This window comes from Achromobacter sp. RW408 (assembly GCF_003184165.1).
In the GTDB taxonomy this organism is placed as follows: domain Bacteria; phylum Pseudomonadota; class Gammaproteobacteria; order Burkholderiales; family Burkholderiaceae_B; genus Achromobacter; species Achromobacter xylosoxidans.
On the sequence record NZ_QHHO01000049.1, the window covers coordinates 1,516,230 to 1,572,578 of the forward strand.

The 56,349-nt window shown below is 68.2% G+C and carries 52 protein-coding genes (1 of these 52 cut by a window edge); 22 read left to right on the top strand and 30 right to left on the bottom strand.

Annotation, left to right across the window (positions count from 1 at the left end; all coding sequences use genetic code 11):
- The 5 genes from DK459_RS26445 to DK459_RS26465 all read right to left on the bottom strand — a co-directional run.
- The coding region (locus DK459_RS26445) for a multidrug efflux RND transporter permease subunit (RefSeq protein ID WP_110135282.1) at window positions 1–2,966 on the bottom strand (2,966 nt) is incomplete at its 3' end.
- A 63-nt stretch (window positions 2,967–3,029) separates the two neighbouring features.
- Complete coding sequence (locus DK459_RS26450) at window positions 3,030–4,274, bottom strand: efflux RND transporter periplasmic adaptor subunit (protein WP_038504227.1); 1,245 nt, start codon at window positions 4,272–4,274, stop codon at window positions 3,030–3,032.
- Between the two features lie 273 nt (window positions 4,275–4,547).
- Window positions 4,548–4,991 carry a winged helix-turn-helix domain-containing protein gene (locus tag DK459_RS26455; RefSeq protein WP_006384825.1) on the bottom strand — a complete coding sequence of 148 codons (444 nt, stop codon included), beginning with the start codon at window positions 4,989–4,991 and terminating at the stop codon, window positions 4,548–4,550.
- A 155-nt stretch (window positions 4,992–5,146) separates the two neighbouring features.
- On the bottom strand, window positions 5,147–6,343 hold the full coding sequence (locus tag DK459_RS26460) for a patatin-like phospholipase family protein (protein ID WP_020929030.1): 1,197 nt from the start codon (window positions 6,341–6,343) through the stop codon (window positions 5,147–5,149).
- Between the two features lie 23 nt (window positions 6,344–6,366).
- Complete coding sequence (locus tag DK459_RS26465; protein WP_006384827.1) at window positions 6,367–6,966, bottom strand: DUF4136 domain-containing protein; 600 nt, start codon at window positions 6,964–6,966, stop codon at window positions 6,367–6,369.
- Between the two features lie 198 nt (window positions 6,967–7,164).
- Here DK459_RS26465 and DK459_RS26470 point away from each other — a divergent pair, with 198 nt between their 5' ends.
- On the top strand, window positions 7,165–7,959 hold the full coding sequence (locus DK459_RS26470; protein WP_006384828.1) for a TOBE domain-containing protein: 795 nt from the start codon (window positions 7,165–7,167) through the stop codon (window positions 7,957–7,959).
- 59 nt (window positions 7,960–8,018) lie between these two features.
- Here the strand turns inward: DK459_RS26470 and DK459_RS26475 are convergent, their stop codons facing one another.
- From DK459_RS26475 to DK459_RS26505, 8 genes are all read right to left on the bottom strand, one after another.
- On the bottom strand, window positions 8,019–8,705 hold the full coding sequence (locus DK459_RS26475; protein WP_020929033.1) for an ATP-binding cassette domain-containing protein: 687 nt from the start codon (window positions 8,703–8,705) through the stop codon (window positions 8,019–8,021).
- Window positions 8,702–9,385, bottom strand: a complete 684-nt coding sequence (gene modB, locus DK459_RS26480; RefSeq protein WP_006384830.1) for a molybdate ABC transporter permease subunit — start codon at window positions 9,383–9,385, stop codon at window positions 8,702–8,704. The genes DK459_RS26475 and modB overlap by 4 nt, the downstream gene beginning before the upstream one ends.
- A gap of 30 nt (window positions 9,386–9,415) precedes the next feature.
- On the bottom strand, window positions 9,416–10,174 hold the full coding sequence (modA, locus tag DK459_RS26485) for a molybdate ABC transporter substrate-binding protein (protein WP_024069978.1): 759 nt from the start codon (window positions 10,172–10,174) through the stop codon (window positions 9,416–9,418).
- A gap of 125 nt (window positions 10,175–10,299) precedes the next feature.
- A complete protein-coding gene (gene speD, locus DK459_RS26490) occupies window positions 10,300–10,650 on the bottom strand; it encodes an adenosylmethionine decarboxylase (protein ID WP_006384832.1) in 351 nt (116 codons plus the stop codon).
- Window positions 10,647–10,805, bottom strand: coding sequence for a hypothetical protein (locus DK459_RS30865; RefSeq protein WP_024069979.1), 159 nt, complete (start codon window positions 10,803–10,805; stop codon window positions 10,647–10,649). The genes speD and DK459_RS30865 overlap by 4 nt, the downstream gene beginning before the upstream one ends.
- Window positions 10,806–10,808: 3 nt before the next feature.
- Complete coding sequence (locus DK459_RS26495; RefSeq protein ID WP_006384834.1) at window positions 10,809–12,278, bottom strand: DUF4178 domain-containing protein; 1,470 nt, start codon at window positions 12,276–12,278, stop codon at window positions 10,809–10,811.
- 13 nt (window positions 12,279–12,291) lie between these two features.
- Complete coding sequence (locus tag DK459_RS26500; protein ID WP_024069980.1) at window positions 12,292–13,329, bottom strand: SPFH domain-containing protein; 1,038 nt, start codon at window positions 13,327–13,329, stop codon at window positions 12,292–12,294.
- Window positions 13,330–13,373: 44 nt separating this feature from the next.
- Complete coding sequence (locus DK459_RS26505; protein ID WP_026384192.1) at window positions 13,374–13,760, bottom strand: DUF350 domain-containing protein; 387 nt, start codon at window positions 13,758–13,760, stop codon at window positions 13,374–13,376.
- 95 nt (window positions 13,761–13,855) lie between these two features.
- On the opposite strand from DK459_RS26505, the gene DK459_RS26510 reads away from it, so the two are divergent.
- The 3 genes from DK459_RS26510 to DK459_RS26520 all read left to right on the top strand — a co-directional run bounded on the left by DK459_RS26510 (window position 13,856) and on the right by DK459_RS26520 (window position 18,414).
- Window positions 13,856–15,367, top strand: coding sequence for a polyamine aminopropyltransferase (locus DK459_RS26510; protein ID WP_006384837.1), 1,512 nt, complete (start codon window positions 13,856–13,858; stop codon window positions 15,365–15,367).
- Window positions 15,367–17,004 (top strand): NAD(P)/FAD-dependent oxidoreductase, encoded by a 1,638-nt coding sequence (locus DK459_RS26515; RefSeq protein ID WP_024069981.1) that lies wholly within the window; start codon window positions 15,367–15,369, stop codon window positions 17,002–17,004. The genes DK459_RS26510 and DK459_RS26515 overlap by 1 nt, the downstream gene beginning before the upstream one ends.
- A 159-nt stretch (window positions 17,005–17,163) precedes the next feature.
- On the top strand, window positions 17,164–18,414 hold the full coding sequence (locus DK459_RS26520; RefSeq protein WP_024069982.1) for an FAD-binding oxidoreductase: 1,251 nt from the start codon (window positions 17,164–17,166) through the stop codon (window positions 18,412–18,414).
- Between the two features lie 111 nt (window positions 18,415–18,525).
- Here DK459_RS26520 and DK459_RS26525 read toward each other — a convergent pair whose 3' ends face one another.
- From DK459_RS26525 to DK459_RS26535, 3 genes are all read right to left on the bottom strand, one after another.
- Entirely contained in the window at window positions 18,526–19,320 is a 795-nt protein-coding gene (locus DK459_RS26525; RefSeq protein WP_024069983.1) for an ABC transporter ATP-binding protein, read from the bottom strand.
- A 1-nt stretch (window position 19,321) separates the two neighbouring features.
- On the bottom strand, window positions 19,322–20,212 hold the full coding sequence (locus tag DK459_RS26530; RefSeq protein ID WP_024069984.1) for an ABC transporter permease: 891 nt from the start codon (window positions 20,210–20,212) through the stop codon (window positions 19,322–19,324).
- A gap of 391 nt (window positions 20,213–20,603) precedes the next feature.
- On the bottom strand, window positions 20,604–21,575 hold the full coding sequence (locus DK459_RS26535) for an ABC transporter substrate-binding protein (RefSeq protein ID WP_006384488.1): 972 nt from the start codon (window positions 21,573–21,575) through the stop codon (window positions 20,604–20,606).
- A 241-nt stretch (window positions 21,576–21,816) separates the two neighbouring features.
- On the opposite strand from DK459_RS26535, the gene DK459_RS26540 reads away from it, so the two are divergent.
- Window positions 21,817–22,773 (top strand): aldo/keto reductase, encoded by a 957-nt coding sequence (locus tag DK459_RS26540; protein WP_110135171.1) that lies wholly within the window; start codon window positions 21,817–21,819, stop codon window positions 22,771–22,773.
- Window positions 22,774–22,800: 27 nt separating this feature from the next.
- Here DK459_RS26540 and DK459_RS26545 read toward each other — a convergent pair whose 3' ends face one another.
- The 7 genes from DK459_RS26545 to bktB all read right to left on the bottom strand — a co-directional run bounded on the left by DK459_RS26545 (window position 22,801) and on the right by bktB (window position 30,563).
- Window positions 22,801–23,775 (bottom strand): tripartite tricarboxylate transporter substrate binding protein, encoded by a 975-nt coding sequence (locus tag DK459_RS26545; protein ID WP_006384486.1) that lies wholly within the window; start codon window positions 23,773–23,775, stop codon window positions 22,801–22,803.
- Window positions 23,776–23,936: 161 nt separating this feature from the next.
- Complete coding sequence (locus DK459_RS26550; RefSeq protein ID WP_024069986.1) at window positions 23,937–25,478, bottom strand: malonyl-CoA synthase; 1,542 nt, start codon at window positions 25,476–25,478, stop codon at window positions 23,937–23,939.
- Between the two features lie 5 nt (window positions 25,479–25,483).
- Entirely contained in the window at window positions 25,484–26,275 is a 792-nt protein-coding gene (locus DK459_RS26555) for an enoyl-CoA hydratase/isomerase family protein (protein WP_024069987.1), read from the bottom strand.
- A 49-nt stretch (window positions 26,276–26,324) separates the two neighbouring features.
- Window positions 26,325–27,638: a malonyl-CoA decarboxylase domain-containing protein gene (locus DK459_RS26560; RefSeq protein WP_024069988.1), complete on the bottom strand. Its 1,314-nt coding sequence runs from the start codon at window positions 27,636–27,638 to the stop codon at window positions 26,325–26,327.
- Window positions 27,589–28,338: a GntR family transcriptional regulator gene (locus tag DK459_RS26565; RefSeq protein WP_024069989.1), complete on the bottom strand. Its 750-nt coding sequence runs from the start codon at window positions 28,336–28,338 to the stop codon at window positions 27,589–27,591. The genes DK459_RS26560 and DK459_RS26565 overlap by 50 nt, the downstream gene beginning before the upstream one ends.
- Window positions 28,339–28,449: 111 nt before the next feature.
- Window positions 28,450–29,220 (bottom strand): spermidine synthase-like protein, encoded by a 771-nt coding sequence (locus DK459_RS26570; protein ID WP_024069990.1) that lies wholly within the window; start codon window positions 29,218–29,220, stop codon window positions 28,450–28,452.
- Between the two features lie 161 nt (window positions 29,221–29,381).
- Window positions 29,382–30,563: a beta-ketothiolase BktB gene (gene bktB, locus DK459_RS26575; protein ID WP_070541118.1), complete on the bottom strand. Its 1,182-nt coding sequence runs from the start codon at window positions 30,561–30,563 to the stop codon at window positions 29,382–29,384.
- A gap of 172 nt (window positions 30,564–30,735) precedes the next feature.
- Here bktB and DK459_RS26580 point away from each other — a divergent pair, with 172 nt between their 5' ends.
- Together DK459_RS26580 and DK459_RS26585 are read left to right on the top strand one after the other, a co-directional pair.
- On the top strand, window positions 30,736–31,887 hold the full coding sequence (locus tag DK459_RS26580) for an acyl-CoA dehydrogenase family protein (protein ID WP_026384201.1): 1,152 nt from the start codon (window positions 30,736–30,738) through the stop codon (window positions 31,885–31,887).
- 9 nt (window positions 31,888–31,896) lie between these two features.
- Window positions 31,897–32,910 (top strand): acyl-CoA dehydrogenase family protein, encoded by a 1,014-nt coding sequence (locus DK459_RS26585; protein ID WP_024069993.1) that lies wholly within the window; start codon window positions 31,897–31,899, stop codon window positions 32,908–32,910.
- Between the two features lie 11 nt (window positions 32,911–32,921).
- Here the strand turns inward: DK459_RS26585 and DK459_RS26590 are convergent, their stop codons facing one another.
- Complete coding sequence (locus DK459_RS26590) at window positions 32,922–33,818, bottom strand: LysR family transcriptional regulator (protein ID WP_223203224.1); 897 nt, start codon at window positions 33,816–33,818, stop codon at window positions 32,922–32,924.
- A gap of 71 nt (window positions 33,819–33,889) precedes the next feature.
- On the opposite strand from DK459_RS26590, the gene DK459_RS26595 reads away from it, so the two are divergent.
- The 9 genes from DK459_RS26595 to DK459_RS26635 all read left to right on the top strand — a co-directional run bounded on the left by DK459_RS26595 (window position 33,890) and on the right by DK459_RS26635 (window position 44,097).
- Window positions 33,890–35,134: a CaiB/BaiF CoA-transferase family protein gene (locus DK459_RS26595; protein WP_054483387.1), complete on the top strand. Its 1,245-nt coding sequence runs from the start codon at window positions 33,890–33,892 to the stop codon at window positions 35,132–35,134.
- Window positions 35,131–35,604 carry a MaoC family dehydratase gene (locus tag DK459_RS26600; RefSeq protein ID WP_024069995.1) on the top strand — a complete coding sequence of 158 codons (474 nt, stop codon included), beginning with the start codon at window positions 35,131–35,133 and terminating at the stop codon, window positions 35,602–35,604. The genes DK459_RS26595 and DK459_RS26600 overlap by 4 nt, the downstream gene beginning before the upstream one ends.
- Window positions 35,605–35,690: 86 nt before the next feature.
- Window positions 35,691–36,665, top strand: coding sequence for a tripartite tricarboxylate transporter substrate binding protein (locus tag DK459_RS26605; RefSeq protein ID WP_070541119.1), 975 nt, complete (start codon window positions 35,691–35,693; stop codon window positions 36,663–36,665).
- A gap of 251 nt (window positions 36,666–36,916) precedes the next feature.
- Window positions 36,917–38,296 (top strand): carbohydrate porin, encoded by a 1,380-nt coding sequence (locus DK459_RS26610; protein ID WP_070541120.1) that lies wholly within the window; start codon window positions 36,917–36,919, stop codon window positions 38,294–38,296.
- A gap of 26 nt (window positions 38,297–38,322) precedes the next feature.
- Entirely contained in the window at window positions 38,323–39,339 is a 1,017-nt protein-coding gene (gene xylF, locus DK459_RS26615; RefSeq protein WP_020929056.1) for a D-xylose ABC transporter substrate-binding protein, read from the top strand.
- A 14-nt stretch (window positions 39,340–39,353) separates the two neighbouring features.
- Entirely contained in the window at window positions 39,354–40,901 is a 1,548-nt protein-coding gene (locus DK459_RS26620; RefSeq protein WP_070541121.1) for a xylose ABC transporter ATP-binding protein, read from the top strand.
- Window positions 40,902–40,906: 5 nt separating this feature from the next.
- Window positions 40,907–42,094, top strand: a complete 1,188-nt coding sequence (locus tag DK459_RS26625; protein WP_053514783.1) for a sugar ABC transporter permease — start codon at window positions 40,907–40,909, stop codon at window positions 42,092–42,094.
- Window positions 42,087–43,169, top strand: a complete 1,083-nt coding sequence (locus tag DK459_RS26630) for a lactonase family protein (RefSeq protein ID WP_110135172.1) — start codon at window positions 42,087–42,089, stop codon at window positions 43,167–43,169. Before DK459_RS26625 ends, DK459_RS26630 begins: the two co-directional genes overlap by 8 nt.
- A 16-nt stretch (window positions 43,170–43,185) precedes the next feature.
- A complete protein-coding gene (locus DK459_RS26635; protein WP_006385631.1) occupies window positions 43,186–44,097 on the top strand; it encodes an NAD(P)-dependent oxidoreductase in 912 nt (303 codons plus the stop codon).
- A 12-nt stretch (window positions 44,098–44,109) separates the two neighbouring features.
- On the opposite strand, the gene DK459_RS26640 is transcribed toward DK459_RS26635, so the two are convergent.
- The 6 genes from DK459_RS26640 to DK459_RS26665 all read right to left on the bottom strand — a co-directional run bounded on the left by DK459_RS26640 (window position 44,110) and on the right by DK459_RS26665 (window position 50,777).
- A complete protein-coding gene (locus DK459_RS26640) occupies window positions 44,110–45,129 on the bottom strand; it encodes a LacI family DNA-binding transcriptional regulator (protein ID WP_006385632.1) in 1,020 nt (339 codons plus the stop codon).
- A 9-nt stretch (window positions 45,130–45,138) separates the two neighbouring features.
- The gene (locus DK459_RS26645; protein ID WP_006385633.1) at window positions 45,139–45,513 is read right to left on the bottom strand and encodes a tautomerase family protein; all 375 of its coding nucleotides are present in this window, start codon (window positions 45,511–45,513) and stop codon (window positions 45,139–45,141) included.
- 135 nt (window positions 45,514–45,648) lie between these two features.
- On the bottom strand, window positions 45,649–46,947 hold the full coding sequence (locus DK459_RS26650; protein WP_020929063.1) for a glycine betaine/L-proline ABC transporter ATP-binding protein: 1,299 nt from the start codon (window positions 46,945–46,947) through the stop codon (window positions 45,649–45,651).
- Window positions 46,944–47,801, bottom strand: a complete 858-nt coding sequence (locus tag DK459_RS26655; protein ID WP_006385635.1) for a proline/glycine betaine ABC transporter permease — start codon at window positions 47,799–47,801, stop codon at window positions 46,944–46,946. The genes DK459_RS26650 and DK459_RS26655 overlap by 4 nt, the downstream gene beginning before the upstream one ends.
- 283 nt (window positions 47,802–48,084) lie before the next feature.
- Window positions 48,085–49,086, bottom strand: coding sequence for an ABC transporter substrate-binding protein (locus DK459_RS26660; protein WP_006385636.1), 1,002 nt, complete (start codon window positions 49,084–49,086; stop codon window positions 48,085–48,087).
- A gap of 416 nt (window positions 49,087–49,502) precedes the next feature.
- Window positions 49,503–50,777 carry a class I SAM-dependent methyltransferase gene (locus DK459_RS26665; protein ID WP_026384210.1) on the bottom strand — a complete coding sequence of 425 codons (1,275 nt, stop codon included), beginning with the start codon at window positions 50,775–50,777 and terminating at the stop codon, window positions 49,503–49,505.
- Between the two features lie 189 nt (window positions 50,778–50,966).
- On the opposite strand from DK459_RS26665, the gene DK459_RS26670 reads away from it, so the two are divergent.
- The 6 genes from DK459_RS26670 to DK459_RS26695 form a co-directional block, all read left to right on the top strand.
- On the top strand, window positions 50,967–52,136 hold the full coding sequence (locus tag DK459_RS26670; protein ID WP_076468554.1) for a Bcr/CflA family multidrug efflux MFS transporter: 1,170 nt from the start codon (window positions 50,967–50,969) through the stop codon (window positions 52,134–52,136).
- A gap of 451 nt (window positions 52,137–52,587) precedes the next feature.
- On the top strand, window positions 52,588–52,824 hold the full coding sequence (gene rpmB / locus DK459_RS26675; RefSeq protein WP_006385639.1) for a 50S ribosomal protein L28: 237 nt from the start codon (window positions 52,588–52,590) through the stop codon (window positions 52,822–52,824).
- A 37-nt stretch (window positions 52,825–52,861) separates the two neighbouring features.
- Entirely contained in the window at window positions 52,862–53,029 is a 168-nt protein-coding gene (gene rpmG, locus DK459_RS26680; protein WP_003810296.1) for a 50S ribosomal protein L33, read from the top strand.
- Between the two features lie 198 nt (window positions 53,030–53,227).
- The gene (locus DK459_RS26685) at window positions 53,228–54,448 is read left to right on the top strand and encodes an ABC transporter substrate-binding protein (RefSeq protein ID WP_083301375.1); all 1,221 of its coding nucleotides are present in this window, start codon (window positions 53,228–53,230) and stop codon (window positions 54,446–54,448) included.
- A complete protein-coding gene (locus DK459_RS26690) occupies window positions 54,448–56,325 on the top strand; it encodes an ABC transporter permease (protein ID WP_054444431.1) in 1,878 nt (625 codons plus the stop codon). The genes DK459_RS26685 and DK459_RS26690 overlap by 1 nt, the downstream gene beginning before the upstream one ends.
- Window positions 56,322–56,349: the beginning of an ABC transporter ATP-binding protein gene (locus DK459_RS26695; RefSeq protein ID WP_006385642.1), read on the top strand. It continues 737 nt past the right edge of the window; the window shows 28 of its 765 coding nt (coding positions 1–28); it begins with the start codon at window positions 56,322–56,324; the stop codon falls past the right edge of the window. Before DK459_RS26690 ends, DK459_RS26695 begins: the two co-directional genes overlap by 4 nt.

The window sequence follows — 56,349 nt, forward strand, 5'->3', positions numbered from 1 at the left end:
GTGGCCATGGCCAGCGGCACCACGCCCAGGATGAACGCCAGCGAGGTCATCAGGATCGGCCGGAACCGCAGGCGCGCGGCTTCCACCGCCGCCTCGTACAGGCCCATGCCGCGCGCGTACTGGTCCTTGGCGAATTCCACGATCAGGATGGCGTTCTTGGCCGCCAGCCCGATCACGGTCACCATGCCCACCTGGAAGTACACATCGTTGGACATGCCCAGCGCGCTGACCAGCGCCACCGCGCCCAGCATCCCCAGCGGCACCACCAGCATCACGGAGATCGGGATGGCCCAGCTTTCATACAGCGCGGCCAGCACCAGGAACACCACCAGCAGCGACAGGCCCATCAGGATCGGGGCCTGATTGCCGGCCTGGCGCTCCTGATAGGACAGCCCGGTCCATTCGTAGCCGAAGCCCTGCGGCAGCTGGCCCACCAGCTTCTGCATTTCCTCCATGGCCTGGCCGGTCGTGTAGCCGGCCGCGGCGCTGCCGCCGATGCGCATGGATTCGTAGCTGTTGTAGCGCACCACCTGCACCGGGCCCTGCGACCACTTGGCCGTCACGAACGACGACAACGGCACCATGCCGCCCTGGGCGTTGCGAGCGTTCAGCTGCAGCACGTCCGACAGCTGCATGCGGTACGGCGCATCCGCCTGCACCCAGATGTTCTGCATCCGGCCCAGGTTGGGGAACTTGCTCAGGTAGGCCGAACCGACGGCGGTGGAGATCAGCGAGGCGGCCTCGTCGAAGTTCACTCCCAGCGCCGCTGCCTTGTCGCGGTCGATGTCCAGCGTCAGCTGCGTGCCGGCCGACAGGCCGGTGATACGCACCTGCGACAGCACCGGGCTCTTCATGGCCATGCCCATCAGCTGGCCGGTGGCCGCGGCCAGCGCCTCGGTGCCGGCCGCGCCGCGATCCTGCAGGCGCAGGTCGAAGCCGGTGGCATTGCCCAGCGACGAGATCGCGGGCGGCACCAGCGTGAACACCTGGGCGTCGTGGATGCCCATGAGCTGCTTCTGGAAGGCGTTGAACGCGATCGCGCCGGCCGAATCCCCCTTGCCCTTGCGATCCTTGAAGTCCTTGAGCGTGGTGAAGGCGATGGCCGCGTTCAGGCCGTTGCCGTTGAAGCTGTAGCCCTGCACCGTGATGATGTTCTCGACTGCCGGAATCTCGCGGAAATAGGCCTCGACCTCTTCGATCACCTGCACCGTGCGATTGGCGCTGGCGCCCGTGGGCAGCTCGATGTTGCTGATGACGTAGCCCTGGTCTTCTTCCGGCAGGAACGACGACGGCAGGCGCAGGTACAGCCAGCCCAGCAGGATCACCAGCACCAGGAAGGCCAGCATCATGCGGCCGCCCTTGTGCAGGATGCGCGAGACCCAGTTCTGGTAGCCGTGCGTGGTGGCGTCGAACTTGCGGTTGAACCAGCCGAAGAAACCCTTCTTGTCGTTGTGGTGCCCCTTGGGCACCGGCTTCAGGATGGTCGCGCACAGCGCCGGCGTGAAGGTCAGCGCCAGCAGCGCCGAGAAGAAGATCGACACGGCCATGGCCACCGAGAACTGGCGGTAGATCACGCCCACCGACCCGCTCATGAAGGCCAGCGGCAGGAATACCGTCACCAGCACCAGCGTGATGCCGATGATGGCGCCGCTGATCTGCGGCATGGCTTTCTTGGTGGCTTCCTTGGGCGGCAACCCTTCGGTCGCCATGATCCGCTCGACGTTCTCGACCACCACGATGGCGTCGTCCACCAGGATGCCGATGGCCAGCACCATGGCGAACATGGTCAGCACGTTGATCGAGAATCCAAACCCCAGCATGACGGCGAACGACCCCAGCATGGCCACCGGCACCACCAGCGCCGGGATCAGGGTGTAGCGCACGTTCTGCAGGAACAGGTACATCACCAGGAACACCAGCACCATGGCTTCGGCCAGGGTGTGCAGCACCTGCTCGATCGAGACCTTGACGTAGGGCGCGGTGTCGTAGGGGATGGCGTAGGTGATGTTGCCGGGGAAGTACTTGGACAGCTCGTCCATCTGCTGGCGCACGCCCTGCGCGGTGGCCAGCGCGTTGGCGTCGGGCGACAGCACGATGGCGAAGGCGGCCGTGGGCTTGCCGTTCAGGCGGGCGCCGAACTGGTAGTTGTCGGCGCCGACCTCGATGCGGGCGACGTCGCGCAGCAACACCTTGGAACCATCGCTGTTGGCGCGCAGCACGATCTTGCCGAAACCATCGACGGTGCTGAGCTGGCCGTTGGCCACCACGGTGGCCGTGATGCGCTGCGAATCAGGGTTGGGCGGCGCGCCGATGCTGCCGCCCGACACCAGCACGTTCTGCGCGGCGATGGCCTGGTTGACCTCGGACATGCTCAGGCTGAAGCCGACCAGCTTGGCCGGGTCGACCCAGATGCGCATGGCGCGCGGCGCCGCGAACAGCTGGAACTGGCCCACGCCGGACACCCGCGACACCGGGTTCTGGATGTTGCGGGTGATGTAGTCGGCCAGCGCGGTCTGGTCGAGCGAGCCGTCGGTGGACGACAGCGTCACGATCATCAGGAAGCCGGTACTGGTCTGCTCGTACTTCAGGCCCTGTTGCTGCACCGCGGACGGCAGCTGGGCGATCACGTTGGACACGCGGTTCTGCACGTCCACCTGCGCCAGGTCAGGGTCGCGGCCGGGCGCGAAGGTGGCGGTGATGGTCGAGGTGCCGTAGGAATCGCTGACCGACTCGTAGTAGATCAGGCCCTTGGCGCCGTTGAGCTTGTCCTCGATGATACTGGTGACCGATTCGGCCACTTCCTTGGCCGAGGCGCCCGGATAGGTCGCGGTGATGGTGATGGCCGGCGGCGCCACGTCGGGGTACTGCGACACCGGCATGTTCGGGATGGCCAGTATCCCCGCCAGCAGGATGAACAGGGCGACTACCCAGGCGAAGATTGGTCGATCAATAAAAAATTGCGGCATGTGGGCTGACTCTGAAAGCGATGCTCACCAAAGAGGAACGCAGCGCATTGCGCTGCGAGCCGCTTACGATTTCTGCGGGGCCTGTTGCGCCGGCTCGGCCGGCTTAGCGCCGGGGTCCGCGGGCTTGGCGCCGGGCTGCCCCGGCTGCCCGCCCGCGGCGGGCGCGCCGCCCGCCTTGTTCCAGGGGCTGGCCTGCACCGGCGCCCCGGGACGGATCTTCTGGAAGCCCTCGACCACGACCACGTCGCCGGCCTTCAGGCCGCTGGTGATGATCCAGTCGGTCTTGACGGCGCCGCCGGTGGTGACGGGCAACTGTTCGATCTTGTTGTCCTTGACCAGCATCAGGCTCTGCGAACCGTCGGCCGTGCGCTGCAGCGCCTGCTGCGGCACCAGCAGGGCCTGGTCGTTCACGCCCTGCTCCAGCCGCACGCGCACGTACATGCCGGGCAGCAGGATGCCGTCGGGGTTGGGGATCTCGGCGCGCAGGTTGACCTGGCCGGTGCTGGGATCGACGGTGATGCCGGTGAACAGCAGCTTGCCGGGACGGTCGTATTCGGTGCCGTCCTCCAGCACCACGGTGGCACGGGCGGCGTCCTTGCCGACCTGTTGCAGCTTGCCGCTGGCAAAGGCGCGGCGCAGCGCGGCCAGGTCCGAGGTGGACTGGGTGAAGTCGACGTAGATGGGATCGAGCTGCTGCACGGTGGCCATCTGCGTGGCCGAGGTGGCCTCGACCAGCGCGCCTTCGGTCACCAGCGGCTTGCCGATGCGGCCCGTGATGGGCGACACGACGTCGGTGTAGCCCAGGTTGATCGAGGCGTTGTCCTGGGTCGCCTTGGCGGCGGCCACGGTGGCCTCGGCCTGGCGATAGGCCGCCACGGCGTTGTCGTATTCCTGCTTGCTGACGGCGTTGGCCTTGACCAGCGGCGCGTAACGGTCGGCCAGCAGCTTGGCGCTGAACAGGTTGGCCTGCGCCTGCTTGAGCTGCGCGGTGGCCTGGTCGTAGGCGGCCTTGTAGGGCGCCGGATCGATCTTGAACAGCAGCTGGTTTTCCTTGACGTCGCCGCCCTGTTCGAAGGTGATCTTCTGAACGATGCCGGTGACCCGCGAGCGGATCTGGGCGTCGCGCACGGCGTCGACGCGCCCGGGCAGTTCGGAGACGATGGGCGTGCGCTGCGGCTGCACGGTAATGACGCTGACCTGGGGCATGCCAGGGTTCATCTGCGGCTTTTCACCGCACCCTGCCAACAACAGCGCGAGGACGCCGCCGGAGAAAGCCAGACCTGAGACACGTTTAGGCGAAAACCGCATTGAAACCCCCGCGAAGTTAACCGCGCCAAGCGACCGCAACAATGTGACGGCGATGACCATCGCCGCGTCCGGTTGCCGTAGGCGGCCACGGGGTTGCGCGGCCGCATTTCGACCGCCGTATTTGACCGCAATCCTTGTTTGCGATCAAAGCAAAACCCTGCGCCCCGCCTGTGACACGTGAATAGCCCGTTAATGTAACTCAGTTATTGGGGAAATCACTGATTTTCACGACGAGACGCGACATCGGGAGGGAGGGAAATCCAGCCGCCGCGATCAGAGGTCGGCAACCTCTTGCAGATTGCCCAGGAACACGTAGCCCACGCCATGCACCGTATGCAGGGGCAGGCGCCCGCCCGCCTGGCGCACCTTGCGGCGCAGGCGGCAGATCGCCACGTTCAGGGCGCGCAGGTTGGTGCTTTGGCGCGGCAACATCAGTTCCTCGCGCAGGACGGCGAGTTCTTCGCGCAGCAGTTCCTTGCGGGGATTGCGCAACAGGCACTGGAAGCAGGCGCGCTCGACCTCGGTCAGGTCGAGCCGGGTTCCTTGCGGGGTCAGCAGGGTCCAGCCATGGTAGAGCAGGCTCCACCAGCCATCCAGGCGGACCGGAAAGGCGTCGGACGCCGCGGCCGCATCATTGCTGGAGCCCTCGCGCCCCGCGTCGGGAGACGGCGCGGCCGGCGGCACGCGGAGAGGGGAATGGGAAAAGGGTGCGGTCATCGTCGGTGTCTCCACCGGGCGGGCCGCCTGGAAAAGGACGACGGCCCGGACCCGGAACAAGGTTTCAAGTCTTGCCGAAAGACTACCGTTGCTGACGTGATTGCGCGGCGATGTTGCCCTGGAATCAGACGAGTCCTAGGAAATCGCACCACAGGTCAAGAGGTGTGCGTGCCGTTTCGATGGATATCGTGCGTGACGAAACAGCTGTCCTGGGTGGGGCGCGCCAGGATGCCCGGCCGCGCCAGCGTCTGGCGGATATCGGCCAGGCCGGACTCCCAGTGCTCGCGCATGGCCTCCGTGCCGAACTCATAATCCTTGGAATAGCGCTCGCGGTGCTTGGATTCGTAGATCAGGTTGATGATGTTGGTGGCCGGCGTCTTGGCCAGCCGCCGGATTTCCGCCAGGTCCGGCGCGTCGCGCTCGCGCTCGGGCAGGCGCTCGAGCAGCTGCTGCAGGCCATGGCGCAGCTTCAGCACGCGCCGCAACTGGTCGGTGACCATGCGGGTCCGGCTGGAGTACTGGATGTCCTTCTGGCGCTCGGCCACTTCCTCGAGCGTGGTCGGCAACGCGCCGCGGGCGGGCCACAGATCCACCTGGAACGCCAGCGTGTCGCGCATGGTGTCGCTGGTCAGCACCTGGGCCAGCGGCGTGTTGGATACCACGCCTCCGTCCCAGTAGTGCTCGCCGTCGATCTCCACGGAGGGAAAGCCCGGCGGCAGGGCGCCCGAGGCCATGATGTGCTCGGGCCCGAGGGTATGCCGGAGGCTGTCGAAATAGGCGAAATTGCCGCTGCGCACGTTCACCACGCCGAAACTGGCGCGCACCGCGCCGGCGTTGAGCAGGTCGAAATCGATGTACTGGCGCAGGGTCGCGGCCAGCGGCGTGGTGTCGTAGAAGCTGGTCGACGCCGCGCCCTTGCCATGCACCCAGTACGGCGGCGGAAAGCGCGGCTTGAAGAACCCCGGCTGGCCCGAGAACAGGGCCTGGAAGGCCGACAGCTGGCCATTCATGGCGGGCGAGCCGAAACCGAACGGGATGCCCTCGAACATGCCGGCCAGCGTATCGCCCCAGGGCACCGAGGCGAACCCCGCCGGCCGGCAGATGCTTTCCCAGAACCCGCGCAGGCGCTCCACCCGCTCGTCTTCGGGCGAGCCGGCGATGATCGCCGCATTGATCGATCCGATCGAAATCCCGGAAATCCAGTTCGGCCGGATGCCTGCCTCATGCAGCCCCTGGTACACGCCGGCCTGGTAGGACCCCAGGGCGCCCCCGCCCTGCAGCACCAGGGCCACGGTTTCATAGGGCGGCGTCGCGCCGGTGTCTGGGGATGCGGCCTTGCGGCGAGTACTCATGCGGGGTTCCTTCGAAACACGGGCTAGGGCTTGCTCTTGTCCGGCACTTGCGGCGCGGCCACGCCGGCACGGAACGGATATTTGGCGAAGATCCCGGCCACGGCCTTGTCGATGTTCTGCGACGAGGTCGCCGTGTCCGGGTTCTGGACTTCCCCGACGGCCACGCCTTCCCACACCATCTGCTTGCGACGCGCGTCGACCAGGTCGATGTTGAGAGTGCCTTCGGTGTACTGGTAGACGGTGTCGCCCCAGCCGTAGCCGGGCCAGCCGCCATAGAAGCCACTGCGATAGCCGTAGTACGGGCCCATGGGCGGCGGCGGCGCCTCGGTCACCTGGGTCTTCTGCTGCAGCTTGCCATTGAAATTGACCAGCAGGTCGGGATTGGCGGCGTCGTACACATAGCCACGCATTTCCATCTGGCCGCGCGTGGCGTCCTTGAGGCGTTCGGTCAGCAGCGTGCTGTAGCCGGCCTTGTCGGTGCCCAGCGGCGACATGTAGCCGAAGGTCCGGTAGCGCGAGAAATCCGCCTGATGGTCGTAATCGCTTTTGATGGCGGGACTGGAGGCGCAAGCCGCCAGGATCGTGACCAGGGAACCCGATGCCAGCATTTTCAGCGCTTTCATGTCGATCTCCAAGAAGCGGGGCCGCGAGCCGGCCCCCCGAGTTGAACACCCCTCAACACACTCCGAGCGCGTCCATAGTGCCGCGAAGCGGATAAAGTTTCAACAGCATCTCATTCTCATCGGATATATATCAAACGGCGGCCGGACGGGCTCCATTACACTCGGGAATATTCCAGACCCCGACCAGACCTGATACCGATGTTGGAACTCGACGGCTCGATTTGGTTTCGTTCCGGCACCCAGACTTGGGGCGGAAAGAACCGCATAGACCTGCTGGCGCAAATCGACGCCACCGGCTCCATCACGGCCGCCGCGCGCGCGGTGGGCATGAGCTACAAGGGCGCCTGGGATGCCATTGATGCGATGAACAACCTGGCAGGCGAGCCGCTGGTGCTGCGCGCCGCCGGGGGCAAGGGCGGCGGCGGCACGCGCCTGACCGACCGGGCTCGCGGCCTGATCGCGACCTTCCGGGCCCTGGAAGCCGAACACCGCAAATTCATGGAAAACCTGACGCACGCTGGCGTGGATGCCAGCGGCGATCTCGACTTGATGAGGCGATTCATGCTGAAGACCAGCGCACGCAACAAACTCATGGGCACCGTAATGGAAATCCGCGCGGGCGCCGTCAACGACGAAGTCCTGCTGCGCATCGCCGGCGGCCAGGTCATCACCGCCACCATCACCCGGGAAAGCACCCAGGAACTGGAGCTGGCGCCCGGCAAGGAAGCGCTGGCCCTGGTCAAGGCCTCGTCGGTCATCGTCGGCGCGCCCGGTGCGGGCCTGCGGCTGTCGGCCCGCAACCAGCTGCCGGGCACCATCACGGCGGTACGTACCGGCGCGGTCAACAGCGAGATCCTGATCGGGCTGGAAGGCGGCGCCACGCTGGCGGCCATCGTCACCAACGAAAGCGCGCAGGAACTGGGCTTGCGTGAAGGCGCGCAAGCGGTCGCCGTGTTCAAGGCTTCCAGCGTGATCCTGGGCGTGCTGGACTGAATCTCGCGCGCGGGGGCGGCCGCCCTTGCGACAGACCTTGCGCCGCCCCTGGACGCCTGCTAGACGCCGACATCCTCGTCGCGTCGGCGCACCTTGCCGTCGCGCACTTCGAAGACCTCGTCGGCCAGCGCCTCGACGTCGGCCGGATCATGCGTGATCAACAGCATCGGCACGTCCAGCTGGCGCTGCAGGGCGTTCAGCTCCAGCCGCATCTTGCCGCGCAGTTGCGAATCGAGCGCCGAGAACGGTTCGTCCAACAGCACGATCTCGGGCTTGAGCATCAGCGCGCGCGCCAGCGCCACGCGTTGCTTCTGGCCGCCCGAGATCTCGTGCGGATAGCTGCCCACGATGGCGCCCAGCTCGAAGGCGTCCACCCACCGCCGCGCCTCGGCCGAGACCGCGCGCCGGGGCGGGTTGAGCCAGCCGCGGCGCGAACCGAAGGCGATGTTCTGCGCCACCGTCAGGTGCGGAAACAACGCGTAGTCCTGGAACAGGTAGGCCACGCGGCGGGCCTGCGGCGCGACGCTGACGCGGGCCTCGGCGTCGAACAGCACCCTGCCGTTGACCTCGATGCGGCCGGCGTCCGGCCGCAGCAGCCCGGCCACCGCTCGCAGCGTCAGGCTCTTGCCGGCGCCCGACGGGCCGAACAGCGCAATGCGCTTGGCCTTGGACGAGAACGCCACGTCCAGCGAAAAATGGCGGTCGCCGGAGACCATGTTTTTGCGGATGCGCAGGTCGACGCTCATAGTCTGCCTCCGCGTTGGCTGGAACGGATCGGCACCAGCTTGCCGGCCGCCAGCAGCACCACGATGCAGGTAATGGAAGTCACCAGCACCAGGAAATTGGCGGTGGCGTCATCGCCCGCCTGCACCGCCTCGTAGATGGCGACCGACAGCGTCTGGGTGCGGCCCGGCAGGTTGCCGGCGATCATCAGGGTGGCGCCGAATTCGCCCAGCGCGCGGGCAAACGCCAGCAACACGCCGGCGACGATGCCGCGCGCCGCCAGCGGCAGCGTCACGCGGAAGAACACCCCGGCCTCGCACACGCCCAGCACGCGGGCCGCGTTTTCCAGTTGCGAATCGACGTTCTCGAAAGCGGCGCGGGCCGACTTGAACACCAGCGGGAAGGCCACCACCGACGCGGCGATGACCGCGCCCTGCCAGGTAAACACCAGCTCGATGCCGATATCGGCCAGCCGCTCGCCCAGCACGCCGCGCCGGCCCAGCAGCACCAGCAGGTAGTAGCCCAGGACCGTGGGCGGCAGCACCAGCGGCAGGGTCAGGATGGCATCGAGCAGATCGCGCCCGGGCCAACGCCAGCGCGACAGACAATAGGCGGCCGCGGAGCCGGCCACGGTCGCCAGCAACGTCGCCCAGCCCGCCACTTTCAGGGTAAGCAGCAGGGGCACCCATACCGAATCACTCATCGCTGACCGCGTTGGCTGTCGCCCGCGCCCTCAAGGCTTCTGGAAGCCGTAGCGCGACAGGATTTCCTGCCCGGCGGGCGACATCACATAGGCCACGAAGCTTTGCGCTTCCTTGGCGGCGTCGTCGCGCGCGGTCACGGCGATGGGATAGGTCACCGGGGTCTGCGACGGCACGCGCACGGCCACCTTGACCTTGTCCGGCATCACGGCGGCGTCGGTGGCGAACACGAAGCCCGCGTCGACCTCGCCGCGCGACACGTAGTCCAGGCTCTGGCGCACGTTCTGCGCCAGCACGCTCTTGGCCTGCACCGCGTCCCACAGGCCGGCGGCCTGCAACGCGCCCTGCGTGTAGCGGCCCACCGGCACCGAAGCCGGGTTGCCGTAGGCGATGCGCTTGATGTCGCCGCGCGTCAGGTCCTTGAGCGCGGTGATATTGGCCTTGCTGTCGGTCGGCACGATCAGCACCACCTGGTTGGCGGCGAAGTCGATGCGCGTGTCGGGCTTGACCGCCTTTTCCTCGACCGCCTTGTCCATGGCCTTCTGGTCGGCGGACGCGAACACGTCGGCGGGCGCGCCCTTGACGATCTGCTGCAGCAGCACGTCGGAGGCGCCGAAGTTCAGGATGACCTTGGTGCCGGCATGCTCCTTTTCGTACGCCTGGGCCACGTCCTTGAACGCGTTGGTCAGGCTGGCGGCGGCGGACACCACCAGGTCGCCGGCGTGGGCGCTGGGGCCCCAGACGGCGGCCAGGACCAGCGATGCGGCCAGGATCGGGGATTTGCGGAACATGAAGCTCTCCTCAGGCAGATCAATCTCGGTAACGAAATATATATAGGTATATAACGCCCGTCAATTTGCGTCGGCGGCTGGCTTGCGCCAGGTCAACGAAGGAGAAAAATCGGCCTGGGGCGCGCTCAGCCGCGCTCGACCGTGGTGACGCGCACCGTGTCCGGCCCCAGCGCCGCCCGCAGGCGTTCGAGCGCCAGTTCCGGGCGGGCGGCCCCGCACATGAAGATGTCCAGCGCCGCGAACCGGTGTTCTGGCCAGGAATGGACGCTGATATGGGATTCGCTCAGCATGACCACGCCGGTCACGCCCGCGCCCTCGCCGAAATGATGGAAATGGGCGCCCAGCACCCGCGCCCCCGCCGCCTCGGCGGCCAGGACCAGTTCGCGTTCGAGCGCTGCCGCGTCGGCCAGCAGAGCGGCGGGCACGCCGCGGAAATCGGCCAGGATATGGCGGCCGGGCGTGGCGTGCGGCGTCACTTGTGCGAACCGCCCGACGACCAGCCCGAGCTGCCCGAAGAACCGCCGCCCCAGCTGCCGCCGCCGCCGCTGGTGTAGCGGGCGCCGGGCGAACTGGCGCCGGTCGCGGCCATCACCACGATGACGGCGTAGATGGCGTATAGAAGCTTGCCCATCCCTTATTCATCCTTTGCGGAGATCTTGTCCGCGAGGCTGGCCGGCAGCCACAGGAACGCCAAGCCGATCACGATCGGCAGGATGCGCCCGCTGAAAATGTTGCCAATATTGAGGAAGCCCATGGCGATGGTCGCGAACCAGGCCCATTTGCGGTAACCGCCGGACAAGGCGGCGCGCGGCATCGCTTTCTGCCTGGCCAGCTCGGGGTTGCCGAACCATTCGGCCAGTTGCGCGGGCGCGACCGGTGCGGCGGCCGACCAGCCCACTTCGGCCGGAGCCTGCTCCCGGGTGAGCTTGAGATTGCCCGCCTTGTAGTCGGTGATCTGGGTGCGGTCGCCGACCTTCACGCGCCAGTTGAAGGCGCCCAGCGCCAGGTCGACGCGCGACGTGTAGTCGTACAGCTTGTGGTACAGCTTGGAACGCCAGCGCACGCTGGTGGCATTGTTGTGGCTGGGCCAGGTATCGCAGACCTGCACGCGTTCCCAGCCCTCGTCGGTCTCGACCAGCCAGGTGAAGCCCTTGACCGGACTGAACAGCAGGTATTCGATCCAGTCCGACGGTTCTTCCGGATCCGGGTCCGCGCACTTCATCAGGCCGATCAAGGTGTAGGTCGTGCCGTCGATCCTGGCGGTGGCGCCCAGCGCCAGCGTGGTCTTGATGGCCCGGACCTTGCGCGCCTTGTCGATGACTTCGGCGGTTTCACCGGCGCAATCGACGGTGGCCGCGCAGGACGGGCACACCACCTGGGTCGCCATGGCCGCCACGAAGCTGATGGGCGCGCCGCAGTTGGGGCAATCGAGCGCCTTGATCTGGCCGCGGAAGCGCCCGGCGGTTTCCTCGACCTGCTCGTTCGAGCGCAGCGTGGAGGCCTGCATGGCAGACAGGTCGAAGGCCTTGCCGATATAGAGTTCGGGCTGCGGGCCGTCGGAAAAATCCAGCGTGAGAAAGGCATCCAGGCTGCGGAAGTCCGCCACCTTGGCCTCCCAGCCATCGCCAGGCACGAACGGCAATTCGCCCTGCGCGCCGCCGGCGCGGCAGCGGCGCACGTCGGAGGCGGTGAAGCGCTGGCCGTCCAGCTTCAGGTCATCGCCCGCGGCGATGTCGGCAAATGCCGGCAGGCCCTGCACCGTCTTGACCTTGCGGCGACGGGTGATGGCGTACTGGCCGGAAGCATCCGACAGCCAGCCGTCCGAGCCGTCATCGAACCACAGGTACCACTCGTTCCAGAAGCCGTCCTCGTAGCGCAGCTGGATGCGGCCGATCAAATCGAAGCGCTTGCCCTCGAACTTGCCGGAAGCGCCCAGGCACAGCGGCGAATAGTCTTCCAGGACATCGGCGGTCTCGCCGATGCGCCTGACCGATTCGGCGTCCTTGAGCAGCGTGCTGCGGCAGGCGCCGCAGACCGCCATGACCGATGCCGTGGAAGTGAACTTGACGGGCGCTCCGCACTGCGGACACAGGACCTGCTGCATGGGCGTGCGGCGCTCAGCTGGTGAGTTTCTTCAGGACTTCGGCCTTGGCCGTGTCGTAATCGGCCGGCGTGATCAGGCCCTTGTCCAGCAAGTCCTTGAGCTGCTGCAGCCGCTGCACCGGATCGGCGCCAGCGCCGGCGGCCGCCCCCGCTGCCGCGGCCCCGGCCGCGGCGCCCGCAGCCGGCTGGCCCTGGGCCACGCCCAGGCCGGCGGCCATGGTCTGGCCCAGCGCCGCGCCGGCCGCCAGGCCCGCGCCGATGCCGGCGATGCCGCCTTCGTTCTGGGCCGCCAGCGGGATCGAGGTGGCGGTCTGGTACTGGGTGAATTTGCCCAGGTCGCCAGCCATGCCCATCGAGATCCGCGTATCCAGCGCCTTCTGCAATTCCTCGGGCAGCGACACATTCTCGACCGTGAAGTTGTCGAGTTTGACGCCATAGCGGTCGAACACCGGGCCCAATTGCTCGGCGATGCTCTGCGACATCAGGCCCTGGTTGCCGGCGATATCCAGGAACGGCACCTTGGATCCGCCCAGCGCCGTGGTCATGGCCGCGACCACCATGTTGCGCAGTTGCATTTCCAGGTCGTCGACGGTGTAGACGTCGCGCGTGCCGCTGATCTCGCGGTAGAACTTGGCCGGGTCGGTGATCTGGTACGAGTACACGCCGAAGGCGCGCAGCCGCACCATGCCGAACTCGCTGTCGCGCAGCGTCACGGGCTGCGCCGTGCCCCAGCGCCGGCCCAGTTGCAGGCGGGTGCTGAAGAAGATCACGTCCGACTTGAAGGGCGACTCGAACAGCTTGTCCCAGTTCTTCAGGTACGTCAGCACCGGCAGGGTCTGGGTCGTCAGCTTGTACATGCCGGGGCCGAACACGTCGGCCACCTTGCCTTCGTTGACGAACACCGCCATCTGCGATTCGCGCACGGTCAGGCTGGCGCCGTACTGGATTTCGAAATCCTGCATCGGGTGGCGCCAGGCCAGCACGCCGTCGCCGTCCTCGTTCCATTGCAGGATGTCGATAAACTGCTTGCGGATAAATGAACCGAGACTCATGGCAAGTTCTCCTGTTTCAGATCAAGGTCGACGCGCCTGGCCGCTCAGGTCAGGCAGGCGGCGTTGACCACGCCGGCGGCCAGCGAGATCGAACCGATCAGGCCGCCCATGGCGATGTTGTTTTCTTCGATGGCCTCGTGCAGCCCGTGGATGGCGCGGGACACGACGGCGTAGACGACCAGTTGCACCACCATGGCGGCGACGCCCCAGACCAGGAACATGACGAAACTGGCGTGGACCGCGATGCTGGAACAGAGCGTGAAGGAAAAGCCCACCAGGGCGCCGCCGTAGGACAACACCGCGGCGATGTTGCCCTCGCGGATCAGCTCGAATTCCTTGTAGCGGGTAACGGTGGTGTAGACGGCGGTGAAAATGCCCAGCATGACCAGCGCCGAGACGATGTAGATCAGATAGGTCACGGCCGGATGCATCGCTTCTCCCATAATCGCCCCTTCAGGCCCTAATTGCGCGCAGTATATACGGCGCCTTCGATATACTGCGAACGCATTTTCACGTCGGAACCCCCATGCGCGACCGCGTTCTCATCCTGTCGGTATTGATCGTCGCTTCCTGCGGCCTGGGCTATGAGCTCATCAGCAGCGCGCTGGCCAGCTATCTGCTGGGGGATTCCATTCTCCAGTTCTCGTCCGTCATCGGCTGCTATCTGTTCGCGATGGGCATCGGATCGTGGTTGTCAAAATATGTAAGAGACGACGACGTTTTGAATCGATTCATCGACGTCGAACTGGCCGTCGCATTGTTGGGCGGGGTTTCCGCCGCGGTCCTGTTCCTGGTGTTCGCCTGGCTGTCGGCGCCGTTTCGCGCGGCGTTGTACGCGGGCGTCTTCATTATCGGACTGATGGTCGGCATGGAAATTCCGCTGGTGATGCGGGTATTCAACCAGCGCAAGGCCGAGTTCCGCGAAATCGTCAGCCGCGTGCTGACCTTCGATTATCTCGGCGCGCTGGCCGTGTCGCTGATCTTTCCGCTGTTGCTGGCGCCCAAGCTGGGCCTGCTGCGCACCAGTTTCCTGTTCGGCATGCTCAACGCCGGCGTGGCGCTGTGGACCACCTGGCTGTTCCGCGGCGAGATCCGGCGTCCGGCCGAACGCGCCGTGCGCGGCGGCGTGGTGCTGGGGCTGCTGGCCCTGGGCTTCCTGTTTTCCGGCCAGATGACGGCGTGGGCCGAAAAGGGCCTGTACGGCGACGACGTGGTGCACGCCGAGACCACGCCCTACCAGCGCCTGATCGTGACGCGCTGGCACGACGACCTGCGGCTGTACATCAACGGCAACCTGCAATTCTCGTCGCGCGACGAGCACCGCTACCACGAGTCGCTGGTGATCCCCGGCCTGCAGGCGCTGCCGTGGGCCCGCAACGTGCTGGTGCTGGGCGGCGGCGATGGCCTGGCGGTGCGCGAGATCCTCAAGTACAAGCATGTGGAGCACGTCACGCTGGTGGACCTGGATCCTGCCATGACGGGCCTGTTCTCGCGCTCCGAACCGCTGACGAAACTGAACCAGGGCTCGCTGACCGATCCGCGCGTCACCGTCATCAATGACGACGCCGGCCGCTGGCTCGAAAGCCACGCCGAGGTCTACGACTTCATCGTGGTGGACTTTCCGGATCCGTCCAACTTCGGCCTGGGCCGGCTGTACTCCGTGCCGGTCTACCACCTGATGGCGCGGCACCTGGCCGAGAACGGCTACATGGTGATCCAGTCGACCTCGCCCTACTTCGCGCCGCGCTCGTTCTGGAGCGTGGACGCCACGCTCAAGGAGGCCGGCCTGAACACCTGGCCGTACCACGCCTACGTGCCGTCCTTCGGCGACTGGGGCTTCATCCTGGCCGGCAAGCGCCGCGACTACACGCCGCCGACGGCGGTGTCGGTGCCCACCCGCTACCTCGACCCCGCCACCCTGCGCGAGCTGTTCCACTTTCCCGCCGACATGCCGGCGCTGGCCATGCCGCCGAACCGCCTGAACGAGCAATCGCTCGTGCGCTACTTCGACGAGGACTGGCGCAAGGTCATCCGCTGATGCGGCGCCGTACCTTCCTGCTGGGCGCCGCCACCGCCGCCGCCGCGGGCACGGCGGGCTATTACCGTTCGCGCGTGGTCGAGACCACGCCGGACGTGCGCTACCCCGGCATGCAGGCCGGCCACGCGCTGCGCGATGGCGCGGCGTTGCCGCCGTCGTCCGGCGCCCGGCGCTGCCAGGTGGCGATCCTGGGGTCCGGCGTGGCCGGCCTGTCGTGCGCCTGGAAGCTGGCGCGCGAAGGCTTCACCGATTTCGTCGTGGTCCAAGGCCCCGAGTACGGCGGCAACGCCGCCGCCGGCAACCGCGACGGGCTGGACTACCCGCTCGGCGCGCACTACCTGCCGCTGCCGTCGATGCAGTCCACCCACGTGCGCGAGATGCTGGCCGACTTCGGCATCGCCGAGCGCGACGCCTTTGGCGCGCGGCCCTACTACGACGAGTCCATCCTGGCGCACTCGCCGCAGGAACGCCTGCTGCGCGACGGCCGTTGGGAAGACGGTCTCTTGCCGATGCACGGGTTGCCCCAGGCCGATATCGAGCAGCACCGCAAGTTCCTGGCGCTGGTGGACCGCCTGCACGGCGCGGTCGGCAACGACGGCCGCAAGGTCTTCTGCATCCCGATCGTGCTGTCCTCGCGCGACCCGGCGTGGCGCGCCCTGGATGCGCTGACCTTCCGGCAGTGGCTGGAGCGCGAAGGCTACACCTCGCCGGCGCTGCACTGGTATTTGAACTACTGCTGCCGCGACGACTACGGCGCGCCCTATGACCGGGTCTCGGCCTGGGCCGGGCTGCACTATTTCGCCAGCCGCGACGGCCACGCCGCCAACGCCGCCGAGGGCGCGGTGCTGACCTGGCCCGGCGGCCTGGCGCCGCTGGTGCAACGGCTGCGCGACGCCATCAGCGCCCGCCTCGGCCACGGCGACTGGCTGTTGCCCGGCACCGCGGCGCGGCTGCATGAAAGCCCCGCCGGCCCCCGCATCGACTGCCTCGCGCCGGGCGCCGCCGCCAGCGTCTACACGCTGGCGGCGCAACGCGCGGTCTGCGCCATGCCGTTGTTCGTGGCCCAGCGCATCCTGCCCGACATCCGCGCCTATGGCTACGATCCGGCCACGCACGCCTCGCCGCACGCGCCCTGGCTGGTATCGAACTTCGTCATGGACGGCTATCCGCGCGAAGCGCCGGGCGAACCGCTGTCGTGGGACAACGTGGTCTACCAGGGCCAGGCCCTGGGCTACGTGGTCTCGACCCACCAGCTGCTGCGCGTGGCGCGCTCGCCGCGCACGGTGTTCACCGCCTACCACGCGCTCAGCGACCAAACGCCGCAGGCCGCGCGCCAGTGGCTCGCCGACGCCCGCCCCGAGGCGCTGCGCGACGAGGCCGCCGCCGACCTGGTGGCCGCCTATGGCGACGAGTTCTGGCGCCGCGCCCGCCAGCTGGAGATCACGGTGCGCGGCCATGCCATGGCCTCGCCCTATTGCGGCTACCTGTCCAACGCCGGCCTGGCGGCTTTGCGCGAAGTCGACGGCCCGGTGCTGTTCGCCCATGCCGACCTGTCGGGCTATTCCGTGTTCGAGGAAGCCGCCTGGTGGGGCGTGGCGGCCGCCGGGCGCATCCTGGGGCAGCGGCCCGCCGCCTAAGATCGACGGCTGATCGACGGCTGATCGACGATCACCTCGGAGCCATCGCGTCGGCCGCATGCCCCACCGGCGGCATCCGTCATGGATAGCCCCCGTCGCCGGCAATCCACCGCTGCCCTACAATCGCCCGCTATCCCTGGACTCGCACCGACAATCCCGATGGGCAAGCAAGTCATTGTGTTGGGCGCCGGCATCGTCGGCGTCTGCTGCGCGCTGGAACTGCAGCGGCGCGGCCTGGACGTCACCCTGGTCGACCGCCAGCCCCCCGGGCTGGAAACCTCGGCCGGCAACGCCGGTGTCCTGGCCCGCAGCTCGCTCATGCCGTTCAACCACCCCGGCCTGTGGCGCCAGTTGCCACGGTTGTTGCGCAACGACACCGTCCAGTTCCGCTATCGCGTCTCGTACCTCGCCCGCAACCTCGGTTGGGCGGCAGGCTTCCTGGCGCGCGCCCGGCCGTCGGTGTTCCACGAGACGACGGCGGCGCTCGACAGCCTGATCCGCCTGTCCGCGACCGAGCACCTGCGGCTGCTGGACGAGGCCGGCGTCCGCCGGCGTCTGCGCGACAGCGGCTGGATCTTCCTGTTCCGTAGTGAGCAGGCCTGGCAGGCCGGCGTCCTGGCGCGCGATGCCTACGCCCGCCACGACGTGCCGACCCAGGCGCTGGCCCCCGCCGAGCTGGCGCAACTGGAACCGGCGCTGGCGCCGATCTTTTCGCGCGCGCTGTGGATCCAGGGTTCGTATTCGGTGGACGACCCGGCGGCCGTGACCGCGGCCTACGCCGAGCTGTTCCAACGTTCGGGCGGCACATTGCGGCGCCTGCGCGCGACCGCCATCCGCCGCGACGGCGGCCGGGGCTGGATCGTGCAGGGCGACACCGGCTCGGACATGCTGACGGCGCCCGACCTGGTGGTGGCGCTGGGCCCCTGGTCCAAGGAACTGCTCAAGACCACCGGCATCGACCTGCCGCTGGCCTTCGAGCGCGGCTACCACATGCACTACGGCGCCGTCGATGGCCCCGCGCTGAGCCGCCCCATCTACGACACCGGCGGCGGCTACGTGCTGTCGCCCATGGCGCGCGGCCTGCGGCTGACCACGGGGGTCGAGCTGGACGAGCGCGACGCGCCGCCCCGGCCGCTGCAACTGGACCTGGCCGAAGCCCGGGCTCGCGAAGCCGTCGGCCTGGGGCCGCGGCTCGATCCCCAGCCCTGGCTGGGCCGCCGCCCCACGCTGCCGGACAGCCGTCCCATGATCGGCCAGGCGCCGCGCCATCCGGGCCTGTGGCTGGCGCTGGGCCACCAACACATCGGTTTCAGCACCGCGCCCGGGACCGCGCGGATACTGGGCGAGCTGATGTGCGGCGCCGGCGATCCCGCCCGCCACGCCGCGTTCCGGCCGGGCCGCTTCATCTAGCGGCGCCGTTCGCCCGCCCCGCGCCATGGCAGAAAGCAAAACGCCCGGCGCCGCCTCCGGAGAGGCCGCGCCGGGCGTTTTGCTTGCGCCGCTCAAGGCGCAAGCGCGGAATCAGCCCAGCAGCAACGCGTCGTCCGACAGCTTCTCGCCGCGCACGCGCTCGAACATGGCCAGCAGGTCGGGCACGTCCATACCGCGGCGTTCATCGCCGGACACGTCCAGCACCACCTGGCCCTGATGCAGCATCACCGTGCGGTCGCCCACGTCCAGCGCCTGGCGCATGCTGTGCGTGACCATCATGGTCGTCAGCTTGCTTTCGGCCACGATGCGCGCCGTCAGTTGCAGCACGAAATCGGCGGTGCGCGGGTCGAGCGCGGCGGTGTGCTCGTCCAGCAGCAGGATGCGCGACGGCTGCAGCGCCGCCATCAGCAGGCTCACGGCCTGGCGCTGGCCGCCCGAGAGCAGGCCGATGCGGTCGGTCAGGCGGTTTTCCAGGCCCAGCCCGAGCGTGGCCAGGCGTTCGCGGAAACCTTCCTTCATCGAAGCCTTGACCGCGCGGCCATAGCCGCGGCGCACGCCGCGCAACTGCGCCAGCGCCATGTTCTCTTCGATGGTCAGGTCTTCGCAGGTGCCTGCCATGGGATCCTGGAACACGCGCGCCACGCGCGAGGCGCGTGCCCAGACCGGCTGGCGCGTGACGTCGGCGCCGTCGATCTCGATGCGGCCGGAATCGACCGGCAGGTCGCCCGAGACGGCGTTCAGGAAGGTCGACTTGCCGGCGCCGTTGGAGCCGATGACCGTGACGAACTGGCCCGAGGGAATGTCCAGCGACAGCCCGCGCAACGCGCGCGTTTCGATCGGCGTGCCGGCGTTGAAAGTGATCTTGAGGTCTTTTGCGGACAACATATCAGCGCCCCTTCTTGCCGAACAGCCGGCGCTTGAGCATGGGAATGACCAGGGCGATCGTGACCAGCACCGCGGTGACGAGGTTCAGGTCCTGCGCCTTCAGGCCGATGAAGTCGCTGTTCAGCGCCAGCGCGATGAAGAAGCGATAGACGATGGCGCCGATGATGACGGCCAGCGTGGCCAGCACCAGCTTGCGCGACGGCAGGATGCTTTCGCCGACGATCACCGCGGCCAGGCCGATGACGATGGTGCCGATGCCCATGGAGATGTCGGAACCGCCCTGGGTCTGCGCGAACAGCGCGCCGGCCATGGCGACCAGCGCGTTCGACAGCGCCATGCCGCCCAGGATCATGCGGCCGGTGTTGACGCCCTGCGCGCGGGCCATGCGGCCGTTCGAGCCGGTGGCGCGCACCGCCAGGCCGGTCTGGGTGGCGAAGAACCAGTCCAGCGCCAGCTTGGCCAGGATCACGATGACCACCAGGATCAGCGGCCGCGCCACGTAGTCCGACAGCCATTCGGGCTGCAGGATGGTGAAGACGGTGGGTTCTGTGATCAGCGGCACGTTGGGCTTGCCCATGATGCGCAGGTTGACCGAATACAGCGCGATCATCATCAGGATGCTGGCCAGCAGGTCCATGATCTTGAGCTTGACGTTGAGCCAGCCGGTGACCAGGCCCGCGGCCGCGCCGGCAAAGGTGGCGGCGATGGTGGCCACGAACGGGTCGGTGCCCGAGGCGATCAGCGTGGCACAGACGGCGCCGCCCAGCGGGAAACTGCCGTCAACGGTCAGGTCCGGAAAGCGCAGCAGGCGAAAGGAGATATACACGCCCAAGGCCACCAGGCTGAAGATCAGGCCGATCTCCAGTGCGCCTAACAACGAGAACAATGACATGGGTCAAATCCAATCAGGTAAGGAACGAGCATATTAGAGATTAGGAACGTCCAACTTCTTGCGTTTCGGGGTCAGTTTTACCCGAGCTTTCGCAATAAACGTTTCCTGCCGTGCGATTTTCTCTCGATTCCTGCCAAGGCGTCGCCAGGCCTGGCGGCCAGGGCCGCAAGCGGGCTGCTTGAGGGGCGCTCCAGGGGAGCAAAACGCGGCATGCGGTCCATGACCGCCGTGCCGTTCAAGGCCAACGCCATCGCGCCGGGCCGCGCGCACCTTGTGGATGCTGCCGCCCTGTGGACCCCGCGTACCGGCGCGGGGCAAACACAAGAAAACAAGATAAAACAAAACCCCGCTCATGCCGGGCAGGCACGGGCGGGGCCGAACGACTTGCGCTTTACTTTACCACCACCGCGGCCGACTTGATGATCGCGTCGGACAGCGTCACGCCTTGCTTGGCGGCGGCGCCCGGGTTCACGTAGAGCTCCAGCTTGGAGACGGTTTCGGACGGGATCGCGCCGGGCTTCTCGCCCTTGAGGATGCGCACCACCACCTTGCCGGTCTGCACGCCCAGGTCGCGGTAGTTGATGCCCAGGGCGGCGATGCCGCCGCGCTTGACGCTGTCCGTGTCCGAGGCGATCAGCGGGATCTTGGCGTCGTTGCCGACCTTCACCAGCGACTCGTAGGCCGAGACCACGTTGTTGTCGGTGTTGGTGTAGATGACGTCGACCTTGCCGATCAGGCTGCGGGCGGCGGATGCCACGTCGACCGAACGCGGGGCGGCGGCCTCGACCAGGCTCATGCCCGACTTGGGCAGCAGTTCCTGCAGCTTCTTGACCACTACGACCGAGTTGGCCTCGCCCGGGTTGTAGACCATGCCGACGCGCTTGGCGTTGGGGACGATCTTCTTGATCAGCTCGACCTGCTTGTCCAGCGCCAGCAGGTCCGACACGCCGGTGACGTTGGTGCCGGAGGCATCCATGCTCGATACCAACTGCGCGGCGACCGGGTCGGTCACGGCGGAATACACCACCGGCACGTCCTTGGTGGCGGCCACGACGGCCTGGGCCGACGGGGTGGCGATGGCGACGATGGCGTCGGGCTTGTCGCCGACGAACTTGCGCGCGATCTGGGCGGCGGTGCCGGTATTGCCCTGCGCGCTCTGGTACTGCCACTTCAGGTTCTTGCCGGACTCGTAGCCGGCCTGCTTGAGGGCGTCCTGCACCCCGTCACGCACGGCGTCCAGCGCCGGGTGCTCGACGATGGCCGTGATTGCCACCGACTTCTGCTGCGCCGCCACCGGCGCGGCGATCGCCATCGCCAGCGCCATTGCGCCAACCGTCAGAAAATGTTTTTTTCCGATCAGCATAGGTAAGCTCCTTGAACCCTTGGTATTTGTTCATTATTACGGCTGCTCCGCGGGCTTCCCCACGGTCCGGACAGCCGTAAAGCCGTATAGTCTAACGTGTCGCAACACAAATTCACTTGGGGGGAATCCCTGAAATGGTGCATGCGCGGCACGCGCGCCCCATGCCGGGGCGGGCGGCCCAATATACTGAAAACGCCGCGCCCGCGCGACACGACATCCGCGACATTCAAAGGGCCACATCATGATCAAACGCGCATTGGGCCGTTCCGGCCTGCAGATTCCTCCCCTCACCTTCGGCGGCAACGTCTTCGGCTGGACCGTCGACGAAGCCGGCACGTTCTCCCTGCTGGACGCGCTGGTCGACGCCGGCCTGAACTTCATCGACACCGCCGACGTCTACTCCCGCTGGGTGCCCGGCAACCAGGGCGGCGAATCCGAAGCCCTGATCGGCAAGTGGCTCAAGCGCTCGGGCAAGCGCGACCGCGTGCTGATCTCCACCAAGGTCGGCATGGAGATGGGCCCGGACGCCAAGGGCCTGGCGCCGGCCTACATCCGGCGCTCGCTGGACGCCTCGCTGGCGCGGCTGCAGACCGACCACGTCGACCTGTACCAGTCGCACAAGGACGATCCCGACACGCCGCTGACCGACACGCTGGGCGAATACGCCAAGCTGATGGAAGCGGGCAAGGTGCGCGCCATCGGCGCCTCCAACTACACGGCGGTGCGCCTGTCCGAAGCGCTGATCGCCAGCGAACGCCACAACCTGCCGCGCTACGAGAGCATCCAGCCCGAATACAACCTCTACAGCCGCGAGCCGTTCGAGGGACACCTGCAGGCGCTGGTCAAGGCGCAGGACCTGGGCACCATCAACTATTACGCGCTGGCCAGCGGCTTTCTCAGCGGCAAGTACCGCAGCCCGGCCGACGTCGGCAAGAGCGCGCGCGGCAAGAAGATCGTCGACACCTACCTGAACGAGCGCGGCTATCGCATTCTGAAGGCGCTGGACGAAGTGGCCGAGGATGCCGGCTGTACGCCGGCGCAGGCCGCGCTGGCCTGGCAGATCGCGCAGCCGGGCATCACCTCGCCGATCGTCAGCGCCACCTCGCTGGCGCAGCTGGACGAACTGGTCAAGGCCGCCAGCCTGGCGCTGACGCGCGACCAGCTGGCCAGGCTCAGCCTGGCCAGCGACTGGCGTTGAAGGGGCCGCGCGGCAGCCCCGCGGGCGTCAATCCAGCTTGACGCCCGAATCCGACACCACCTTGGCCCAGCGCGACACTTCGCTGTCGACGAACTTGCCGAAGGCCGGGCCGGTCAGGGTCGGCACGGCCGAGCCGTTGCCCTCCCAGGTTTCCTTGATCTTGGGCGTGTTCAAGGCCTTGGTGATTTCCGCCGTCATGCGGTCGACGGCCTCCTGCGGCGTGCCCGCCGGCGCCCAGATCGCGTACCAGGTCGACACCACGTAGTTCGGCACGCCGGCCTCGGCCGCGGTCGGCACGTCGGGCAGCGACGGCGAACGCTTGTCGGCGGCCACCGCCAGTGGCTTGATGGTGCCCGACCGGATGTGACCGGCGGACGATCCCAGGCCGTCGAATGCCAGGTCCACCTGCCCGCCGATCAGCGCCGACAGCATCGGCCCCGCCCCCTGGTAGGGCACATCGACCAGCTTGATGCCGGTCTGCATCGCGAACAGCTCGCCGGCCAGGTGATGGGTGCTGCCCTTGCCGGCCGTGCCGAAGTTGATTTCGCCGGGATGCTTCTTGGCGTAGTCGACGAATTCCTGCACCGTCTTGACCGGCAGCTTGGCGGGATTGATGACGATCACCTGCGGCGGTTGCGCCACCAGCGCCACCGGCACGAAGTCCTTCTGGATGTTGTAGTTCAGGCTCTTGTACAGCGACGGCGCCAGCGCATGGTGCGCCCCGCCCATGAAGAAGGTGTAGCCGTCGGGCCGGGCCTTGGCGGCCACGCCGGCGCCCACGGTGCCGCCCGCGCCCCCCTTGTTGTCGATCACCACCGACTGCCCCAGCTGGGTGGTCAATTGCTGGGCCAGCGGACGGGCGAAGGTGTCGGTGCCGCCCCCGGCCGGGAAAGGCACGATGAGCGTGATGGGCCGTTCCGGCCAGGACGCGGCGCCGGCGCTGCCGGCGAAACCGGCGGCCAGCGTGGCCAGCAGGGTCGCGGCGAAAGTGCGGTATTTCATACTGTCTCCTCTTGCTGCAGCGTGGGACGGCGCGTTTCCCGCGTCTCGTCTCTTGTGTTCTTGGGTTGGGATGCTGCCTGGTTCGGGAATCGTTCTGGAAGGGATCGGGCTCCTTGGGAAAAAAATGGCCGGCCCCGCTGGGCCGGCCCGGGATGACGGCGCTACAGCGCCTGATAGGTTTCGCGCAGCACGTTCTTCTGCACCTTGCCCATGGTGTTGCGGGGCAGTTGCTCGACGATGTGCACGCGCTTGGGCACCTTGAAGTTGGCGATGCGCGCCTTCAGCTCGGCCTGCATCGCGGCGGCATCCAGCGACACGCCGTCCTTCGGCACCACCACCGCCACCACGGCTTCGCCGAAGTCGGCGTGCGGCACGCCGATCACGGCCGATTCGGCCACGCCCGGCATATCGTCGATCAGCGTCTCGATCTCTTTCGGATAGACGTTGAAGCCGCCGGAGATGATCAGGTCCTTGCTGCGGCCGACGATCGACAGGTAGTCGGCGGGCACGTCGCGGCCGGCGGATTCACCGCCCCAGCGGCCCACGTCGCCGGTCTTGAACCAGCCATCCTGGGTGAATTCCTCGCGGGTCTTTTCCGGCATGCGCCAGTAGCCCGAGAACACGTTGGGCCCGCGCACCTGCACGTTGCCGATCTCGCCCGGCGCCAGCGCGATGCCGGCGTCGTCCACCACGCGCACCTGCACGCCCGGCAGGGCGCGGCCCACGGTGCCGGCCAGGCGCTCGCCGTCGGCCGCGTCGTAGGGATTGGAGGTCAGCATGACGGTCTCGCTCATGCCATAGCGTTCCAGGATGGCGTGGCCGCTGCGGTCGCGGAAATCGTTGAAGGTCTCGGACAGCAACGGCGCCGACCCCGAGATGAACAGGCGCATGTTGGCGCAGACCTCGCGGTTAAAGCGCTTGTCGGCGAGCAGCCGCACGTAGTAGGTCGGCACGCCCATCATCACTGTGCTTTGCGGCAGGTAGCGCAGCGCCTGGTCGGCGTCCAGCTTGGGCAGCCAGATCATCTTCGCGCCGGCCAGCAGCGCGCCGTGCGAGGCCACGAACAGGCCGTGCACGTGGAAGATCGGCAGCATGTGCAGCAGCACGTCGTCCGAGCGCCAGCCCCAGTACTTGTGCAGCACCTGCGCGTTGGACGCCAGGTTGCCGTGCGACAGCATCGCGCCCTTGCTGCGGCCGGTGGTGCCGGACGTGTAGAGAATCGCGGCCAGGTCGTCCGGCTTGCGCTTGACGGTCTTGAAGGTCTGCGACAGGCCGCCGGCGGCCTCCAGCAGCGTGCCGGTGCGGTCTTCGTCGAGCGTGTAGACATGGGCGCAGCCGGCCTTGTCGGCGGCGCGCTGGACCCAGTCGCGGTTCTTGCTGGCGCAGACCACCACGGCCGGCTCGGCGTTGCCCAGGAAGTATTCGATCTCGGCTTCGCGATAGGCGGTGTTAAGCGGCAGGTACACCAGGCCGGCGCGCAGCGTGGCCAGGTACAGCAGCAGCGCCTCGGGCGATTTCTCGACCTGCACCGCGACCCGCGCGCCCTGGGGCAGCTCGAGCGAATCCAGCAGGTTGGCCAGGCAGGCCGTGGCGCGGTCGATGTCGTCCCAGGTGTAGGCCAGCTCGGGCGTCTCGAGCGCGACCTGTTTGCGATCGGCGGGGAAGCCGCCCTCCAGCACAGCGTATAGATTGGCGTTGCTCACCGTTTTCAGTCTCCGGAAAAGTGGGGGTCTACGCCGGCCAGGAAAGCGCGCACGCCCTCCTTGTGGTCCCGGCTGTCGGCGTAGGAGAAATAATCCTGGTATTCGGCTTCGGTCAAGGCGCCGCCCTGCGCCAGTCGGGCGGACAGGCGCTTGTTGATGCGCGCGGCCAGCGGCGCGCCCTGGCAGATGCGCTCGGCGCTGCGCAGGGCCTGCGCGGCCACGTCGGCGTCGGCCACGATGCGCGTCAACAGGCCCAGGTCGCGCGCCTCGGCGGCGCCGAACACGCGGCCTTCGAGCAGGATGGCCAGCGTGGCCGCGCGGCCCGCCAACGCGAGCAAGCCGCGCATTTCATCGGGCGCCATGGGAAAACCGAGGCGGTTGATCGGCACGCCGAAACGCGCCGATTCGCCGGCGATGCGCAGATCGCACTGGCAGGCGATCTCCAGCCCGCCGCCGACGCATACGCCTTCGATCTGCGCCACCACCGGATGCGGGCACTGCGCCACGGCCTGCAAGGCCGGCGCCAGCACCTCGCGGTGGTAGCGCTGCACCCCGGCGGCGTCGGCGCGTTCGGCCGGGAATTCGCGGATGTCCGCGCCGGCCGCGAAATTGCCGCCCTCGCCGCGCACGATCACGCAACGCACGTCGTCGTCCGCGGCGATGCGCGTGAACACGTCGCGCAGTTCGCGCCACATGCCCACGGTGATCGCATTCAGGCGCCCCGGATGCGATAGCGTCACGCGGGCCAGTCGCCCGTCGCGCTGCAACAGCACGCGGCCTGCCGTGTTGTCCGTCATGTCCCCTCGCTGATGATGTGCTTTTTTATGGATCGCGGCGCGCCGCCGGTCAGGCCGCGCGCCCCACACTGCGGCTGACCTGCGGCTTGCCTTCGTGCAGTCGCGCCAGGTTGCCGTCCAGTTCATCCAGGTCGTACAGGTAATTGACCATCAGGCCGCAGGACTGCTTGAGCCCCTTGGCCGAGGTGTCCGCCGCCCAGTTCAGGCGCTCGATGCGCGCGCCGTTGCCCAGGTGAAAACGCGCCACCGCGTCCAGCGGCAGGCCGCTCTTCATGGCCTGCAGATAGTGCGCGGCCAGGCGCAAGCCGGCGCGCTTGACGACGTCGGGCGCCTTCCTGGCCAGCGCCGCGCGCGCCAGCCGCGCCACCCAACGCTGGCCGTCCGGCACGCCGGCGCGCTGGCGCGCCTTGGCGCGCGACTTGTCCTCGCGCACGATGGCCTCGACCGCGTCGGCGTCCAGCTTGCCGAGCCAATCGGCGAACCCCGGGATCGGCGACAGCGTGGCGAACGACTTGAGCTTGGGCAGTTCTTCCAGCAATTGCTCGACCACGCGCTTGAGCAGGAAGTTGCCGAAGCTGATGCCCTTCAGGCCCGGCTGAGTATTGGAAATGGAATAGAAGATCGCCCAGCGCGCCTTGTCCAGGTCCTGCCGCGGCGCGGCGCTGTCCAGCAGCGCCTGCACGTTGTCGGCCATGCTGCCGGCAAAGGCCACCTCGACGAAGATCAGCGGCACGTCCGGCAATTGCGGATGGAAGTAGGCATAGCAGCGGCGGTCCGGCGCCACGCGGTGGCGCAGGTCGTCCCACGACTGGATCTCGTGCACGGCCTCGTAGATGATCAGTTTTTCCAGCAGCGAGGCCGGCGAATCCCAGGTCAGCGGCCGCAGTTCCAGCAGGCCGACGTCGAACCAGGCCGACAGCAGGCCTTCGAGATCCTTGTCCAGCGCCTGGATGCCGGCCACCTGCTTGCGCCAGCGCAGCATGTCGGCGCGCAGCTCGACCAGGAAGCGCAGGCCCAGCGGCAGCGCGTTGAAACGCTTGAACAGGCGCGCGCCCTCGCCGGCATCGGCGGCGAAAGTGCCGCGCACCTGCGCCAGCGCGGCCAGCATCAGGCGCCGGTCCTTGCCGTCGGCGGCGCCGTAGAGTTCGCACCAGCGCCGCGCCAGCTTGTTGGCGGCCACGTCGGTCAGGCGCGCCTCGAACAGCCGCCGCACCTCGGATTCGCTGGGCAGGCGGCCGCGTTCCCACAGGCGCCCCAGGCGCGTGATCAGGCTGTCGCCGGCCTCCGTGGCGGCCGTGTCGGCCGGTTCGGCGTCAGGCGTGCGTGCGCCGCGCGCGGGCGCGAGATTGGCGGATGCGTTCATGGGCGGGTTCCTCGGCTACGGGAAGATCGGAAAGCGGCGGCGCGTCGTCCTCGGCGGCCAACGCGCGCAGCACCTCGAGCTGGCGCATCAGGTGATGGCGCGCCAATGCCTCGGCGCGTTCGGGGTCGCGGGCCTTGAGGGCCTCGAAGATGGCCAGGTGCTCGGCGCAGGATTCCTGGATGCGGCCGGGCCAGGCCAGGCTGCGGTGGCGCGACAGGCTCAGCACCTTGCGCAGGTTGCCGACCATGTCGACCAGCCATTGGTTGCCGGCCAGCGCCTGCACCGCTTCGTGGATCAGGTAATTGGTCTGATAGTAGGCGTCGATGCGGCCGGCGGTGGCATGGCCCGCCAGCGCTTCGTGCAGCGGCGCCAGCGCGGCCAGTTGCGCGTCGGACGCCTTGCACGCGGCCTCGTGGGCGCAGCGGCCTTCCAGCATCGCCATCAGGGGGAAGATGTCTTCCAGGTCCTGCGCCGACAGCTCATTGACGAAGCAGCCGCGGCGCGGCTCCAGCCGCACCAGGCCCTCGGTGGCCAGCACCTTGAGCGCCTCGCGCAGCGGCGTGCGCGAGATACCCAGTTCGCCGGCCAGCCGCAGTTCATCGATCCATTCGCCGTTGCGCAGCGCGCGCGCATGGATCATGCCGCGCAGGCGATCCGCGACTTCCAGGTACAGGGCTTGCCGGACGATGGGTGAGGTCATGGGCAGACGGCCTGACAGCGCCGTAATTCATAATTATGAATAAGCCCATCATATCTCCGGTCTGTGGAAACGGACCAGTCCGATGTTGTAAGGACTTGCCCTAACCCGCCCCTAAAAATGCAGAATGCCGTCCACCGCGTGGCGGGTCAGTGAACGCGCCCAGCGGCGCGCCGGCAAGCCGTACCGGGACTCGACCGCCTCGGCCCGCGCCAGCAGTTCGGCTGGCGTGACCGCCAGGCGCGGGCCGGAAAACGCCAGCACGATCTGGTTGCCCGCATCGATCTCGGGCAGCAGCACCACGCGGTCATCGAAGGCCTTGGACAGGTTGTCGATGTTCTTGCCGAAACTCTCGTGGCGGCCGAACAGGTTCACCGCCAGCACCCCGACTTCGCCCAGCACGCGGCGGCAATCGCGGTAGAACTTGACGCTGTCGCGCACCGGCCCCTGGGCCGACGCATCGTACAGGTCGACCATCAGCACCGGGCAGCGGCCGGCGTTGAGCGGGTCGGCGGCCCATTCGGCGGCGTCGGCGTGCTCGACCCGCAGGCGGTTCTCGCCGGGCAGGCGAAAGAACATGTGGCAGGCGGCGGTGACGCGCGGATTCCATTCCACCGCCAGCAGCGGCGCGCGCGTGTGCCTGGCGCAAAAGCGCGCCAGCGAGCCCGCGCCCAGGCCGAACATGCCGATGGCTTCGTCCCTGGGCGGCTCCAGGAACAGCAGCCAGGCCATCATCTGGCTGGTGTATTCCAGCACCAGGTCCGCTGGATTCTTGATGTGCATCGCGCCCTGGACCCATTCAGTGTTGAAGTGCAGATAGCGCACGCCATCCACTTCCGACAGGGTCGGCTGGTCCAGTTCGGAGGGGAATTTGGATTTGTACATGGGCGCGATTGTAGGCCCGGCGCCCGTCGCTGTCCGCGCCATGGGCGCCATGCGACCGGAAAGCGGACCGACAAGCGTGGTGAGTCCGGCGCGGGCGGACCGTTGCGGCCCGCCCCTGCGCACGGGAATGCGCCGTCAATGGCGCATCGATGAAGCGTCGCTCAGATGCGCTCGAAGATCGCGGCGATGCCCTGGCCGCCGCCGATGCACATGGTCACCAGCGCGTAGCGGCCCTGCACGCGCTGCAGTTCATGCAGCGCCTTGACGGTGATGATGGCGCCGGTGGCGCCGATCGGATGGCCCAGGCCGATGCCGCTGCCGTTGGGGTTGACCTTGGCCGGATCCAGCTTCAGTTCGCGCGTCACGGCGCAGGCCTGGGCGGCGAAGGCCTCGTTGGCCTCGATCACGTCCAGTTGGTCCACGGTCAGGCCGGCGCGCTCGAGCGCGGCCTGCGTGGCCGGCACCGGGCCGATGCCCATGATGGTCGGATCGACCCCGGCGTGCGCGTAGGCCACCAGGCGCGCCAGCGGCTTGATGCCGCGCTTGGCCGCCACCGACGCGTTCATCAGCACCAGCGCGCCGGCGCCGTCGTTCAGGCCCGAGGCGTTGCCGGCCGTGACGGTGCCGTTTTCTTTCTGGAACACCGGCTTGAGCGCGGCCAGGCTCTCGGCCGTGACGTCGCGGCGCACGTGCTCGTCGGTGTCGAACACCACTTCGCCCTTGCGCGTCTTCTGCACGATCGGCACGATCTGGTCGCGGAAATGGCCGGCCTCGATGGCGTTGGCGGCGCGGCGGTGCGACTCGGCCGCCAGCGCGTCCTGGTCCTGGCGGCTGATGCCGAACTGGGCGGCGACGTTCTCGGCGGTCACGCCCATGTGCATGCGGCCGAACGGATCGGACAGGGCGCCGGTCATCATGTCCTGCATGACGCTGTCGCCCATGCGCGCGCCCCAGCGCTGCGCCGGCGCGATGTAGGGCGCGCGGCTCATGCTCTCGGCGCCCGCGCCGATGGCGATGTCGGCATCGCCCAGCAGAATGGTCTGCGCCGCCGACACGATGGCCTGCAGGCCGGAGCCGCACAGGCGGTTGACGTTGAAGGCCGGGGTTTCCTTGGCGATGCCGGCGTTCATGGCAGCCACGCGCGACAGGTACATGTCGCGCGGCTCGGTGTTGATGACGTGGCCGACGGCGACGTGGCCGACTTCGTCACCCTTGACGCCGGCGCGTTCCAGCGCGGCCTTGATGACGGCCGTGCCCAGGTCGCAGGGCGGCACGTCCTTGAGCGCGCCGCCGAAATCGCCGATAGCGGTACGGACGGCGGATGCGACGATGACTTCCTTCATGATGGGTTTCCTCCTGGTGATCCCTTCATCATACTCGCGCCGCCGCGCGGTCCCGGTCCGATATCCGATCCTTATCGCCAGGCAAGAATTTACTATTGGACAGCCCGCGCGCGGCTCGCCGATAGTGGCCGGCAGCGCGCCGCCCCCGGCGCCCGCCAGACCGGACCCGCCCATGATCGAAACGCTGGAACTGACCGCCATTCCCCCGCAGGACGAAGCGCTGCGCGCCGAGGTGCGCGATTTTCTCGCCGAGGCCCTCGATGGGCTGGAGCCCGACGAACGCGCCCGCTCCTGGATGGGCTATGACGCGGGCTTCAGCCGCCAGCTGGCCGAACGCGGCTGGCTCGGGCTGACGCTGCCGCGCGAATACGGCGGCGCCGAACGCGGCCATTTCGCGCGCTTCGTGCTGTCCGAGGAATTGCTGGGCGCGGGCGCCCCGGTGTCGGCGCACTGGATCGCCGACCGCCAGAGCGCGCCGCTGATCCTCAAGCTCGGCACGCCGGCGCAGAAGGCCTTCTACCTGCCGCGCATCTGCCGCGCCGAGGCCTTCTTCTGCATCGGCATGAGCGAACCCGGCTCGGGTTCCGACCTGGCCAGCATCCGCACCCGCGCCGAACCCGTGGCGGGCGGCTGGCGCCTGAACGGCAGCAAGGTCTGGACCACCAACGCGCACCGCTCGCACTACATGATCGCGCTGGCCCGTACCTCGGGCACGCCGCAGGACCGCCACCAGGGCCTGTCGCAACTCATCGTCGACCTGTCGCTGCCGGGCGTGTCGATCCGGCCGATCAAGGATCTGGCGGGCGACGCGCATTTTTCCGAAGTGTTCTTCGACAACGTCGAACTGGCGCCGGACGCGCTCATCGGCCAGGAGGGCGCGGGCTGGGCCCAGGTCAACGCCGAACTGGCGTTCGAGCGCAGCGGGCCGGAACGCCTGTACTCCAGCATCGCGCTGCTGCAATGCTGGCTGGCGCATGGCCGCGACGACGCCGGGCTCGACGCCGCCGACCACGCCCTGCTGGGCGCCATCCTGTCGCAGATGGCCGTGTTGCGCGCCCTGTCATTGGCGGTGGCGGGCAAACTGGCCGCGGGCCAGAGCCCGGCCATCGAGGCGGCCCTGGTGAAGGACCTTGGCACTGAACTGGAGCAGGACATCCCGCGCCTGATCGCCGATGCGCTGGGCCGCCGGCCCGAACGGCCGCCCCCCCTGCCGCTGCTGCGCACGCTGGCCTACCTGGAACAGGTCGCCCCCACTTTCTCGCTGCGCGGCGGCACCCGTGAAATTTTGCGCGGCATCATCGCGCGCGGCCTCGGCCTTCGATAGGAACCCAGCATGGACTCGATTTTTGGCGATGCCGCCGAGCGCCTGTTCGCGCAGACCTGCACACCGGCCATGATCCGCCAGGCCGAACAGGGCCAGGCGCCCGCGCAAGCCTGGCAGGCCTGCGAAGCCGCCGGTTTCGCCGATGCGCTGGTGCCGGAATCCCGCGGCGGGGCCGGCCTGGCATTGGCCGACACGCTGCCGCTGGCCACCGCCGCCGGCCGTCACCTGTGCCCCTACCCCTTCGCCGACACGCTGCTGGCGCGCGCGTGGCTGGCCCGGGCCGGGCATGCGCCCGCCACCGGCTCGATCGCGCTGGCGCCGCACGGCTGGCTGGCATCCGGGGGCCAGGCCACGGGCGCCAATGTGCCCTGGATCCGCAGCGCCGATGCCGTGCTGGCGCGCATCGGTGAACAGATCTGGCTGCTGCCGGCGCGGGCCGCCACGATCGAACCCAGCGGCGTGCACGGCAGCTTGGACGCGCCGGCGCGCTGGTCGCTCGACGATGGCGAGCGCATCGACGCGGCTCCCGCCCTGCCCGGCCTGGACGAATTGGCCGCCGCCGCCTGCGCCGGCCTGATCGCCGGCGCCATGGACCGGGTGCTGGCCATGACGCTGGACTACGCCAACCAGCGCCAGCAGTTCGGCAAGCCCATCGGCCGCTTCCAGGCGGTGCAGCAGCAGATCAGCGTCATGGCCGAGCAGGTCTGGGCCGCGCGCATGGCGGCGCAACTGGCGTTCCAGGGCCGCGACGGCCTGCCGCAACCCTTGCTGGCCGCGCTCGGCAAGGCGCGCGCCAGCCTGGCGGTCGCGCGCGTGGCCGACATCGCCCATGCGGTCCATGGCGCCATCGGCGTCACCGAGGAATACGATCTGCAGCTGTACACGCGCCGGCTGCGCGAATGGCGGCTGGCAGCCGGTTCGGAATCGCACTGGCACGCGCGCATCGGCGCGCACGCGTTGGCCGCCGGCGGCGATGCGGTGTCTTACCTGCGCACCGCGCTGTTCGACCGCGAAGCCGCCTGACGCGGCCCCGCTCAGCCCATCTGCGCCAGCATGCTGTCGCGCAGGCGCAGCACCGAGGCGCAGGATGTGTCGCGGTGCGTCACCAGCGACAGCGACAAGGCGTCGCGCGCATCGGCATCGGCCAGCGGCACGAATGCCACCAGCGGCGTCGAATAGGCGCGCGTCACGCCTGGCACCAGCGCCAGCCCCATGCCGCTGGCCACCAGGCTGACCAGCGTCTGCACCTGGATCGCTTCCTGGCTGATGCGCGGCGAAAAACCCGCCTTGCGGCACAAGGCCTGCGCCACGCCGTGCAGGCCCGGCACCTTGGCCGGCGAATACATCACGAAACTCTCGCCGCGGGCGCGGTCCAGTTGGACCGGTGCGGCACCGGCCAGCGGGTGCGCGGCGGGCACCGCCAGGATCAGGTCGTCGCGCTCGACCACCCAGGACTCCAGGGCCGGATCCTCCGCCAGCGGCCCGCGCACCAGGCCGGCGTCGATATCGTTGGCGCGCAGCATCGCCGCCAGCCCGACGGTGCTGTCCTCGCGCAGCTCCAGCTGCACGTCCGGGTATTGCGCGCGGAAAGCCGGCAGGCAGCGCGGCAGCAGCGTGTACGTGGCCGAGCCGACGAAACCCAGCCGCAGCGTGCCCCATTCGCCCAACGCCACCCGACGCGCGGCCTGGCGCGCCTGCTCGGTGTGGAACAACGCGCGCCGCGCATCAGCCATCAGCGCCTCGCCGGCCGGCGTCAGCGTCACGCCCCGGGCGCCGCGCGCCAGCAGCGGCACGCCAACCGCGTGCTCCAGTTTCTGGATCGACACGGACAACGCGGGCTGCGCGATATGCAGTGTGTCGGCGGCGCGGCGATAGCTGCCCAGCTCGGCGATGGTGACGAACTGGCGCAACTGCCGTAGATCGATAGCCATAACGGATTCCATATCAAGCAATACCGAAGCCATATTAGACGGGTATGGACCACGCCGATAGGATTCCCGCCATGACCTCCGCTTCCCTCCCCCAAACCGCCGCCTTGGGCGGCGTGCGCGTGCTGGACCTGACTTCCGTGGTGTTCGGCCCCTACGCCTCGCAGATCCTGGCCGACTACGGCGCCGACGTCGTCAAGATCGAGGCGCCCGCCGGCGACTCCACCCGCAACACCGGCCCGGCGCAGGAGCCCGGGCTGGCCGCCATCTTCCTGGGCCTGAACCGCAACAAGCGCAGCGTGGTGCTGGACCTGAAGCGGCCCGCGGCGCGCCAGGCGCTGCTGGCGCTGGTGGACGGCGCCGACGTGCTCATGCACAGCATGCGGCCGGCCAAGATGGCGGCGCTGGGCCTGGACCCCGCCACGCTGTGCGCGCGCAATCCGCGGCTGGTGTACGCCGGCCTGTATGGCTTTGGCGAGGGCGGCGCCTACGACGGCCGGCCGGCCTACGACGACATCATCCAGGGCCTGTCGGGCTTTGCCGACCTGGCCGATCGCCAGACCGGCACGCCGCGCTACCTGCCGACGGTGGCGGCCGACAAGACCTGCGGACTGGTGGCCGCGCACGCCATCCTGGCCGCGCTGTTCCAGCGCGAACGCACCGGCCAGGGCCAGCAACTGGAAGTGCCGATGTACGAGAGCATGGCCTCGTACGTGCTGGTCGAGCACTACTACGGCCGGCACCTTGCGGACACGCCCGGCGAAGCCGGCTACCCCCGGGTGCTGACGCCGTGGCGGCGCCCCTGCCGCACCGCCGACGGCCATGTCTGCCTGATGCCGTACACCGATGCCCATTGGCGCAGCTTCTTCGAGGCGGCCGGCCGTCCCGACCTGGCGGCCGATCCGCGCTTTGCCGACATCGCCGCGCGCACGCGCCACATCGAAACGCTCTACGAACTGCAGGCGGGCATCGTCGCCGCGCGCGACACCGCCTACTGGCTGGCGCTGTGCGAAAGGCTGGAAATCCCGGCCGCCCGCGTCAACCGCCTGCAGGACCTGGAGACCGATCCGCACCTGCGCAGCGTGGATTTCTTCCAGCCGCTGCAAAGCGCCGCCGGCCACCACTATCGCTTTGCGCGCAACCCGGTGCGGCTGCAGCGCTCGCAGGTGCCGCCCACGATGCCGCCGCGCCTGGGGGAACACACCCGCGAGGTGCTGGCGCAGGCCGGCCTGGCCCCCGCCGCCATCGACGCCTTGCTGCAAACCGACGCCGCCCGGCAGGCCGGCGCCCTTCCCGTCTCTTCCAAGGACTCCGCATGAACCAGGACCGCACCGCCCCCGCCCAGCTCGGCCAGGGCTATTACTGGCAGGACCTCGCCGTCGGCCAGCGCTTTCGCACCTTCCGCCGCACGGTCACCGAGACCGACATCGTCAACTTCATCAGCGCCACCGGCATGCTGGAGACGATCTTCATCGACGCCACCTACGCGCATGGCGCGATCCAGGGCCGTCCCGCCCCGGGCGCGCTGACCTATGGCCTGATCGAAGGCCTGATCATGCAGGGCATGGTGCAGGGCACCGGGCTGGCGCTGCTGGAAGTGCACAAGAAGATGCTGGCGCCGGTGGTGGCCGGCGACACCATCTGGGCCGACATCGAAGTCACCGGGGTGCGCCCGACCTCGCAGCACAACCGCGCGGTGGTCACGTCCACCATCGACGTTTTCAACCAGCACGGCAAGCCCGTGATGGCCTACACCGCGACGCGCATGCTGGCCGGCCGGCCGGACTGACGCGGCGCGCGGCGGACAGGCGTCCCGCGCAGAGGACGCCGCCGCCATGAGGCCGCGGCCCCACCCACCAAAGCAAGGAGACAACCATGAAAAAAGCATTGCTCGCGGCCAGCCTGGCCGTGCTGGCGCTGGGCGGCGCCACCGGCGCCGGCCCTGCCCGGGCCGCCTGGCCCGAACGCCCCATCACGATGGTGGTGCCGTTCCCGCCCGGCGGTCCCACCGACCTGGTGGCGCGGGTGCTGGCCAAGCAACTGACGGACCAATTGGGCCAGACCGTGGTGGTGGAAAACAAGGGCGGCGCCAACGGCAACATCGGCATGCAGTACGCGGCCGCGGCCAAGCCTGACGGCTACACGGTGCTCTACAACACCTCGTCGATCGCGCTCAGTCCCAATCTCTACCGCTCGCTGGCATTCGATCCGGTCAAGGACTTCGCGCCGGTGTCTTCCACCGCGGTGATCCCGCTGGTGCTGCTGGTGCATCCCTCGGTGCCGGTTCAGGACGCGCGCGGCTTCGTCGAATACGCGCGCCAGCATCCCGGCAAGCTGTCGTACGGTTCGGCGGGCGCCGGCAACGTCACGCACCTGGGCGCCCTGCTGCTGCTGCGCTCGCTGCAGGTCGACGCGGTGCACGTGCCCTATCGCGGCAGCGCGCCTGCCATGACCGACCTGGTCGGCGGCCAGGTGCAACTGATGACCAACACCCTCAACGATTCGCTGGGCTTCATCCGCGAAGGCAAGCTGCGCGCGCTGGCGGTCACCAGCCGCGAACGCAGCACGCAATTGCCCGGCGTGCCCACGGTCGCCGAAACCGTGGCGCCGGGCTTCGAGATGGGCGCCTGGCAAGGCGTGGTGGTGCCCGCGGGCACGCCGCAGCCGGTGGTGCAGAAGCTGAACGCCGAGATCCGCCGCGCGCTGCAATCGGACGAAATGCAAAAGCAGCTCAAGGTCCAGGGCGCCCAGGCCCTGGGTTCCACTCCGCAGGAATACGGCGCCTACATCCAGAGCGAGATCCAGCGCTGGGGCGCCGTGATCAAGGAAGCCGGCGTCAAGCTCGACTGACGGCCGGCGCGGCGGCGGGCCAATCCCGCCGCCCCCACACCCGGGCGGCCCCATGCGGCCGCGCCGGACCGCCCCTCTCCTGACTCCCAAAAACCGCTGCGCGCCCCTGTTTCACCCCGGGCAATCCCTAACCCTCATCGCAATTGACAGCGCTGTCATTTTTGCAGACACTAGCTTCGCCGGCCCCCTGCCGGACCACCAAAAACAAGCCGCAACGGCCTCGCGCACGGGCGGCGACAGGAGACAGAGTCATGGCAACACCTCCCTGCTTCCCGGCAGCGGCAGGCACCGGCGCGCACCTCCGGGCTCGCCGCTACCGGCCTCACCGATTCCCGCTACACCGCTTTCTGCCCACGCTGCTCCTGGCAGGCCTGCTGAGCGCCGGCACCAGCGCCCGGGCCTACGATCTGCAGACCACGCCCTACCTGTTCGGCGACTGGGGCGGCCTGCGCACCAGCCTGGCCGAACGCGGCGTCACCCTGAACCTGGGCTACACCGGCGAGGCCGCGCACAATTTCAGCGGCGGCCAGGACAAGCTGACCCGCTACACCGACCAATGGGTGTTCGGCGCCACCATGGACCTGGACAAGCTGCTCGGCTGGCACGGCGGCACCTTCCAGATGACCATCACCGACCGCAACGGCCGCAACCTGGGCGCCGACGCCGGCATCGGCAACAACATGCTGATCCAGGAGGTCTATGGCCGCGGCCAGACCTGGCACATGACGCAGTTCTGGCTCAACCAATCGTTCCTGGACAATCGGGTGCAATGGAAGATCGGCCGCCTCACCGTGGGCGAGGATTTCGCCAGCTTCTCGTGCGACTTCCAGAATCTGACCTTCTGCGGCGCACAGCCCGGCAACCTGGTCGGCAGCTACTGGGTCAACTGGCCCACCAGCCAATGGGCCACCCGCCTGAAAGTCAGCACGTCCGAGCAGACCTACGTGCAGGCCGGCGTCTACCAGGTCAACCCCAACTATGTCGACGACGGCTACGCGCGCCGCCACGGCCTGTCACTGAACAACCCCAATGGCACCACCGGCGCCCTGATTCCACTGGAATTCGGCTGGCTGCCGGCCTGGAACGGCCTGCCGGGCTCGTACAAGTTCGGCGCCTGGTACAACACCTCCAACGGCGCCGACCTGTACCAGGACGTCAACCACGCCCCGCGCGGCGAAACCGGCCTGGCGCCGCGCGAGCGCAACGGCCAGTACGGCATCTACATCAACTTCGAGCAACAGGTCAGCGGCACCGCCGGCGGCCGTGGCGCCTCGGTGTTCCTGAACTTCTCCCAGGCCGACCGCGACACGGCGGCGCAGGACCACCAGATCGCGCTCGGGCTGCAATACAAGGGGCCGTTCGGTCAGGCCCGCGACGTCATCGGCGTGGCGGTCGGCGCCACCCACAACAACGGCCGCTACGCCGACTACGTGCGCCAGCAGGACCAGCGGCTGGGCACCAGCACCAAGGTCGGCGACGGCTATGAATACGTGGCCGAGGCCTATTACAGCTGGTCACCGATCCCCTCCATTTACCTGCGACCCAATCTGCAGTACATCAGGCATCCTGGGGGCACCAGCGCCAACCACGACGCCTTCATCGTAGGCCTGAAGACCGGCATCACATTCTGAGCGCATCGCGCCACAAGGAGACTGACATGACCCCAATCCTGCGCCGCCTGCTGGCCTGCGCGCTGGCGTTGCCCGCCACGCTGTTCGCCGCCCACGCCGCCCATGCCAGCAAAGAGGCTCCGGTGATCGGCTTTTCCATCGACGACCTGCGGGTCGAGCGGTGGACCCGCGACCGCAACTATTTCGTCGAGGCCGCCACCGCGCTGGGCGCCAAGGTCAACGTGCAATCGGCCAACGCCAGCGAATCGCGCCAGATCGCCCAGGTCGAGAACCTGATCGCCGAAGGCGTGGACGCGCTGGTGATCGTGCCGTTCAATTCCAAGGTGCTGGGCAGCGCCATCGCCAAGGCACACCGCAACGGCATCAAAGTCATCGCCTACGACCGCCTGATCCTGGGCGCGCCGCTGGACGGCTACGTGTCTTTCGACAACGTCAAGGTTGGCGAAATGCAGGCCAAGGGCATGGTCGATGCGGTGCCCAAGGGCCGCTACTACCTGCTTGGCGGCGCCGCCACCGACAACAACTCGCGCATGTTCCGCGAAGGCCAGATGAACGTGCTCAAGCCGCTCGTCGCCAAGGGCGACATCACCATCGTGGGCGAGCAATGGACGCCCGAATGGGACCCGTCCAAGGCGCAGAGCATCATCGAGAACGCGCTGAACGCGAACGACAACGACATCCAGGCCATCGTCGCCTCCAACGACGGCACCGCCGGCGGCGCAATCCAGGCCCTGGCAAGCCAGAAGCTGGCGGGCAAGGTGGCGGTCTCGGGCCAGGACGCCGACCTGGCCGGCGTGCGCCGCGTCGCCGCCGGCACGCAGACCATGACGGTGTACAAGCCGATCAAGGCCATCGCGGAGGCGGCCGCGCGCATGGCGGTCGATCTGGTGCAGGGCAAGACGCCCGCCTTCAACGCCAAGCTCGACAACGGCAAGGGCGAGGTCGATTCCCTGCTGATCACGCCCACGCTGGTGACGCGCGACAATCTGGACATCCTGGTCAAGGACGGCTTCTATACGGCCGACCAGATCGCGGGCAAGTAGCCGGGAGGCGCACCATGGACCAGCAGCAACCGCTGTTTGAAATGCGCGACATCGTCAAGGAATTCTCGGGCGTGCGCGCGCTCTCGGGCGTCAGCCTGGGGGTGCGGCCCGGCGAATGCCTGGGCCTGTGCGGCGAGAACGGCGCCGGCAAGTCGACCCTGATGAAAGTGCTGTCCGGGGTCTATCCCCACGGCAGCTACGGCGGGCGGATCCTGTGGCAAGGCAGCGAACTGCGTTCGCGCTCGATCCGCGACAGCGAACGCGCGGGCATCGTCATCCTGCACCAGGAGCTGATGCTGGTGCAGCAGCTGAGCGTCACCGAGAACATCTTCCTGGGCAACGAACTGCGGCTGCCCGGCGGCCGCATGGACTACCCCGCCATGCACCGGCGCGCCGCCGAACTGCTGGCGCGCCTGAAGCTCACCGACGTCAACGTCGCCGCCCCCGTCATGAACTACGGCAACGGCCACCAGCAGCTGTTCGAGATCGCCAAGGCGCTGGCCAAAGAGGCCCGGCTGCTGATCTTCGACGAGCCGACATCCTCGCTCAGCGCCAAGGAAATCGCGGTGCTGCTGGCCATCATCGACGACCTCAAGCGCGCCGGCGTGGCCTGCATCTACATCTCGCACAAGCTCGACGAGGTCAAGCGCGTCTGCGACACCATCACGGTGATCCGCGATGGCCAGCACATCGCCACCCGCGCGGCCGACACGCTGGACGAGGACGGCATCATCGGCCTGATGGTCGGCCGCGCGCTCGAATCGCGCTTTCCGCGCACCGAGCGCCAGCCGGGCGCGGTCATGCTGGAAGCGCGCGACGTGACCTGCTGGGACGTCACCAACCCGCGGCGCAAGCGCGTCGACGGCGCTGCCCTGCAGGTGCGCGCCGGCGAGATCCTCGGCATCGCCGGACTGGTGGGCGCGGGCCGCACCGAATTCGTGTCGGCGATCTACGGCGCCTATGCCGGCCGCAGCACCGCCCAGGTACGGGTGGCGGGCCAGCCGGTGCGCATCGCCTGCCCCGCCGACGCGATCGCGCACGGCCTGTGCCTGGTGCCCGAGGATCGCAAGCGCCACGGCATCGTGCCGCTGATGAGCGTGGCCGAGAACATCACGCTGGCCAGCCTGGCCGACCACGCCCGGGCCGCGCGGGTCGACGGCGACGCCGAGCTGGCGACCGTCGAGCGCGAAATCGCCCGCCTGCGCATCAAGACCGCCAGCCCGGGCCTGCCTGTGGCCAGCCTTTCCGGCGGCAACCAGCAGAAAGTGGTGCTGGCCAAGATGGCGTTGAAGAACCCCAAGGTGCTGATCCTGGACGAACCGACGCGCGGCGTGGACATCGGCGCCAAGTACGACATCTACAAGATGATCTTCGACCTGGCCGATCGCGGCGTGGCCATCATCATGGTGTCGTCGGAACTGCCCGAGATCCTCGGCATGAGCGATCGCGTGCTGGTCATGAATGCCGGCCGCGTCACGGGCGATTTCCCCATCCAGGGCCTGACCCAGGAACGCGTGCTGGCCGCCGCCCTCCAATCCGAACCGCTGCGGCAAGCCGCCTGAACGCCATGACCCAGATGCTCGCTTCCTCATCCTCCGAACCCCGGCCGCGCGGCGGCCATCCGCCGCTGCGGCAGCTGTTCGCGCGCCACAAGCTGCTGGCCATGCTGCTGGCCCTGGGCCTGATCTGGCTGTTCTTCTGGCACCAGACCCACGGCAGCTTCCTGCGCCCCAACAGCATTTCCAACCTGCTGCTGCAGATGTCGGTGACCGGCATGCTGGCCTGCGGCATGGTGCTGGTCATCATCGCCGGCGAGATCGACCTGTCGGTAGGCTCGCTGCTCGGCCTGCTGGGCGGCCTGGTCGCCATCCTGACCGTCAACCTCGGCTGGAACACCTGGCTGTCGGTGGCCGTGGTGCTGGCCGCCGGCGCCGGGCTCGGGCTGGTCAACGGCTGCCTCACCACGCGGCTGCGGGTGCCGTCCTTCATCGTCGGCCTGGGCGGCATGCTGGCCTATCGCGGCCTGCTGCAATTGAGCACCGACAGTGTCACCATCGCGCCGGTGCCCGACGACCTCGGCGCCATCGCCCAGGCCTTCGTGCCGCCCACGCTCTCCTGGGTCATCGCCGCGCTGATCGTCGCCCTGGCCTGCGTCCTGACGCTGGCGCGGCGCCGGCGCCATCGCCGGCTGGGACTGGAGGTGGCGCCGCGCTGGATCGACGGCCTGAAGATCGGCGCCATCGCCGCCGCGGCCGCCGGCTTCGTGCTGGTGCTGAACCAGGCCCATGGCGTGCCGCTGCCGGTGCTGATCCTGCTGGCGCTGCTGGGCGTGTTCTCGTGGATCGCCACGCAGACCGTGTTCGGCCGCCACGTCTACGCGGTCGGCGGCAACGTCGAGGCCAGCCGCCTGTCCGGCGTCAACGTCCAGCGCGTCAAGCTGATGGTATTCATGCTGATGGGGTTGATGTGCGCCTTCGCCGGCATCGTCACCACCGCGCGCTCGGCCGCGGGCTCGCCGTCGGCCGGCGTGGGCGGCGAGCTCGATGCCATCGCGGCCTGCTTCATCGGCGGCACCTCCATGCGCGGCGGCTCCGGCACCGTGTACGGCGCGCTGATCGGCGCGCTGGTCATGGCCAGCCTGGACAACGGCATGCAGCAGATGAACGTGGATACCTCCTGGCAGATGATCGTCAAGGGCGCCGTGCTGGTGCTGGCGGTGTGGATCGACGTGGCAACGAGGTCCGAACGTGCATGACCCGACCCTCTCCAGCGCGCCCGGCAGCTGCATGCTCGCCGTCGGCACCTACACCGAGATCCTGCCGCACGTGCAGGGACGCGGCCGCGGCATCCACCTGCTGGCCTTCGACGGCGCGACGGCCTCGTTCCATGAACGGCAGGTGCTGACCGGCCCGGTCAACCCTTCCTACCTGTGCGCGGCGGCCGGACGGCTCTACGGCGTCAGCGAACGGGAACGGGACGCCGCCCTGGAGGTCTACGCCATCGAGGCCGGCGGCGCCGCGCTGCGCCCCCTCGGCCGCATCACGCTGCCCGGCGCCGCCCCCTGCCATGTCAGCGTCAACCTGCCGGCGCGGCAGCTGTACGTGTCGAACTACGGCTCGGGCGAGCTGCTGTGCTTTGCGCTGGATGCTGGCGGCATGCCGCAAGGGACGCCGCAGGTGATCGCGCGCCGCGGCGCCGGCCCGCGCGCGGACCGCCAGGAGGGCCCCCACCTGCACTACGCGGCCGCCACCGACGACGGCGCGCGCGTCTACCTGTGCGACCTGGGCACCGACACCATCGCCTGCCATCGGGTGCGGCCCGATGGCCTGGCCCCCATGCCGGAGCAGGAACTGCGCGCCCGCCCCGGCGCCGGGCCTCGCCACCTGGCCCTCACGGCCGATGGCGCGCTGGCGGCGGTGGTGGAAGAGCTTTCGAATACCGTGGCCGTATACGCGCTGAACGAACCGGCGGGCGAGCGCGCCCGCGCCAGCACGCTGCCGCGCAACTGGCGGGGCGCCAGCGCCGCCTCCGCCATCCGCCTGCATCCCGATGGCGAACTGCTCTATGCCGCCAATCGCGGCCACGACAGCGTCGCCGTCTACCGCCTGCGGCGCGCGGCGCCCTGGCTCGAACCGGTGGGCCTCATCGACGTCGGCGGCCGCGCGCCGCGCGACATCGCGCTCACGCCCGACGGCGCGTTCCTGCTGGTCGCGTCCCAGGACGACCACTTCATCCGCGCGTGGCGCATCGACCCGGCCACGGGCCTGGCCCACGCGCAGGGCCAGCCCTATCCCCTGGCCTCGCCCGCCTGCCTTTGTCCCTTGCCTTGAACCGGAAGCCTCCACCGTGACATCTCCCCTGCCCCCCGCCCGCATCGTCGTCACCGGCGCCACCGGCCAGCTCGGCCGCAAGGCGCTCGCCATCCTGGCGCGCCAGCCCTGGTGCGAGCACCTGATCGGCATCGACCTGCAGGCGGACGACACCGTCTTCAGCCCTGAAGTGCGCGAGCGCCTGACGCTGGTGGCCGCCGACCTGGAGCGCCCCGCCCCCGCCTGGACCGATCATTTCGCCGGCGTGGACGCCGTGCTGCACCTGGCGGCGCGGCACTCGACGCCCGACGCCAGCTGGGAAGAAGCCCTGGGGTCGTACAACATGACGTTGAACGTGCTGACCGCCGCCGCCACGCATGGCGCGCGCCGGCTGGTGTTCGCCTCGTCCAACCACGCCATGGGCGGCTACAAGGACCTGCCGCTGGCCGCGACCATCGGGCCGGGCAAGCTCACGTCCAGGACGGAGCCGGCCCCCGGCACGCGCTGGTTCGACGGCGAGCGCGAGGTGCATTCGCTGGCCTATGGCACGTCGAAAGTCATGGGCGAACGCCTGTGCCGCGCCTACGCCGCGGTCACGCAGGGTCGGCTATCCACCGTGATCGCGCGCATCGGCTGGATCCTGCCGGGCGACAACGACCCGCGCGACATGAGCTATTCCGGCGTGGCGCATCCGCGGGCGCCCGAACCGGACGCGCGCGACGAACCGGCGCGCCGCGCGCTGGCGTGGTTCCACGACATGTGGCTGTCCAATGGGGATTTCGAGCGCCTGCTGATCGCCGCCCTGACGGCGGACGCGGCCGGCTGGCCCGACGCCAGCGTCACGGTCAACGGCGTGTCGGCCAACCAGGGCAGCGCCTGGGATGTGGCGGAAGGCCGCGCCAGCATCGGCTACGACCCGCGCGACGACGTGCGCCGCCATCTGGGATAGCGGCCGGGGGCTTCAGGCCGGCGCGCGGGTCGAGTCGCGCACCACGATCTCGTATCCCAGCGTCCGCACCCGCGCCTGCGGCTCGCGCGATGCCAGTTGTTCCACCGCCGCGTAGGCCATGTCGCGGATCGGCTGGCGCAACGTGGTCAGCTTGGGCCAGGTCTGGCGCGACAAAGGGGTATCGTCGTAGCCCGCCACCGACAGCTCCCCGGGCACCTTGATGCCGCGCGCGTGCGCCGCGTACAGCACGCCGGCCGCCATGTCGTCGTTGGCCGCGAAGATCGCGCTGGGACGGTCGGCGCGATCGAGCAGGCGTTCGCCGCAGCGCACGCCGGAATCGAAGGAATGCAGCCCCTGCTCCACCAGGGCCGCGTCGTACGCCACACCCTGTTCGGCCAGCGCGTCGCGATACCCCTGCAGGCGGCCGCCGACGGCGCCGTGGTCGGGGTGCCCGGCCACGAAGCCGATGCGGCGGTGGCCCAGGTCCAGCAGATACCGCGTCATGTCGCGCGCCGCCGAGCGGTCATCGGTGCTGACCTCCAGCCCCCTGGCGCTGGGCGAACTGGGCGCCAGCCGCACGAACGGCACGTCGCCCTGGTCGAGCGCGTCGATCAAGGCGCGCACGTCAGACAGCGGTGGCGTCAGCACCAGGCCGGCGCAGGCGTGCTGGCGCGCGGACTGTTCGATCTGCGCGGCCAGGTCGGGCGCGCGGTAGTCGCAGGGATGCAGCAGCAGGCTGTAGAAATAACGCTTGCAGGCATCGAGCGCGCCTTGCTGGACGTTGATCAGGTAGTTGTCGCTGGGATTGTCGTAGACCAGCATGATCAGGTCCGAGCGCTTGCTGGCCAGGCGCCGGGCCGAGGGATTGGGCTGGTACTTCAGCAGCGCGATCGCCGCCATGACCTTGGCGCGGGTCTTCTCGCTGGTGTTGGGTTCGTTGTTCAAAACGCGCGAGACGGTCTTGATGGACACGCCCGCCTCGGCCGCCACGTCGTCGACGGTGACGGAACCCTTTTCCTTGCCGGTCGCCATGCTCCGGTCTCAGCGGCCGGCGGCCTTGGCGCTCAGGCCGTTGGCCACGCCCATGTCGGTCTTGGGCACGTCGCGGATCAGCACCCGCACGTCCTCGCCCGAGATGCCGATGCTGGCGCACACGGCCTGGTTCAGCGCGGCGATCAGCGCCGCCTTCCTGGCCTCGTCGCGGCCCTCGATCAGGGCCGCGTCGACGCGCGCCATGGCCTTGCCGATCTCGCCGGCCACGATCACGTGTTCGGCGGGGATTTCCTGCAGCACGATGCGCACGCTGGACAGCGGCGCGGCGATGCTTTCCACCACCGCCTGCGAAGCCGCCTTCAGCAACGCGGTCTTCTGGGCGGCCGAATGGCCCTGCATGATCTGGACATTCAAGATTGGCATGACGGATTCCGATATTCCGAATAGTGGCGAACCGGCGATCGTTGCCGGCCAGCCATCATATCCGGACTGGCCCCGGGCGCAAGCCTGCCACCCCGGGGACCGGAACGCCGCGGCGGGATCGCCCGGCGCCTGCCGTCAGGCGGCCTCGCCCCGTTGCGTCGGCTGGGGCTGGCCTTGCAGCTCGGCCTGGGCCGGGTCGCCGCCGGTGGCGGGCGGCGGTTCGGCGGATTCGCTGGATTCGGCCGCGGGCGCGCTCTCGGCCAACACCGGCGTCACCAGCTCGACCACCTTCTTGCGCGACAGCATGCCGATGAACTCGTCGTTCTCGCCCGTCACGGCCACCGGCTGGTCGCTGTGCACCAGCTGCGCCAGCACTTCGCCCAGGCCGGCCGTGGCCGGCACCGAAGCCAGGTCCTCGACGAAGCGCGACACGTCGCGTCCGCCCTCGCGCACGGCCTGTTCGGCTGCCTCCAGCGTCAGCACGCCGGCCAGCCGCTTGCCGTCCAGCACCGGCGCGTACTCGTAGTTCAGCGCGCGCATCCGATCGACCGAATGGGCCGGGCGCGATCGCATGGTCAGCGTCAGGCGCGCCGGGTTCACCGCGTGGGTCGCGTTCAACACCTTGGTGCGGTTCACGTCCTGCAGGAACGACTGCACGTAATCGTTGGCCGGATTCAGCAGGATGTCTTCGGGCGTGCCTTCCTGCACCAGCTCGCCGTCCTTCAGGATGGCGATGCGGTTGCCCAGGCGCAGCGCCTCGTCCAGGTCATGGGTGATGAAGACGATGGTCTTGTTGAGCTTGGATTGCAGTTGCAGCAGCTGGTCCTGCATCTCGCGGCGGATCAGCGGGTCGAGCGCCGAGAAGGCCTCGTCCATCAGCAGGATCTCGGCGTCGGTGGCCAGCGCGCGCGCCAGGCCGACCCGCTGCTGCATGCCGCCCGACAGCTGGTGCGGATACTGCTGCTCGAAGCCCGACAGGCCCACCTGCTCCAGCCATTCGCGGGCGCGCTGCTCGCGTTCGGCGCGGCCCACGCCCTGCACGGCCAGGCCGTAGGCGGCGTTGTCCAGCACGGTGCGGTGCGGGAACAGGCCGAAGCGCTGGAACACCATGCTCATCTTCTTCTGGCGGAAGGTCTCCAGGTCGCGCTTGTTCAGGCTGACGACGTCGACGCCGTCGACCAGAATGTGGCCGGCGCTGGGCTCGATCAGGCGGTTGAAGTGGCGGATCAGCGTCGACTTGCCGGACCCCGACAGGCCCATGATGACGTAGATGCTGCCCTCTTCGATCGACAGGCTGATGTCGCGCAGGCCCAGCGTGTGCCCGCTTTCGGCCAGCAGCGCTTCCTTGCTCATGCCGCCCTGCGCGGCTTCCAGCCATTTCTTCGGATGCGGCCCGAAAATCTTGTAGATGTTCTTGACTTCGATCTTGCTCATCGCTGGCCTCCCATGCGCATGCGCTGTCCATACGATTGCGTGATCCGGTCGAACAGCACGGCCAGCACCACGATGCCCAGGCCCGCCAGCAGGCCGCGGCCCACTTCCAGGCGGTTGATCCCGAGCAGCACTTCATACCCCAGGCCGCGCGCGCCGATCATGGAGGCGATCACCACCATCGACAGCGCCATCATCGTGGTCTGGTTGATGCCGGCCATGATGTTGGGCAGGGCCAGCGGCAGCTGCACGCCGAACAGTTGCTGGCGCGGATTGGCGCCGAAGGCGCGCGATGCTTCCAGCACCTCGCGGTCGACCAGGCGGATGCCCAGGTCGGTCAGCCGGATCAGCGGCGGCACGGCGTAGATCACGGTGGCGATGATGGCCGGGATCTTGCCCAGGCCGAACAGCATCACGACCGGGATCAGGTACACGAAGCTGGGCATGGTCTGCATCACGTCCAGCACCGGCAGCATGATCGAGCGCAGCCAGTTGACGCGCGCCATCAGGACGCCCAGCGGAATGCCGATGATCACCGACAGTCCGGCCGCCATGATCATCAGCGCCAGCGTCTGCATGCCGGCGTCCCACAGGCCGAGCACGCCAATGACGCACAGCAGCGCGCCCATGGCCAGGCTCAGGCCGATGCGGCGGCTGACCAGCCAGGCGATGGCGATGGTCACGCCGACCACCGCCCACCACGGCGAGCTGCGCAGCACCTGCTCCAGCCACACCAGGGCGTGCAGCACGGGCTGGGACAGCGTCTCCAGGGTATCGGCGTAGTTGGTGACCAGATGATCGACGAATCCGTCGATGGCCCCCCGCACCTGACGGGCGGGAATGATTTCAGGAAACATGTGTTGACTCCATTTCAGCGGGTTCGCCACGCGCCACGCCGCGCCGGCATGGCATCCGGCGCGGTGGCCGGGCCGGCGCCCCCAAGGGACGCCGTCATCGACAATGGCGAAATACGCTTACAGTCCGGCGCGGAAACAAGATGTCCCGCGCATTGCCCGCATGGCGGGCAGTCCGCCTGCCGGAGGGCTTTTTCCCCTTGGGGTCATCCCAAGGGGAAAAAGTCCAACCCGATGGTCCGTCCCGGCCAACCGGAACGGACCACCGCCGGAAAGGCGGCGGGGGTTACAGCGCGCTTTGCACGCGCCCGGCGACGTCGGCGGGGACCCACTTGGTCCAGACGTCGGGCTTGTTCTTCAGGAACCACTTGGCCACGGCGCCGGACTCGTCGCCGGTCTCTTCCATGTGGGCCAGGGTTTCGTTCATCACCGGCAGCGGCACCGAGACCTTGGACAGGAATTCGGTCAGCACCGGCGCTTCCTGCGAGAACTTGGTGTTCACGGCGGTGAAGACGGGATTGTCGGGATAGGCGCTGGGCTCGGGCTTGGCGCACTTGGGCGACGTCAGGCACTTGTGCTTTTCGGCGTCGTAGGGCGGCATTTCCAGCTTGACCAGGTCCATGGCGCCGACCAGCGGCGTGGGCGACCAGTAGTAGAAGACCACGTTCTGCTTGCGCTTGTAGGCCGACATCAGGGCCGCCTTCTGCGCCGCGCCGGTGCCCGGCGAATACAGCGTGTAGGTGTCGTCCAGCTTGAGGGCGTGGAACAGGTTGGTGCTGGTGACTTCGCAGCCCCAGCCGGCCGGGCAGCCGTAGAAACGGCCCTTGCCCGGTTCTTCGGGATCCTTGAACTTGTCCTTGAACTTCGGCAGGTCGGCCGCGGACTTCAGTTCGGGCAGGCGCTCGGCGGTGTAGCGCGGGATGTACCAGGCCTCGCCGCCCATGTACAGGTCGCCGATCCGCTTGACGCGGCCGGTCTTTTCGGCGCGTTCCCAGGGGTCGGCGACGCTGTTCAGCCAGATCTCGGTGTTGATGTCCAGGTCACCGCGCTCGAGCGCGGCCAGGGCGGGCAGGGTCTCGGTGGGCAGGGTTTCGGTCTTGCAACCGTAGCCCTTTTCCATGATGAAACGTTCGACATCGACCAGGACCAGGTTGGATTCCCAGTTCATGGCGCCGAAGTTGATCGGACGCTTGAGTTCGCATTGCGGCGCGTCGGCGGCTTGGGCCGAACCGGCGAAGGCGAACAAGACGGCCGCGGCGGCCAGGGTCTTGACAGGGGTGAAACGCATTGGCTTTTGCCTCCATAGGTTCAGGGACACGGCGGCGCTGGTCCGGCCGTGCCATGGAGCTAAGGGGGTTGTGCGGAAGACGGGCAGAACCGCCAATACAAACCGACACTAGCAACAAGAGGATCCGCAGGGTGCGGAGTCTTGCAAGACAGGAGTCTCAAAAACGGAGTTTTAGAGAACCCACAGATAGTGAACAAACTGAAAGAAGAAGGCAGCATCTTAAACGAAATTGCCGCACAACCCAACCCCGGGCCTGAACGAAACGGATACATTCATACCCGAAAACGTCCGGACAAACCCTGATTCCCAAGAGGCGATTCCCCGACTTTCCCTGGGGAACCGGCTCATGGAAATAACGATACATTTAGTTAATATTTTGTTCGTATAAATACATTTGAAGGGCAAAAACCGCCCTTTCAGCGCGCGCCGCCGACGTCGTCGCGGTACATGTAATCGCGGCGCCAGGGATAGGCCAGGTCGGGCGGGTTGTCCAATTCGTCGGGCCTGCCGGTCGCGGGATGCTGTCCCAGCACCTGGTGCAGCGCGATCCAGCCATGTTCGAAGCCCATGGCGCACCCGGCCAGGTACAGCCGGTAAGCGCGCAGCGAACGCGCGCCTTGCTCGCCTCCCAGGATCTGCGCGGCCTCGGGCAGGCGCGCCTCCAGCGCATCGCTCCAGGCCCACAGCGTGCGGGCGTAGTGCGGCCGCAGGTTCTCGACGTCGACTTCTTCCAGGCCGCCATTGGTCATGGCCTCCATGACGACGCTGATGTGCGTCAGCTCGCCGCCCGGGAAGATGTACTTCTCGATGAATTCGCCCATGCCGCTGCCCAGCTCGGCGTTGTAGACGCCGGCCGCGGTGATGCCGTGGTTCATGATCAGTCCGCCCGGCTTGAGCAGCCGCCGCAACTTGGCGAAATAGCCTTCCAGCTGGGCCCGGCCGACGTGCTCGAACATGCCAACCGACGCAATCTTGTCGAACGGCGTGGACTCGTCGAGCTTGCGGTAATCCAGCAGCTCCATGCGCACGCGGTCGCCCAGCCCCTTTTCCTGGATCAGTTTGGTGACATGCGCATGCTGGTTGCGCGACAGCGTGATACCCGTGGCGTCCACGCCGTAATGTTCGGCGGCCCACAGCAACAGGCCGCCCCAGCCGGCGCCCACGTCCAGGAAGCGTTCGCCAGGGCGCAGCCGCAGCTTGCGGCAGATGTGGTCCAGCTTGGCCTCCTGGGCCTGCGCCAGCGTCATGCCGGGTTCGCGGTAGTAGGCGCAGGAATAGACCCGGCGCGGGTCCAGCCACAGCGCGTAGAAGTCGTCGGAAAGGTCGTAATGGAATTCGATCTGGCGGGCATCGCGCTCCACCGAGTGGCGCCACACCGACATCACCTTGCGCACCAGCTCGGTCAGCCAGCCGCCGCGCGCCGCATCCACCGGCGAGCCGGGCAGCAGCGCCGAGGCCGCCGCCATCACGTCGCGCATCGAGCCTTCGATGTCGATGCGGCCCTCGACGTAGTCCTGGCCCAGCACTCCGACAGCGCCTTCGGCCAGATGGGCCAGGGCGGTCTTGTCGTGCGTCACGAAGCGCACCCTGGGATCCGGCGGCCCCATTACCGTGCCATCGGGCAGCACCAGCTGGACAGTCACGGGCAGTGCCTGGAGCTTGCGTTCCACAACAGACAACAAAGGATTCACGACATCTCCTCTGGAATACGTACGAACACGACAGACTGTATCGGAAATCAGTTGAAATTTGCGTGTAAGGCGGCGCGTGATACAGTCATTGGCTTGGTGCAAAACGCGCAATGAAGTGCGTCGCACCCTGTCCCTCGCGCGATTTCCCTCGCGATCCACATGCCCCCTACACTCTCCTCACGCGGCGCCATGCCGGGCTGGCTCATTCTCATGGGCGCCCTGACGGCAATCGGTCCTTTCGCCATCGATATGTACCTGCCGGCGTTCCCGACGATCGCCGCCAACCTCGGCGTCCCGCGCGGCGATGTCGAGCGCACTTTGGCCGCCTACCTGATCGGCCTGGCGCTGGCGCAGGTGTTCTATGGTCCGATGGCGGACCGCTACGGCCGCAAGCCGCCGCTGATGGTGGGCCTGGCACTCTTCATGGTGGCCTCGCTCGGCTGCGCCCTGGCCGGCTCGGTCCAGGCGCTGACAGGTTGGCGCGTGCTGCAGGCCATGGGCGGCGCGGCCGGCATCGTGATTCCGCGCGCCGTCATCCGCGACCATTACGAAACCCACGAAGCGGCGCGCGCCATGTCGCTGCTGATGCTGATCATGGGCCTGGCGCCGATCCTCGCGCCGCTGGCGGGCGGGCAGTTGCTGGGCATTGCCAGCTGGCGCAGCCTGTTCTGGGTGATGCTGGCCGGCGGCGCCATGCTGATGACCGCCGTGGTGCTGATCATGAAGGAATCGCTGGCGCCCGAACGCGTCGTGCCGCTGCGCCTGGGGACCATCGTGCAGAACTACCGGGCCCTGTTCGCGCACCGCGGCTTCATGGCGCACAGCCTGGCCGGCGGCTTCGGCCAGGCCGGCATGTTCGCCTACATCATCGGTTCGCCGCGGGTGTTCATCGAGCTGTACGGCGTCGATCCCAAATACTACGGCCTGCTGTTCGGCACCAACGCGCTGTCGCTCATCATCTGCTCGCAGATCAGCGCCCGCCTGCTGCGCACCCACACCCCGCGCCAATTGCAACGCCGCGCCCTGACCTCGCTGGCCTGCGCCAGCCTGGCGGCGGTGGCGCTGGCCCTGGCGGGCTGGATGACGCTGCCGCTGCTGATGGCCTGCCTGATCTGCTACATGGGCAGCCAGGGCTTCGTGAATCCCAACTCGGCGGCGCTGGCGCTGTCCGACCAGGGCAAGCGGCTGGGCGCGGCCTCGGCGCTATTGGGGACACTTCAACTGTCCTGCGGCGCCCTGGCGGGTTTCGCGGTCAGCGCCTGGCAGACCGACAGCGCCCTGCCGCTGACGACCACGCTGGCGACCTGCGCCTGCCTGTCCTGGCTGTCGGGCCGGGTGGCGCAATCGCACCCCGCCTGAATGCAGGCAAGCAAAGCGGCCGGCACGCAGACAGAAGCCGGCCCTTCGCCCGGCAGCGGAAAATCCCTGCCGGAATCGAGCCGACGCGCGCCATCCAGCCGCGCCTGCCGCGGCTTGAGCGCCACGCTTTTACACGCGCTACCGCCCCAGCACTTGATTTACCTGGATTTTTCGTATTAGAATCTACGTCTTCACATGAAGTTTCCCGTGCTGGACTACTATGCTTTGTAGTTCGACACTCTGACCCCCAAGCGCATTTTTGCGGATGGCAGGCAGCGGGTATAAGCACTGGGTGGAGTCTCCCCGATTCCCCCTCATCCACTAAGACTGGGTGGCCGGCAAGATGGCAAGGCCTCGTGGCAAGACCGCGACGATCCACGCCTCTGATACAGCCCGGCGGCTGAAACCCTGTCTCCCCCCGGCGATGCGCAAGAATAAATGAGGTGCATCCATGGCACGCGTATGCCAAGTGACCGGCAAAGGCCCGATGGTGGGCAACAACGTTTCGCACGCGAACAACAAGACCAAGCGTCGCTTCCTGCCCAACCTGCAATCGCGCCGGTTCTGGGTTGAAAGCGAAAACCGCTGGGTGCGCCTGCGCGTCTCGGCCAAGGCCATCCGCACGATCGACAAGAACGGCATCGACGCCGTGCTGGCCGAAATGCGTGCCCGCGGCGAACTGGCCTAATCGGCCCCCCGCCAATCTGACATACTAGGAGCACGACATGGCCAAAGGTATCCGCGAAAAGATCAAGCTCGAGTCGACTGCCGGCACGGGTCATTTCTACACGACCACCAAGAACAAGCGCAACATGCCCGAGAAGATGCTGATCAAGAAGTTTGATCCGGTCGCTCGCAAGCACGTCGACTACAAGGAAACCAAGCTGAAGTAATTCAGCCGGTATCCGGATAGCCCAAAAAGGCCCTGCATCGCAGGGCCTTTTTGTTTGGCCGAACGTTGCCGGGGATCTGGTCGCCACGCCGTTTTCCCTGGCGCAGGGGCGCCGCGCATGCTTCAATTGGGCCGAAACTGCAATCGTGCCCTACATGAGCCCGGCTTCGGTCGAGCCCTCTTGCCAGCGATACCCGCCATGCTCCGTCCCTGCCTGACCCTGCTGCGCCGCGCGCTCGCCCCCGCGCTCCTGGCCCTGGCGCTGACCCCGGTCGCGTCCGCCAAAGACACCAAAGAGCCGATCCGCATCGGTGAAATCAACAGCTACAAGGCGATTCCGGCCTTCCTGGGCCCGTACAAGAAAGGCTGGCAGCTGGCGCTGGAAGAGGTCAACGCCTCGGGCGGGGTACTGGGCCGCAAGCTCGAAGTGTTTTCGCGCGACGACAACGGCAACCCGGGCGACTCGGTGCGCGCCGCCCAGGAACTGCTGGCGCGGGAAAAGGTGGACCTGCTGTTCGGCGGCTTCCTGTCCAACACCGGCCTGGCCCTGACCGATTTCGCCAAGCAGCAGCAGGTGTTCTTCCTGGCCGCCGAACCCCTGACCGACAAGATCACCTGGCAGGAAGGCAACCGCTACACCTGGCGCCTGCGGCCGTCCACCTGGATGCACGTGGCCGCCCTGGCCCCCAAGGCGCTGGCGCTGCGCAAGAAGCGCTGGGCCATCATCTATCCCAACTACGAATACGGGCAATCGGCCGTGGCCACCTTCAAGGCCATGATGAAGTCGTTCCAGTCCGACGTCGAATTCGTCGCCGAACAGGCCGTGCCGCTGGGCAAGGTCGACGCCGGCGCGGTGGTGCAGGCCCTGGCGGACGCCAAGCCCGACGCCATCTTCAACGTGCTGTTCGCCGCCGACCTGACGCGCTTCGTGCGCGAGGGCAACACCCGCGGCCTGTTCGAGAACCTTCCCGTGGTCTCGGTGCTGTCCGGCGAACCGGAATACCTGGAGCCGCTGGGCGCCGACACGCCGTCGGGCTGGATCGTCACGGGCTACCCCTGGTACGCCATCGACACGCCCGCCAACAAGACTTTCGTCGAGGCCTACCGTAAGCGCTACAACGAGACGCCCAAGGTCGGCTCGGTAGTGGGCTACGCCTCGCTGATGTCGATCGCCCAGGGCCTGAAGGCTGCCGGCGAGGTCGACACCGAGAAGCTGGTCGATGCCTTCGCCGGGCTGAAGGTGGACACGCCCTACGGCCCGATCCAGTACCGCAAGATCGACCACCAATCCACCATGGGCGTCTACATCGGCGTCACGGCGGTCGAGGACGGCAAGGGCATCATGAAGGACTTCGCCTACATCGACGGGGCGCGCCTGCAGCCGCCCGACGAACAAGTGCGCAAGATGCGGCCGCGCTGATGAGCCTGTCCGGGCTGCTGTCGCAGCTGCTCAACGGCCTGGCCGACGCCAGCGCGCTGTTCCTGGTAGCCGCGGGCCTGTCGCTGATCTTCGGCGTCACGCGGGTGGTGAACTTCGCCCACGGCTCCTTCTACATGCTGGGCATCTACCTGGCCTGGACCTTCACCCGCCATTTCGGCGACGGCGCCGGCTACTGGGCCGGCCTGCTGCTGGCGGCGCTGGCCACGGGCCTGATCGGGGCGGCGGCGGAACTGCTGGTGCTCAAGCGCCTGTATCGCGCGCCGGAACTGTTTCAGTTGCTGGCGACCTTCGCCCTGGTGCTGATCATCGGCGACGCCACGCTGGCCGTCTGGGGGCCGGAGGACCTGTTCTCGCCGCGAGCGCCCGGCCTGTCGGGCGCGGTCGACATTCTGGGGCGGCGCTTCCCCCAATATGATCTGCTGCTGATCGCCGCGGGCCCGGTGGTGCTGGGCCTGCTGTGGCTGCTGCTGATGCGCACGCGCTGGGGCCGGCTGCTGCGCGCCGCCGCCGAGAACCGCGACATGCTGGCCGCGCTCGGCGTCAACCAGGCCTGGCTGTTCACCTCGGCCTTCACCCTGGGCGCATTCCTGGCCGGACTGGGCGGCGCACTGGCCGCGCCGCGCGTGCCCGCCACGCTCGGCCTGGACCTGGAAATCATCGCCAGCGCCTTCGTGGTCGTGGTGGTGGGCGGCCTGGGTTCGATTCCGGGCGCATTCCTGGCCGCGATACTCATCTGCTGCGTCAAGGCGGTGTTCGTGTTCCTGGGCCAGGTGCAGATCGGCCCCTGGCTGTTCAACCTGTCCAAGCTCACCCTGCTGGCCGAATTCGCCGTCATGGCGGTGGTACTGGTGGCGCGTCCGTGGGGCCTGCTGGGCCAGCCGCCAGCGCCATCCTCGCACACGCTGGCGGCCGAAGCCCCCATCGTCCCCGCCGGCCGGCGCCTGCGGCTGGCCTATGGCCTGCTGCTGGCGCTGCTCATCCTGGCGCCGTTGGCCACGTCGCAGTGGCCCTACGCCGGCATCCTGCTGACCGAAATCCTGATCGCCGCCTTGTTCGCCGCCAGCCTGCATTTCCTGACCGGACTGGCCGGCATGACCAGCTTCGGCCATGCCGCCTGGTTCGGCCTGGGCGCCTATGGCGCCGCGCTGCTGCTGAAATTGATGGCGTTGCCGATGGAAGCCGCCCTGCTGCTGGGGCCGTTCGCGGCCGCGCTCGGCGCGCTGCTGTTCGGCTGGTTCTGCGTGCGCCTGTCCGGCGTCTACCTGGCGATGCTGACGCTGGCGGTGGCACAGATCCTGTGGGCGCTGGCCTACCAGTGGGACGAAGTGACTGGTGGCAGCAACGGCCTGATCGGACTATGGCCGTCGAGCTGGCTGGCGCGCGGCCCGTGGTTCTACTACCTGACGCTGGCGCTTTGCGCGCTCGGCATTGCCTGGCTGCGGCGGCTGGCGTTCTCGCCGCTGGGCTATGCGCTGCGCGGCGTGCGCGATTCGGGCCTGCGGGCCGAGGCGCTGGGCATGGACACGCGCCGCATCCAGTGGATCGGCTTCGTGGCTGCGTCGCTGGCGGCCGGCCTGGCCGGATCGCTGTACGCCTTCTCGAAAGGCAGCATCGCCCCCGACGTGCTCGCGGTCAGCCGCTCGGTCGACGGCCTGGTGATGGTGCTGCTGGGCGGCCTGCAAACCCTGGCCGGCCCGCTGGTCGGCGCGGCGGCCTATACCTGGCTGCAGGACGCCGCCGCGCGCAGCACTGAATACTGGCACGCCGTGCTGGGCCTGGCCATCCTGGCGCTGGTCATGCTGTTCCCTGCCGGCCTGGCGGGCGCGGCGGCGCGCCTGGGACGCAGACGCGCATGACGACCGCCCCCGCCTTGCTGCGCG

What these genes read in the sequence shown, in the direction of transcription:
- DK459_RS26450 (WP_038504227.1), bottom strand. Translation starts at nt 4,274, where the DNA reads ATGCGGTTTTCGCCTAAACGTGTCTCAGGTCTGGCTTTCTCCGGCGGC.
- DK459_RS26455 (WP_006384825.1), bottom strand. Translation starts at nt 4,991, where the DNA reads ATGACCGCACCCTTTTCCCATTCCCCTCTCCGCGTGCCGCCGGCCGCG.
- DK459_RS26460 (WP_020929030.1), bottom strand. Translation starts at nt 6,343, where the DNA reads ATGAGTACTCGCCGCAAGGCCGCATCCCCAGACACCGGCGCGACGCCG.
- DK459_RS26465 (WP_006384827.1), bottom strand. Translation starts at nt 6,966, where the DNA reads ATGAAAGCGCTGAAAATGCTGGCATCGGGTTCCCTGGTCACGATCCTG.
- DK459_RS26470 (WP_006384828.1), top strand. Translation starts at nt 7,165, where the DNA reads ATGTTGGAACTCGACGGCTCGATTTGGTTTCGTTCCGGCACCCAGACT.
- DK459_RS26475 (WP_020929033.1), bottom strand. Translation starts at nt 8,705, where the DNA reads ATGAGCGTCGACCTGCGCATCCGCAAAAACATGGTCTCCGGCGACCGC.
- modB (WP_006384830.1), bottom strand. Translation starts at nt 9,385, where the DNA reads ATGAGTGATTCGGTATGGGTGCCCCTGCTGCTTACCCTGAAAGTGGCG.
- modA (WP_024069978.1), bottom strand. Translation starts at nt 10,174, where the DNA reads ATGTTCCGCAAATCCCCGATCCTGGCCGCATCGCTGGTCCTGGCCGCC.
- DK459_RS30865 (WP_024069979.1), bottom strand. Translation starts at nt 10,805, where the DNA reads ATGGGCAAGCTTCTATACGCCATCTACGCCGTCATCGTGGTGATGGCC.
- DK459_RS26495 (WP_006384834.1), bottom strand. Translation starts at nt 12,278, where the DNA reads ATGCAGCAGGTCCTGTGTCCGCAGTGCGGAGCGCCCGTCAAGTTCACT.
- DK459_RS26500 (WP_024069980.1), bottom strand. Translation starts at nt 13,329, where the DNA reads ATGAGTCTCGGTTCATTTATCCGCAAGCAGTTTATCGACATCCTGCAA.
- DK459_RS26505 (WP_026384192.1), bottom strand. Translation starts at nt 13,760, where the DNA reads ATGCATCCGGCCGTGACCTATCTGATCTACATCGTCTCGGCGCTGGTC.
- DK459_RS26510 (WP_006384837.1), top strand. Translation starts at nt 13,856, where the DNA reads ATGCGCGACCGCGTTCTCATCCTGTCGGTATTGATCGTCGCTTCCTGC.
- DK459_RS26515 (WP_024069981.1), top strand. Translation starts at nt 15,367, where the DNA reads ATGCGGCGCCGTACCTTCCTGCTGGGCGCCGCCACCGCCGCCGCCGCG.
- DK459_RS26520 (WP_024069982.1), top strand. Translation starts at nt 17,164, where the DNA reads ATGGGCAAGCAAGTCATTGTGTTGGGCGCCGGCATCGTCGGCGTCTGC.
- DK459_RS26525 (WP_024069983.1), bottom strand. Translation starts at nt 19,320, where the DNA reads ATGTTGTCCGCAAAAGACCTCAAGATCACTTTCAACGCCGGCACGCCG.
- DK459_RS26530 (WP_024069984.1), bottom strand. Translation starts at nt 20,212, where the DNA reads ATGTCATTGTTCTCGTTGTTAGGCGCACTGGAGATCGGCCTGATCTTC.
- DK459_RS26535 (WP_006384488.1), bottom strand. Translation starts at nt 21,575, where the DNA reads ATGCTGATCGGAAAAAAACATTTTCTGACGGTTGGCGCAATGGCGCTG.
- DK459_RS26540 (WP_110135171.1), top strand. Translation starts at nt 21,817, where the DNA reads ATGATCAAACGCGCATTGGGCCGTTCCGGCCTGCAGATTCCTCCCCTC.
- DK459_RS26545 (WP_006384486.1), bottom strand. Translation starts at nt 23,775, where the DNA reads ATGAAATACCGCACTTTCGCCGCGACCCTGCTGGCCACGCTGGCCGCC.
- DK459_RS26555 (WP_024069987.1), bottom strand. Translation starts at nt 26,275, where the DNA reads ATGACGGACAACACGGCAGGCCGCGTGCTGTTGCAGCGCGACGGGCGA.
- DK459_RS26560 (WP_024069988.1), bottom strand. Translation starts at nt 27,638, where the DNA reads ATGAACGCATCCGCCAATCTCGCGCCCGCGCGCGGCGCACGCACGCCT.
- DK459_RS26565 (WP_024069989.1), bottom strand. Translation starts at nt 28,338, where the DNA reads ATGACCTCACCCATCGTCCGGCAAGCCCTGTACCTGGAAGTCGCGGAT.
- DK459_RS26570 (WP_024069990.1), bottom strand. Translation starts at nt 29,220, where the DNA reads ATGTACAAATCCAAATTCCCCTCCGAACTGGACCAGCCGACCCTGTCG.
- bktB (WP_070541118.1), bottom strand. Translation starts at nt 30,563, where the DNA reads ATGAAGGAAGTCATCGTCGCATCCGCCGTCCGTACCGCTATCGGCGAT.
- DK459_RS26580 (WP_026384201.1), top strand. Translation starts at nt 30,736, where the DNA reads ATGATCGAAACGCTGGAACTGACCGCCATTCCCCCGCAGGACGAAGCG.
- DK459_RS26585 (WP_024069993.1), top strand. Translation starts at nt 31,897, where the DNA reads ATGGACTCGATTTTTGGCGATGCCGCCGAGCGCCTGTTCGCGCAGACC.
- DK459_RS26590 (WP_223203224.1), bottom strand. Translation starts at nt 33,818, where the DNA reads ATGGCTATCGATCTACGGCAGTTGCGCCAGTTCGTCACCATCGCCGAG.
- DK459_RS26595 (WP_054483387.1), top strand. Translation starts at nt 33,890, where the DNA reads ATGACCTCCGCTTCCCTCCCCCAAACCGCCGCCTTGGGCGGCGTGCGC.
- DK459_RS26600 (WP_024069995.1), top strand. Translation starts at nt 35,131, where the DNA reads ATGAACCAGGACCGCACCGCCCCCGCCCAGCTCGGCCAGGGCTATTAC.
- DK459_RS26605 (WP_070541119.1), top strand. Translation starts at nt 35,691, where the DNA reads ATGAAAAAAGCATTGCTCGCGGCCAGCCTGGCCGTGCTGGCGCTGGGC.
- DK459_RS26610 (WP_070541120.1), top strand. Translation starts at nt 36,917, where the DNA reads ATGGCAACACCTCCCTGCTTCCCGGCAGCGGCAGGCACCGGCGCGCAC.
- xylF (WP_020929056.1), top strand. Translation starts at nt 38,323, where the DNA reads ATGACCCCAATCCTGCGCCGCCTGCTGGCCTGCGCGCTGGCGTTGCCC.
- DK459_RS26620 (WP_070541121.1), top strand. Translation starts at nt 39,354, where the DNA reads ATGGACCAGCAGCAACCGCTGTTTGAAATGCGCGACATCGTCAAGGAA.
- DK459_RS26625 (WP_053514783.1), top strand. Translation starts at nt 40,907, where the DNA reads ATGACCCAGATGCTCGCTTCCTCATCCTCCGAACCCCGGCCGCGCGGC.
- DK459_RS26640 (WP_006385632.1), bottom strand. Translation starts at nt 45,129, where the DNA reads ATGGCGACCGGCAAGGAAAAGGGTTCCGTCACCGTCGACGACGTGGCG.
- DK459_RS26645 (WP_006385633.1), bottom strand. Translation starts at nt 45,513, where the DNA reads ATGCCAATCTTGAATGTCCAGATCATGCAGGGCCATTCGGCCGCCCAG.
- DK459_RS26650 (WP_020929063.1), bottom strand. Translation starts at nt 46,947, where the DNA reads ATGAGCAAGATCGAAGTCAAGAACATCTACAAGATTTTCGGGCCGCAT.
- DK459_RS26655 (WP_006385635.1), bottom strand. Translation starts at nt 47,801, where the DNA reads ATGTTTCCTGAAATCATTCCCGCCCGTCAGGTGCGGGGGGCCATCGAC.
- DK459_RS26660 (WP_006385636.1), bottom strand. Translation starts at nt 49,086, where the DNA reads ATGCGTTTCACCCCTGTCAAGACCCTGGCCGCCGCGGCCGTCTTGTTC.
- DK459_RS26670 (WP_076468554.1), top strand. Translation starts at nt 50,967, where the DNA reads ATGCCGGGCTGGCTCATTCTCATGGGCGCCCTGACGGCAATCGGTCCT.
- rpmB (WP_006385639.1), top strand. Translation starts at nt 52,588, where the DNA reads ATGGCACGCGTATGCCAAGTGACCGGCAAAGGCCCGATGGTGGGCAAC.
- rpmG (WP_003810296.1), top strand. Translation starts at nt 52,862, where the DNA reads ATGGCCAAAGGTATCCGCGAAAAGATCAAGCTCGAGTCGACTGCCGGC.
- DK459_RS26685 (WP_083301375.1), top strand. Translation starts at nt 53,228, where the DNA reads ATGCTCCGTCCCTGCCTGACCCTGCTGCGCCGCGCGCTCGCCCCCGCG.
- DK459_RS26690 (WP_054444431.1), top strand. Translation starts at nt 54,448, where the DNA reads ATGAGCCTGTCCGGGCTGCTGTCGCAGCTGCTCAACGGCCTGGCCGAC.